The following is a 56,260-nucleotide window of genomic DNA, read 5'->3' on the forward strand; positions in this document are numbered from 1 at the left end:
TGACCTGTCTCATCCTCGGCGGCGCCCGATCCGGCAAGTCGCGCCATGCCGAAGCGCTTGCGCGCGCCGAAGCCGGTACCCTGCACTACATCGCAACCGCCGAGGCGCATGATGCCGAAATGGCGGCCCGGATTGCCAGGCACCGCGAAGACCGCGGCGATGGCTGGGTGACGCATGAGGTGCCGATCGCGCTTTGCGACCAGCTCGAGCGTTTTCGCGCAGATGATCGGCCGGTCGTTATCGTCGATTGCCTGACGCTGTGGCTCACCAACCTCATTCTCGGCGACCACGATGTTGCCGCTGCCGGCGACAGGCTGGCGCGTGTGGTCGATCGTGTCCGCTATCCGCTCTTCATCGTCGCCAACGAGGTCGGGCTCTCGATCGTGCCGGAAAACGCGCTCGCGCGCCGATTCCGCGACGAGGCCGGACTTTTGAACCAGAAAATCGCGGCAGTCGCCAGCCGGGTGCATTTCGTTGCTGCTGGCCTGCCGCTGGTGCTCAAGGGGCCTACATCGTGAGCCAGCGATAGAGCGGGTTTGCCGGATCGAAGAACACCTTGGCGGCCATGGCGAGGCTTGAAAGCGCCAGCAGCGGCCGGATGATCTTTGCGCCGTTGCGCATCGCCACCTTCGAACCCGCCTGCGCGCCCAGAAACTGGCCGACGCCCATGACCAGGCCGAGCTTCCAAAGGATGGCGCCGCCGGCGAGAAAGATCACGAATGCCCCGACATTGGAGGAGAGGTTCAGGAACTTGGTCCTGGCCGTCGCCTTCAGCAGGCCGAGACCGCCAAGGGTGACGAAGGCCAGCATGAAGAACGATCCCGTGCCGGGCCCGAAGAGACCGTCATAAAAGCCGATGGCCGGGACGATCACCGCGGCAAACAGGACTGTCGACATGCGCTGATGGCGGTCGCTGTCATCAAGACCGCTGCGCAGCGCGAAATAGAGGCCGATGCCGGCCAGAAGGAAAGGCAGCAGCGCCCGCAGCGCTTCGCCCGGCACCAGCGAAGCGGCCACCGCTCCGAGCGCCCCGCCAATCAGCGCGAGCAGCGCCATCGGCCATTGCGTGCGCGGATCGACGCGACCACCCCGCACATAGGAGATCGTTGCCGAAGCAGCGCCGAAAATGCCCTGCAGCTTGTTGGTGCCAAGCGCTTGCAGCGGCGGCACGCCGACAATCAGCAGCGCCGGAATGGTGATGAGGCCGCCACCGCCGGCGATCGAATCGACGAAACCGGCGGCAAAGGCGACGAAAAACAGGATGGTAAACAGCTGCAGACTGGCTTCGAACACGGACGGAACCCTTGCGTCTCGCCCCGGCGGCGAACGGTTTTCTTTTACCGCCCGATCGTGTAGGCCGGTGGCGGGCGGTGTTTCTACCGCGAACATTTTCAAGATCAGGATTCGCTTCCATGCACAAGGTAATTTTCGATACAGACCCCGGCATTGACGACGCCATGGCGCTTCTCTTCCTGGAGCGCCATCCGGATATCGATCTCCTCGGCATCACCTCGGTTTTCGGCAACGCTTCGGCCGACACGACCACGCGCAATGCACTCTTCCTGAAGCGCGAATTCGGCATTGCCGCCCCTGTCGCCCGCGGCGCCGATGTCACCTATGACGCGGCCCGGCCGATGGCCCCCTGGCCGACGGTCGTTCACGGCGTCAACGGGCTTGGCGATATCGAGATGCCGGAGACGATCGACGACGTGCCGCTCGACCCACGCCCGGCCTGGCAGTTCATCGTCGAGACCGTGCGCGCCAATCCCGGCGAGGTCGAGATCGTGGCCGTCGGCCGCATGACCAACCTTGCTCTGGCTCTGGCCCACGACCCGGAAATCGCCGGCCTCGTGAAGCAGGTCGTCGTCATGGGCGGCTCGTTCGAGAAGAACGGCAATGTGACGCCGGCCGCCGAAGCCAATATCCATGGCGACCCGGAAGCCGCCGATGCCGTGTTCACCGCGCCCTGGAAGGTCGTCATCGTCGGCCTCGACGTCACCATTCAGACGGTGATGACCCGTCGCCAGATGAAGGACCTCGCCGCGCGCGGCGGCCCGCACCTCGAACTTCTCGCCCGGATCTCCGATCCTTATATCGACTTCTACAGCCTTCAGGTCGAAGACGGCATGGTGGTGCATGATAGCTGCGCCTGCGTCTATGTCGTGGCGCCGGAACTCTTCGGTCTGCGTCCCGGTACGGTACGCGTCGTCTGCGGCGGCATTGCCGATGGCCAGACGATCCAGAAACCGTCTGCCCAGTTCTTCCCGCCGAGCCCCTGGGACGACCTTCCCGAACAGCAGGTGGCAATGACCATCAAGCCCGTCGAGGTGGTCGATCTGGTGGCAAAGACGCTGGTGCCCTGAGCGCCCGCAAGGAACGACAATAAGTCGACCATGGATGGCGCCGGTGACGGCGCCATTTGTTTACCCTGTTTCCAGTAACGCGTTGCCCGTAACTCTTCCCCGACATAGTCTTTGCACCAGGATTGATGTTGATCGGGGGACCGCATGCGATCAGTACTGGCATTTCTGTTGATGTTACTTGTGGTGGCGCCGTCCGCCGAGGCCGCCCGCAAATCCGGGGAAGCAATCTTCGATGCCGGCACGCTGGTTGCTGCCGTCAGCCTTGAGACACAGACGATGAAGGTGATCGTCGACGGCTACGAGCGCTATGTCTGGCCGGTTTCGACCGGCGCCGGAGGCTATGCCACGCCGAAAGGCATCTATGGCGCCGAGTGGCTTTCGAAGCACCACAGATCGACAAAATATAACGGCGCACCAATGCCTTATGCGATCTTCTTCTACCATGGCTACGCCGTGCATGGCACGGATCAGCTATCGCGTCTCGGACGCCCTGCCTCTCATGGCTGCGTGCGCCTCGATCCTGAGAACGCCGCCATCCTCTTCAGCCTCGCCCAGAGCATGGGCCTCGACCGGATGACCGTCGTCATCGGCGATTGACCGGCGGCCGCTTGCCGGCACATCTATTCCGAAAGAGCGGGCCCGGTGACCATGTCGCCGGGCTTCAAATCGTAAGCCTTGGCCTCACCACCGCCAAGTTCGAGGACGTAACGCACCGGTTCGTCCGAGGCGATGATGCGCTCCGAACGGGGTTCGGCATTCTCGTGATAGCCGGCGACCGAGCCATCCGCCCTGATGAAAACCATGTCGAGCGGGATCAGCGTGTTCGCCATCCACATGCTGACGGGCTTGTCGGTTCCGAACAGGAAGATCATGCCATGGTCCTCGGCAAGCTCGGTGCGGTACATCAGGCCGCGCTGACGCTGCGCCGGGGTCTCTGCGACCTCGACGACGATGTCGTGGTCGCCGGACGCAGTATGCAGCGTGAGTTCCGATGACGGGAAGTGGACCGGCTCCTGGGCACCAGCGGCGGCCGTCAGGGTGAGGAAAGCAAAAGCGGCGATCAGTGGTTTCATGGCGGGCATCGACCCTCTCCTCTTGCGCTTCGGAAGCCCTATCGCGGCCCGGCGCAATTCAGCTTGAATGATGGACTGGGGGGAAGATACGACACTCGGCGGCGGTTCGGCCAGAGGTCAGTGCGTCCGGATAACCGGGCCGGGATCGTCGGGGTGAACCTCGGCCGCCATCAGGCCCTTGGGGCCATTGCCGAAGCGCACCAACAAGGTCTGCCCCTGTCTGAGCTCGGCGATACCGAAGCGCCGCAGGGTCTCCATGTGGATGAAGATGTCCTCTGTGCCCTCGCCGCGGGTGACGAAGCCGAAGCCCTTGTCGCGGTTGAACCACTTGACGATGACCCGCTCGAGACCGCTGGTCGGCTCGACCTGGACATGGGTGCGCACCGGCGGCATGTCGGAGGGATGAACGGCGGTCGATTGATCCATCGACAGCACGCGAAAGGCCTGGTAGCCGCGGTTGCGCTCCTGCACGAGGGCAACGACGCGCGTGCCTTCCAGAATGGTCTGGTACCCGTCGCGCCGCAGGCAGGTGATGTGCAGCAGCACGTCGTCCATGCCGTTGTCTGGGACGATGAAACCAAAGCCCTTGGCGACGTCGAACCATTTCACATAGCCGGTGATCTCGATGAACGGGCCGGAATCAAGGCCTGCATCGTCGGCGGTCGACTGCCTGTCTGCCTGTGACCTCTCGGCCATACTGCCCCGCTCCTTGAAATTCCCCGACTGCGAATTAACTGATTCTGGGTTGCAGGATAGCATTGTCTCGGCGGGTCCCTGCAAGTGATAAACGCGTTCTTCACAGTTTGCAGGCCGCGCAGGCCCGGTTATATCCAAAGAGCTTTTTCAAAACCGACAGGGAAACACCATGCATTATCTCCACACCATGGTCCGCATCACGGACATCGACGCCTCGTTGAAATTCTACTGCGACCTGATGGGCCTTCAGGAAGTCCGCCGGATCGACAACGAGAAGGGCCGCTTCACGCTGATCTTCCTCGCTGCGCCGAAGGACCTGGAAAAGGGCGATGGCGAGCATGTGCCGAAGCTGGAGCTGACCTATAACTGGGATCCGGAAGAATACAGCGGCGGCCGCAACTTCGGCCACCTCGCCTATCGCGTCGAGAACGTCTACGATTTCTGCCAGAAGATGGCCGATGCCGGCGTCACCATCAACCGCCCGCCCCGCGACGGCAACATGGCCTTCATCAAGTCGCCCGACGGTATCTCGTTCGAAATCCTGCAGCAGGGTGATCCGCTGCCGCCGCAGGAGCCGTGGGCCTCGATGCCGAACACCGGCAGCTGGTAACAAAGCTAGCGCCGCGAGACCCGTTTTCGCGGCGCTTTTCTCCGCTGAAATCAAACCGTTAAAGCGATGCCTTGAAGGCCGCCTTGCGTCCGTCATTTTTTTGCATAAATCACGGTTTTACACTTGCGGCAAATCTGTTGCCTGACTATAAGGCGCCCAGCGAACAGCACGCGCCCTTCGTCTATCGGTTAGGACGCCAGATTTTCATTCTGGAAAGAGGGGTTCGACTCCCCTAGGGCGTGCCATTCCTGCCGGCTGAAAGGCCTTCGGGACGGAAGCTGAACGTAAAATGGCGGCCCGCCTCGGCGGTTCGTCGCACGCGCGCCCTTCGTCTATCGGTTAGGACGCCAGATTTTCATTCTGGAAAGAGGGGTTCGACTCCCCTAGGGCGTGCCACTTCTATCTTCTGCCTGACGGCAACCAGTCCCTGTCAAACCAGAGATGGCTTCCGCCAGAGCGTGGAAAGCGCGCAAGCGTTCACCCATGCGCCCTTCGTCTATCGGTTAGGACGCCAGATTCTCATTCTGGAAAGAGGGGTTCGATTCCCCTAGGGCGTACCAGGTCGTCTCAACGAGGCTCCGCCGCATCGATGATGCGCAGCTGCACCCGCCGCCTTCCCTGATAGTAGTCCCCTGACAGCGATCCTGCGACATGCAGCCTGCGGCCGCGCGCTGAAAGCAGCATCTCACCCAGCGGCTTGTCGGCCGCCCGAAAGGCGATGCCATCGAGATGCGCGCCCTCGGGGCTTTCAAGCGTCACCTTCACATGCCCGCCCGTGCCAATCACGCGGGCATCGCGTAACTTGTGCGCCGGCACGGCGAAGACCGGCTGTGGATGGCCGGAGCCATAGGGGCCGGCCGCCTCGAGCCGGTCGATCAGATCCAGCGTCGCCCCCGAGGCCGACAGCGCGCCATCGACCTTCAGCACCGCGTTCACCGCAAGCTGCTCGACCTGCTCGCGCGCATGCTCCTCGAAGAAGGCCCGCAGGCCGGAGAGCTTCTCGCGCAGCACGGTGATGCCGGCTGCCATGGCGTGGCCACCGCCCTTCACCAGAAGCCCCTCCTCCACCGCCATGCGCACGACCCGGCCAAGGTCGAAGCCGGCGATCGAGCGCCCTGATCCTGTGCCCCTGCCATTGGCATCGAAGGCAATCGCAAAGGCCGGACGGCCAAAACGATCCTTCAGCCGCGAGGCCAGCAGGCCAACGACGCCCGGATGCCAGCCCTCGCGAGCGGTGACGATGATGCCCGCGCCGCTGCCATCGCCGAATTCGGCGACCGCATCGGCTTCCGCTTCGGCCAGCATGGCGGTCTCGATCACCTGCCGTTCCCGGTTCAGCTGGTCGAGACGTTCGGCAATCGCATCCGCCTCCTCGCCGGCTTCCACCGTCAGGAGCCGGCTTCCGAGCGCGGCATCCCCAATGCGGCCACCGGCATTGATGCGCGGGCCGATGAGGAAGCCGAAATGGTAAGGCGTCACCGGACCGGCCAGACCCGCCCGCTTGAACAGGGCGGCAAGGCCGGGATTGGAGAGCGACCGCGCAACGATGAGCCCCTTGACCACATAGGCACGGTTCAGCCCCTTCAGCGGCACCACATCGCAGACAGTCGCCAGCGCGACGATATCGAGCCAGGCCAGCAGGTCGACGCGCCCGGCGCGCAGGTCGCCCGCCTGTCGCAGCGCCCTAAGCGTGGCCACCAGCACCAGGAACACGACGCCGGCCGCGCAGAGATGTCCCTGCCCCGACAGATCGTCCTCCCGATTCGGATTGACGAGCGCCGTGCACTCCGGAAGCTCGACACCGACCTGATGGTGGTCGATGACGACGACATCGATGCCGCGCGCCTTGGCGGCTGCGAGCGATTCGTGGCTGGTCGAGCCGCAGTCCACCGTCACGATCAGCTCCGCCCCGGAATCGATCAGCGTGTTGATGGCGCGCGGATTGGGGCCGTAACCCTCGAAAATGCGATCCGGAATATAGATTTCGACGGGAAGGTCGAAGGCCTTGAGAAAGCGATACATCAGCGCCGACGAGCAGGCGCCGTCGACGTCATAGTCGCCGAAGATCGCGACCCGCTCGCTATTGCGGATGGCGGCCGTCAGCCGCGCCACGGCGGCCGCGCAATCGGTCATCACTTCGGGATCTGGCATCAGGTCGCGCAGCGTCGGGTCGAGAAAGGCAGGCGCCGCGTCGACCGGCACGTCACGGCCGGCAAGCACCCGCGCAATCAGTTCGGAAATGCCATGGGTCTGCGCCATCGCGAGCGCCCGGTTCTCGCCCGCGGCGCCAAGCCGCGGTATCCACCGCAGGTCGCGGGCAGAACGTTCGACCCCAAGGAAGGCGCGCGGCTGCGCTGGTTTGCTGGCGAGGTTGTCCGTCATGCCACTCCCGGCTCTGGCATCTGGCAGGAATCCGGACCACACCGATGAGATCCGCCAGGCGGCCCATGACCGGCGATGGCTCCGGAACGATATCGATCCTGTTTAGCGCCAACGATACGGTGCTGTCACTGCCAAGTTTCACGCGACCAGCTGCCCGCGCCTTCAGAGCGCCTGCCACATCAGCCAGGCGAAGACGGACCAGAAGAGGAGTGATGCGGCGACAATGGCAGCCAGCCCCCAGCTTCGGCCGCGGCCGTTCGCGCCACGACGGACGCCTTCCCGCTTTCCCGGCTCGCCGTAAGCCCTGATCACCTTGTGCATCCGCATCACTCACCCCGCTTTGGCTCCGACCCTTCGGAGCCGGGAAGGCATATGCCGCCCCGCGCGTGAATGACCGATGAATACCCCGTTCAGGGTTTTTCGATGCGGATGACCTGCGGCTTCTTGACGATGTAGCCGTCGCTTTCCATCGCATTGACGGCATCGCGCACCGACTGCTCGGTGGTGGCGTGCGTCACCATGATGATGGTCTTCGTCGGGGCCTCGCGATCGCCGTTTGTGGAATGCTGGACAATCGATTCGAGCGAGATCTGGTTGTCCGCCATGCGGCGCGCGATCGCGGCGATCACGCCGATCCGGTCTACGACGCGCATGCGGATGAAATAGCCGCCTTCGTGGCTGCGCATGCGGGCGCGCTTGTAGGGCTCCAGCGTCTTGGCCGGCCGGCCGAGCGCCGGCACGGTCTGTACACCGGGCTGGGACTTGGCGATATCGGCAATGTCGCCGAGCACGGCAGACGCCGTGGCATCGCCGCCCGCACCGGGACCGACCATCAGCAGATCGCCCAGAATATCGGATTCGAGCGCCACCGCATTGGTCACGCCGTCGACCTGCGCGATCACCGTGTCGTGCGGCACCATGGTCGGATGGACGCGCTGCTCGACGCCACCCTCGGTGCGCTGGGCGACGCCCAGGAGCTTGATGCGATAACCAAGCTCTGCCGCGGCGACAATGTCTTCCTGCGTGATGTTGGAAATGCCTTCCATATAGATGTCATCGCAGGAAATCTGGCAGCCGAAGGCGAGCGAGGTCAGGATGGCAAGCTTGTGCGCCGTATCGTTGCCCTCGATGTCGAAGCTCGGATCGGCCTCCGCGTAACCGAGCCGCTGCGCCTCCGTCAGGCAATCCTGGAACGACAGCTTCTCCTTCTCCATCCGGGTCAGGATGTAGTTGCAGGTGCCGTTCATGATGCCGTAGATGCGCGAAATCGTGTTGCCAGTGAGCGACTCGCGCAGCGCCTTGATCACCGGAATGCCGCCGGCAACCGCCGCTTCGAAGTTCAGCAGCACGCCCTTTTCCTCGGCAAGTGCCGCAAGCGCCACGCCGTTTCGCGCCAGAAGCGCCTTGTTCGCCGTCACCACATGCAGGCCGCGCTCGAGCGCCGCCGTCACCGCGCCGCGCGCAGGCTCGCCGGCGCCGCCGATGAGTTCGACGAACACATCGATATCGGCATTCCTCGCCATGTCGAGCGGATCATCGAACCATGTCATGCCGGAGAGGTCGACGCCGCGGTCCCGGGTTCGGTCGCGCGCCGAGACGGCTGTGACCTCGATGGCGCGGCCGCAGGAAATCTCAAGCTTCTCCTGCCGTTCGCGGATGATACGCACAAGCGAGGCGCCGACGGTTCCAAGACCGGCGACGCCGATTTTCAAGGCATCTGCCATGGGGGTATCCTAGTGCCCGATTTCAAGTCGCGCGGCTTCAAACGGCCGCGCGGCTTCTTTTAGAGCGGATTCCGGGCAAAGGAAACATTCGGATGCGAGGATTTTTCGCAAGCCGCGGCAAGTCGCCGGCTACCCGAGCGTTCAGCGCCGGCCGTTCAGCGCAACGACATTACCGGGCACCGGTTCGGCGGACGCCAGGAACCGCTTGAGGTTGCGACCGGCCTGGCGGATGCGGTGCTCGTTTTCGACCAGCGCGATACGGACATGATCATCGCCCTGCTCGCCGAAGCCGAGACCCGGCGCAACGGCGATATCGGCCTTCTCGATAAGCAGCTTGGAGAACTCGACCGACCCCATCGAGGCGAAGGCCTCGGGGATTTTCGCCCAGGCGAACATCGTCGCTTCCGGCGGCGTGACATCCCAGCCGGCCTTTCCGAAACTGTCGATCATCACGTCGCGGCGCTTCTTGTAGATGGTGCGCACTTCCTCGATATCCGAACCGTCGCCATTCAGCGCCTGCGTTGCGGCAACCTGGATCGGCGTGAAGGCGCCGTAGTCGAGATAGGATTTGACGCGGGTGAGCGCCGAAATCAGCCGCTCGTTACCGACCGCAAAGCCCATGCGCCAGCCCGGCATCGAAAACGTCTTCGACATCGAGGTGAACTCGACCGCGACGTCCTTCGCCCCCGGCACCTGAAGCACCGATGGCGGAGCCTCATTGCCGAAGTAGATTTCGGCATAGGCGAGGTCGGAAAGCACAATGATTTCATGCTTTCGCGCGAAAGCGATGACATCGCGGTAGAAGTCGAGGCTGGCCACATGCGCCGTCGGATTCGACGGGTAATTGAGGATCAGCGCCAGCGGCTTCGGGATCGAATGCTTCACCGCCCGCTCGAGCGGCGCAAAGAAGCTGTCATCGGGTTCGACCGACATCGAACGGATCACACCGCCGGCAATCAGGAAGCCGAAGGCGTGGATCGGATAGGTCGGGTTGGGGCAAAGGATAACGTCACCGGGCGCGGTGATCGCCTGCGCCATATTGGCAAAGCCCTCCTTGGAGCCAAGCGTCGCCACGACCTCGGCATCGGGGTTGAGCTTCACGCCGAAGCGACGGGCGTAATAGGCAGCCTGGGCGCGGCGCAGGCCGGGAATGCCCTTGGACGAGGAATAGCGGTGGGTGCGCGGGTCCTGGACCACTTCGCACAGCTTGTCGACGATCGACTGCGGGGTCGGAAGATCAGGATTGCCCATGCCAAGGTCGATGATATCGGCGCCCGCCGCTCGCGCGCTTGCCTTCAAACGGTTGACCTGTTCGAAAACATACGGCGGCAGTCGCCTGACCTTGTGGAACTCTTCCATTTTCTTCCTCTTTTGGAATGTGGGATCGTCTCTCTATAATCGAAGGAACCCCGAAACGAGAGAGAAATCTCGGCGCTCGACGCAAGATTCCTCCTCCCATGCGACATTTTTGCGGCAAAAACCCTGATAATTGGTTTATGCGGATGCCTTATGGGTCCGGCGTCTTGGCCAGCGCGTTGAGTTCGGTGGTCATGGAGCTGATCTGATCCGGCGTCAGCTGCTCATAGGCGGCGGTTCCGGTGTTGCACACATCCGGATTGCCGCAGCCATTCGCGCAGGCCGAAAGCCCGGCAAGCGAGGCGGTGAGTGCGAATGCGAGAACGAGCCTCATGAGCGGAACCTTTCACTGATGACCGGCCGGAAGATTGCCTTTTTTGAGGCGCCGCAGCAAGCCTTGCCTTCCGTCGCCGCAAACGGCATGAAGAGGCCATGCTGTTCGATCCCCCGCTCATACCCGCCCGCCTGATAAAACGCTACAAGCGATTTCTGTTCGATGCGGTGCTCGAGGAAAGCGGTGAGACGATCACCGGTTCCTGCCCCAACACCGGCTCCATGCTCGGCCTCACCGATCCCGGTTCGCGCATCTTCCTCTCCCGCAATGATGACGGCAAACGCAAATATCCGCATCGCTTCGAACTGATCGAGGCGGACGGCACCACGGTCGGCGTCAATACCGGCCTGCCGAACCGACTCGCAGAGGAAGCGATCGCCGCGGGTCTGATTTCCGATTTCGCGGACTATCCGATGCTCAGGCGCGAACAGAAATACGGGCAGAAAAGCCGGATCGACCTTCTGCTCTCCGCAAATGACCGGTCCGACCTTTATGTCGAGGTGAAGAATGTCCATTTCATTCGCACGCCCGGCGTTGCCGAATTTCCGGATACCGCCACGGCGCGTGGCGTCCGCCATCTTGGCGAGCTTTCGGCCATGGTCGCGGCTGGACATCGTGCTGCGATGGTCTATCTGATTCAGCGCGGAGACTGCGAGAGCTTCAAAATCGCAAGCGATCTTGACCCCGTCTATGCGGCGGTGTTCAACTCGGCAATGGCAGCGGGGGTCGAGGCCTACGCCATAAAATGCACGGTGACCCGTGACAGCATCGCGCCACATGCTAAAGTGGCAATCGATAACATGTAAGCGCTTCTGCGCGAACGGTAAGAAACAACATGGTGACATATATCGATGCGGCGAAAGCGCCGCTGAAGAACGACGGTTCCATCCGGCTCTATGACGCGGAGGCGTTCGAGCGCATGCGCGAGATTTGCGGCATCACCGCGCGCTGCCTCGATGGACTTGCCGACCTCATCGTCCCCGGCGTGACGACGGACGCGATTGACCGCTTCGTGCTGGAATTCGGCCTCGATCACGGCGTCTACCCCGCCACACTGAATTATCGCGGCTACAAGTATTCGAGCTGCACCTCGATCAACCACGTGGTCTGCCACGGCATGCCGAATGCCAAGCCGCTGCGCGAAGGCGATATCGTCAATGTCGATGTCACCTATGTGCAAGACGGCTGGTATGGCGATTCCAGCCGGATGTACCCGGTCGGCCAGATCAAACGTGCCGCCGAACGCCTGCTCGAAGTCACCTATGAATCGCTGCTGCTCGGTATTGCCGCGGTGAAGCCCGGCGCCCGAACCGGCGCGATCGGCGAGGCGATCCAGACCTATGCAGAGAACGAACGTTGTTCGGTGGTGCGCGATTTCTGCGGACACGGCGTCGGCCGCCTGTTTCATGACACGCCCAACATCCTGCATTACGGGCACGCGAACGAGGGGCCGGTGCTGAAGGAAGGCATGATCTTCACGATCGAGCCGATGCTGAACCTCGGCAAGCCGCATGTGAAGGTGCTGTCCGACGGCTGGACGGCGGTGACCCGCGATCGGTCGCTCTCGGCACAATACGAGCACTGCGTGGGCGTGACCAAGGACGGCTGCGAGGTCTTCACGCTTTCGCCCGGCGGGCTTGACCGACCGGGGCTTTGAGAAAAGACGGGGTTCCATGGCGCGAAAACCGGCAGCACGGGAGGACGGCACGGATGGCGCCCCAGGCGCCGCGGACGAACGCCTGTTCTTTGCCGACCAGCAGCCGGAACAAACCTTTGGCGAGCGCCGCAAGCACGAGGAGCCGAGCCACTATCACGGTCACCGCGACAGGCTCAGGGCCCGCTTCCGTGATAGCGGTGCCAATGCGCTGGCAGACTATGAAATCCTCGAACTTCTGCTGTTCCGGCTGATCCCCCGGCGCGACACCAAGCCGATTGCCAAGGCGTTGATCGATCGCTTCGGCTCGCTTGGCGGCGTCTTCGGGGCGCCGGCGGAACGGCTGCAGGAAGTGCCCGGCATCGGCGAGGCCGTCGCCTTCGACCTCAAGCTCATGTCGGCGCTCGCCCAGCGCAGCCTCAAGAGCTCGCTGAAGGACCGGCCGGTGCTCGGCTCCTGGTCCTCGGTCATCGACTACTGCACTGCGGCGATGGCGCATGAAACCCGCGAACAGTTCCGCCTCCTGTTGCTCGACAAGCGCAACAAGCTGATCGCTGACGAAATCCAGGGGATCGGCACGATCGACCACACACCCGTCTACCCGCGCGAAGTGGTCAAGCGCGCGCTCGAACTCTCCGCGACCGCCATCATTCTCGTCCACAACCATCCGTCAGGCGATCCGACGCCGTCGCGCGCCGATATCGACATGACCAAGATGATCATCGCCTCGGCGGCTCCGCTTGGGATCACCATCCACGATCACATCATCATCGGCCGCGACGGCTATGTCAGCTTCAAGGGTCAGAAGCTGATCTGACCCCTCGGGAGGCGGCCGGAGGCTTAATGAAACCATCACAATCCGACGATAGGACCGGTATCGCGCCGCAAAAACTTTCCGCCGTCGGGACGGCCCGACGGTTTTCATTTCGCCTGCAAACGTATTAAGACTGTCACGAGCGCCCGAGGCATCGGGCACTTCAAGAACCAAATCGGGGTAGTTTTCATGGATTCTTACGATCTGGTCGTGATCGGCAGCGGACCGGCTGGCCGCCGCGCCGCCGTTCAGGCCGCCAAGCTCGGCAAATCGGCTCTCGTCATCGACAAGGGCTCGCAGGTGGGCGGCGTTTCGGTTCACACCGGCACCATTCCCTCCAAGACGCTGCGCGAAACCGTGCTGAACCTCACCGGCTGGCGCGAGCGCGGCTTCTACGGCCGCTCCTACCGCGTCAAACACAAGATTACCGCCGACGACCTGCGCGCCCGTCTGATCAAGACGCTCGACTACGAGATCGATGTTCTGGAATGGCAGTTCGAGCGCAACCGCGTCGACCAGCTCCGCGGCTTTGCCCATTTCGTCGATGCCCACACGATCGAGATCGAGAAGGACACCGGTGAAATCCAGCGCGTTCATGCCGAAGCCGTGCTGATCGCCGTCGGCACCCGCCCCTATCGCCCGCCGAACGTTCCCTTCGACGGCAAGACGGTGATGGATAGTGACGAACTGCTCAACATCCCCGAAATCCCGCGCTCGATGATCGTCGTCGGCGCCGGCGTGATCGGCATCGAATATGCGACGATCTTTTCGGCGCTCGACACCCAGGTGACCGTGGTCGAGCCGCGCGACACCATGCTCGATTTCATCGACCGCGAGATCCGCGACAATTTCGCCGCACAGCTGCGCGACCGGAACGTCAAGCTGCTGTTCGGCTCCGGCGCCGACAAGGTCGAGAAGACCGACGAGAAGCGCGCCCGCGTCACACTGCAGAACGGCCGGGTGCTGATGGCCGAATCGGTGCTCTTCGCCGCCGGCCGCCAGGGCGCGACCGACACGCTGAACCTCGAGGCCGTCGGCCTTGCCGCCGACCATCGCGGCCGGCTGAAGGTCGACCCGATTACCTTCCAGACCGATGTGCCGCACGTCTACGCCGCCGGCGACGTCATCGGTTTCCCGGCGCTCGCCTCGACCTCGATGGAACAGGGCCGCATTGCTGCCCGTCACGCCGTTGGCGCCGCGGCACAGGAGCCGCCCCAGTACTTCCCCTATGGCATCTATGCCGTGCCGGAAATGTCGACCTGCGGCATGACGGAGGAAGAGGTGCAGGAGCGCAGCATCCCCTATGAATGTGGCGTCGCCTTTTTCCGCGAGACCTCGCGTGGCCACATCATGGGCCTGCAGAACGGTCTGCTGAAGCTGATCTTCTCGCTGAAGACCCACCGCCTCCTCGGTGTCCACATCGTCGGCGAAGGCGCCACCGAGCTGATCCACATCGGCCAGGCCGTGCTGAACCTGAAGGGAACCGTCGAATATTTCGTCGAGAACACCTTCAACTATCCGACGCTGGCCGAAGCCTACAAGATCGCCGGCCTCGACGCTCACAACCGCATGGCGATGCTCGAGGCCTCCAAAGAAGAGGAATAGGCGCTGCGGACGGCCATGTTCGAGGCCACCCTCAGGGACTGGCACCTGACCCGCGACGGGTCGCCGATCATCACGGCGACCGGCAGCCTGCTGCCGGTCATCGCCGACGGCGCTCCGGCCATGCTGAAGCACTTTACGGATCCTGAAGAGGAAGCCGGCGCCGCCCTGCTCTCCTGGTGGGACGGTGATGGTGCCACCCGCATACTCAGGCGGGCCGGCAGCACCATCCTGATGGAGCGCGCGACGACAGGCCGGTCCCTGGTCGACATGGCCGTTCCCGGCGCCGATGACGAGGCCTGCCGGGTGTTCTGCACCGTGGCCGGCCGGCTGCACCGCGACCGCCCTGCCCCGGCGCCAGCACTTCTGCCGCTCCGGCGCTATTTCCGTTCATTGCTGGATAACGTTTCCGAGGTGCCGATGCTGCAGCGGGCTGCGGTCGAGGCCGAACGCCTGCTTGCGGAACCAGCCGACATCCGCCCGCTCCACGGCGACCTTCATCACGGCAATATTCTCGATTTCGGTGCGCGCGGCTTTCTCGCCATCGACCCCAAGGGGCTCGTCGGCGAGCGGACCTTCGACTTCGCCAATCTGTTTTGCAACCCCGACATCGATGTCCCTGAAGCCCGGTTGGCGCGCGACCCGCAGCGCCTGGCTGCCCGGCTTGCGCTTGTCGCCGATATCGCCGGCCTCGACCCCGAACGGCTGCTGCGCGCGGTCATCGCCTGGTGCGGGCTTTCGGCGGCCTGGTTCATCGAAGACCGGAACCCGCTCGCCGAAATACCGCTCACCGTCGGGCAAGTCGCCATCGCCCGCCTCGACCGGGGCTGAGAAATGCAAAGAGCCCGCCGGATGGGCGGGCTCTGAACGTCTCGGTGCGACAGATGCGCTTATTCGGCGGCGCCGTCGTCGGCCTTCTTCTTCGGAGCGGCCTTCTTCTTCGGTGCAGCCTTCTTGGCAGCCGGCTTCTTCTCGGCAGCGGCTTCCTCAGCAGCGGCTTCGGCGGCAGGCGCCTCTTCCTTGGCTTCGGCCTTCTTCGGAGCAGCCTTCTTCTTCGGCGCGGCCTTCTTCTTGGCAGCCGGCTTGTCGTCGGACTTCACGGCTTCGACTTCGTCCTCGTCGTCAGCCATCAGCTCTTCCTTGGAAACGGTGACGTCCTTGACGTCGATGTTTTCCAGAAGATGGTCGACAACCTTTTCTTCGAAGATCGGAGCGCGCAGCGAAGCGGCGGCACCGGGGGTTTCGCGGAAGAACTTCAGGATTTCCTGCTCCTGACCCGGATACTGGCGCATCTGGTCGTAGAGAGCACGCTGCATTTCTTCTTCGCCAACCTCAACGCCGGCCTTCTCACCCATTTCGGAGAGAACGAGGCCGAGACGGACGCGACGCTCGGCGAGCTTGCGATAGTCGGCGCGGGCTTCTTCCTCGGTGGTGTCTTCATCCTCGAAGGTCTTGCCCGAACGCGACAGGTCGGCATTGACCTGACGCCAGATGTTCTCGAACTCGGCCTCGACGAGCGATTCCGGAGCTTCGAACGTGTACTGGCTGTCGAGCTGGTCGAGGATCTGACGCTTGACCTTCTGACGGGTGAACTGGTTGTACTGGCCTTCGATCTGCTCGCGAACCAGGTTGCGCAGGCGCTCGGCGGATTCGAGGCCAAGCTTTTCTGCCAGTTCGTCGTTGATCTCGAGTTCGCCGGCACTCGCAACTTCCTTGACGGTGACGTCGAAGGTGGCTTCCTTGCCGGCGAGATGGGCGGCCGGATAGTCTTCCGGGAAGGTGACCTTCACCTGCTTCTCATCGCCAGCCTTGGCGCCGACGAGCTGCTCTTCAAAGCCCGGAATGAACCGGTTCGAACCAAGCACGAGCTGGGAATCGGTATCGGTACCGCCGTCGAAGGCTTCGCCGTCGATCTTGCCGACGTAATCGATGGTGACGCGGTCGCCGTCGGCGGCCTTGCCCTTCTTGGTCTCGTATTCGCGGGCATTCTCGGCGATCGCCTTGACCTGCTCCTCGACTTCCTCTTCGGAAATCTCGACAACCGGACGCTCGACCTTCAGGCCGTCGGTCGGCTGCAGTTCGAAGGTCGGCAGGATTTCGTAGGAGACGGTGAATTCGAAATCGGCTTCACCTTCGAGAACCTTGTTGGCCTCGGCCTCGTCCTCGGTCATGTCGATCTTCGGCTGGCCTGCGGCGCGCTCGCCACGGTCGTTGATCACGACCTGCGGCTGCTGCTGCAGCGTCTCGTTGATGATCTCGGCCATGATCGACTTGCCGTACATGCGCTTCAGATGCGACAGCGGAACCTTGCCGGGACGAAAACCGTTGATGCGGACCTTGTCCTTGGCGTCTGCGAGGCGCTCGTTCATCCGCGCCTTGAGATCATCCGCAGGAACTGTGATCTTGATTTCGCGCTTCAGCCCTTCGGCGAGCGTTTCGGTTACCTGCATATCCATACCTTCATTTCATCTCGGCCCACGGGCCGTGTGGTTTCATGCGCACAAAAGGCCGGCGAGGCCGGGCGCGACTTCATGCAATATCCTCGGCATTTTGGCAAGCTTTTGAACACTTGGGCAAAATGGCGCTCGGGCGGCCGTTTTGTCGAGGCGCGACAACGCCGGTTTCGGCGCCCGGAAAGCGGCTTGGTGCCCCCGGCAGGATTCGAACCCGCGACCCTCTGATTACAAATCAGATGCTCTACCAACTGAGCTACAAGGGCATTGGCCATGCCACCTAGCAGATTTGCTCCGGCTGTAAAACGAAAAAATGAGCGGTTTCGCGCGTATTTTGAAAGCTTAGCGCAAGTTCATTCCCACCCGGGGCTTGCAAAACCGGCCCGCCTCGGGTGATCTGCCCCCGCAGATCATCTGGCGGCCAACGGATTCTTCATTATGTCCAAAGCATCACCCTCTCTCTGCTTCACGGCGTCGGAAGCAGAGGACGCCCAGAAAGCCCTCGGCGAACTTACCGCCCGCTACGGCAATGTGCCGGCAGAGGAGGCAGACTATATTGTCGCGCTCGGCGGCGACGGCTTCATGCTGCAGACGCTGCACGAACTGATGAACTCCGACACGGCCATCTACGGCATGAACCGAGGTTCGGTCGGCTTCCTGATGAACGAGTACTCTCTCGAAAACCTGCATGAGCGGCTTGAGGCCGCCGTGGTCAATCGCCTGCGCCCGCTGCGCATGACCACGGAGAATGCCGACGGCACCTCGTCCATTGCGCTTGCCATCAACGAGGTTTCGCTGCTGCGCCAATCGCACCAGGCGGCCAAGCTCAGGGTCAATGTCGATGGCAGGGAGCGGCTGCCGGAACTTGCCTGCGACGGCATTCTCGTCGCCACGCCGGCGGGCTCGACCGCCTACAATCTCTCCGTCCACGGTCCGATCATTCCGCTGGAAGCCCCGCTCCTCGCCATCACCCCGATCAGCGCCTTCCGCCCACGCCGCTGGCGCGGCGCGCTTCTGCCGAACAGTTCTGTGGTCGATATCGAAGTGCTGGAACCGGAAAAGCGCTGGGTCAACGCCTTTGCCGACCACACCGTGGTCGAGCACGTGCTCAGGGTCCGCATCGAGCAGGACCCGGAGGCCCGCGCCAAGGTGCTCTCCGACCCGAACCGCTCCTGGTCGGAACGGATTCTGGCCGAGCAATTTTCCGACTGAGTGCGTCATCGCGCACTTGAACAGGATCAAGGACAGAAGCAGCCATCGGCGCGAAGATAACCTCTTCCGTTTTCAGCGAAGAACGGATGACGGAGGCTGCAATGCGTGGCTGGAGGACGCCGATTTATCTGTTGGCATCGCTCATTGTGGTGGTGCTGCTCGGCGGCGGGCTGTGGTTCGGAAGCCAGATGCTCAAGGTCAGGGAGATATTCGCGGCCAACGAGACCCTCAAGGAAGAAGGGTATTATCTGGCGCCCTTCGAATTCGAAATGCTGAGCATCTCCTATTATCTTGACACCGGAGCCTACCGAAAGGGACTTACGGCGCTCAACCGCGTGCACACCGAAATGACTGACCGTGGAGGCCTAGTGAAAGTGCCCGTCTTCGAAACTCCGGACGAAGAACTGGCATTCTACCGAAGGCTCCAGAACCCACTAACCGGCGCCTTCTATCCCAATGACACCGACCCGCCTGTCGCTTTTATCGGAGTGACGGCCAATATGATCAATCTCATCGAAAGGCTCTCACTGGAGGCCGACAGACCGTTTTCGCTTCTCTACCCGCTCAACTTTCTGGAAAGCATCGCTACGCCCGAGACGCTTGAGGCCATGCTCGATGACGTTTCCCGCGTCGGCTGGGTCGGCAGGCTGATCAAACCGGCCTTCGTCAGTGCGATAGAGCTGCAGGATCTGATCGAGCAGGACGAGCGGCTCGGATTCTATGGCTTCTCCGAAGACTGGAAACACGCATTCTATCAGTGGTTCTATGACAATCAGGACCCCGAGACCGGTCTGTGGGGGCCCCGCGATCGTTATACCGGCGCCATGCTCGGTGGCGGCGACATCGGCGATAGCGGAAAAATCATCAAGATGTTCGTCGACACCAACGGCAACAACATTCATGCCGATATGCCGCTGCGCTACACGGATCGCATCTTTGCCTCGGCCATCAGCCGACTGTCCACACCCATTCCGGAAGCACCGGACCGGCTGCATCGGTGGATTCTCGATCAGGATCGCGGCTTTCGGTTCCTTACAAAATATGTCTGGAAGAATGCAACGCCTGCGCAAAAGGACACCGTGGCCGACCTGCTCGAACACTTCGTAACAACCCGGTTTTCGCTTTACTATCTTCCGAAGGACGGCGCCTTTTCCCTTTACCCCCATGCCGAACATCCAGACCTCGATGGCACGAGCGAGGCGGCGGGCATGCTTGACTATACCGGCGCCCTTTCGCCCAGCCGGCAGGCAGCGCTGTGGGGATCACCAGAGACGACGATCACGCGGCTCGAGCGTCGGACGGTTGCAGCGCTCGACGTCGAAGCGCTCGCGCCCATCGCGGACCGACCCGACATCATCTCCCTGCGGGTTTATGCCGAGGAGCCAACGGCGAATTTCACCGCGGACGTGATGGCGATATATTATCCCAGGCAGCCGCTCGTGCGCGACACTGTCGAGCTTGTCCAGCACTTGCGCCACTGGCTCGAGAAGACGGAGCAGACAATGGGCAACTGGGGAACGCGGGACGGCATAATGGAACGCCTGTCGGCCATAGACATTCCCCTCTCGACGCCAACTTACGGGCCTGGCAATTTCGCCGCGCTCAACGCCACCCTTGAAGAAAACAGGCAACTCGTCGCCATCGGCTTCGACACGCTCCAGGTGCCACGCTACCTCGCCACCTTTGAAAAAGCCGGCGCCGGCACTCAGAAGCCATAAGTGTCGCGGTTAAGTGCCGCCCATTGCAGCAGGACCACCGTCTTGGCATCGGCAATCTTGCCGGAAGCGACCATCGCCATCGCCTCGTCGAGCGTGAAGGCCACGAGTTCGATATCCTCATGCTCGTCCGCGAGCCCGCCGCCATCGCCGATCCGCATGCTCTCGTCCGCGATCGCGAAATAGCAATGCACGCGTTCGGTCATCAGGCCCGGTGCGGAGACAACCGCGCTGACCGGGATGAGCGTCTCGATCCTGTAACCCGTCTCCTCGCCCGCCTCGCGGATCGCCGCCTGTTCAGGCGTCTCGCCCGCGTCGATCAAGCCGGCAGCAGCTTCGATCAGGAAACCGTCGCCAAGGCCCGCAGCGTAGACAGGAACGCGAAACTGGCGGACCAGCACGAACTTTCCGAGGTCGCGGTCATAGACCAGCACGGCTGATGCTTCCGGGCGCATGCAGACCTCCCAGGAGCGCTCGGTTTCGCTGCCATCGGCCGCGCGGTAGCGGAATACATATTCCACGAGGGTGCTCCACCCCTTGTAAAGCGTCTTCGTGCTGAGGATCGAAACCCGATCGGTCGACATGAAAATTCCCTTTTTTGAAAAAGCGCGAAGCGGAAGCTCCGCTTGTAAACAAGCAACGACACTCATAATAAACGCAACGGCAAACGCAATGCGAGGACGCGATGAACTACCGACATATCTATCACGCCGGCAATTTCGCCGATGTGCTGAAGCATGCGGTTTTCGCCCGGCTCATCACCTATTCCCAGAACAAGGATGCCGCGTTCCGTATTCTCGATACCCATGCCGGCATCGGCCGCTATGACCTTGCCGGCGTCGAGGCGCAGAAAACCGGCGAATGGCAGGACGGCATCGGCCGGCTGATGGCCGCCGATATTCCCGATGAGATCGTGCCTCTGCTTGCCCCCTATATCGATACCGTGCGCGCACTGAACCCGGAGGGCGGTGTCACCACCTACCCCGGCTCACCGCTTCTGGCCCGCTCCCTGATGCGCAAGCAGGACCGGCTGTCGCTGATGGAGCTGCACGAGGCCGATTTCGAAACGCTGCACGCGCTCTTCGAGGGCGACCACCAGGTGCGGGCAACGAAGCTCGACGGCTGGCTGACGCTCGCCAGCCACCTTCCGCCGAAAGAGCGTCGCGCCATCATTCTGGTCGACCCGCCGTTTGAGAAGGAAGGCGAGTTCGAACGGCTCGTCGAGGGACTTGCGCGCGCCTACCGCCGCTTTGCCACCGGCACTTATTGCCTCTGGTATCCGATCAAGAAGGGTGCGCCGACCGACGCCTTCCACGCAGCGCTGAAGGGTCTCGGCATCCCCAAGATCATCGCCGCCGAACTCTCTGTCAGGAGTGGCGACGAGGGCCTCGCCGGCTCCGGCGTCATCATCGTCAATCCGCCCTATACGCTTGCGGCAGAACTCCATAAAATGCTGCCATTCCTGAAACAAACACTCGCCCAGGATCGCGCCGCCAGTTGCCGCGTCGTCACCATTGCCGGTGAGACCATCGAAACAGACTAAGGACCTCCAATGAAACTTCTCTGCGCGGCCGCTTCGCCCTACTCCGCCAAGGTGCGCATGGCGCTTCACCATGTCGGCGCCGATTTCGAGGAAATCCATGTCGCGACCGGCGACAATCCCGCCGATCTGCTCGATGCCAATCCGCTCGGCAAGATCCCGACGCTCATTACCGACGATGGGCTGACGCTCTACGACAGCCGCACCATCATGCATTATCTCGACGGCCTTGATGAGGAACGCTGGCTCTATCCGCGTTCGCCGGAAAAGCGCGTTCTCGTCGAGCGCATGGAAGCACTCTGCGACGGCATCTGCGATGCGCTGGTGCTCTGCGTCTACGAAAAACGCTTCCGCACACCCGAAACCTATCACCAGCCCTGGGTTGACCGGCAGTGGGACAAGGCCATGCGCGGCCTCGACTGGCTCGACGCCAACCCACCGGACTTCGGCAAGCGCCTGAATGCGGGGCACTTCGCACTTGCGAGCCTGCTCGCCTATCTGATGCTGCGCTTTCCCGGTGCCTGGGAGCAGCACCGCGTGCGCCTGACGCAATGGCCGGCCGCATTTGAAGAGCGGTTTCCCGAATTTCATGCGCTGAAACCGCAGGGCTGAGGCACGATCGCCATTTCATAATCGCGCCTTCGAGGCAGGGGCAGTTCCACAAGGTTAGCCGCAAAGCCACCAAACCCTCTCTCCCCGGCGGGGAGAGATCCCCCGAAGGGGGAGTGAGGGTCGGCCTTTCCGCTCGAGCGCCCTCACTGACCGAGTTGCTGCATCACCCTCACTGTCGCTCTCGCGACATCTCTCCCGCAAGCGGGAGAGAATAGTCGGAGCGCAAGAGCTCACAAGCAACTCGCTTGGACACAAGCTATGAAAAAAGTCACCGGTCGCGGAAGCGGTTGGTGATCGGGTAGCGGCGGTCGCGGCCGAAATTCTTCTTGGTGATCTTCACGCCCGGCGCCGATTGGCGACGCTTGTATTCGGCGATGTAGAGCAGATGCTCGACACGGTGAACCGTCTCGACGTCGTGGCCGCGTGCGACGATCGCCTCGACTGACATCTCCCTCTCCACCAGGCATTCCAGGATATCGTCCAGCACCGGATAGGGCGGCAGCGAATCCTGGTCGGTCTGGTTGGGGCGCAGTTCGGCGGACGGCTTCTTGTCGATGATGTTCTGCGGAATGGCGTCTTTCTCGGGCCCGTGCATGCCTTCCGGACGGGCGCCGTTGCGCCAGGCGGAAATGCCGTAGACCTGCATCTTGTAGAGATCCTTGATCGGGTTAAAGCCGCCGTTCATGTCGCCGTAAAGCGTCGCGTAGCCGACCGACATCTCCGACTTGTTGCCGGTTGTCACCACCATGGCGCCGAACTTGTTGGAGATCGCCATCAGGATGGTGCCGCGGGTGCGGCTCTGCAGATTTTCCTCGGTGATCCCCTCCTCGGTTCCTTCGAAAAGGTCCGACAAGGTCGACAGAAAGCCCGTGACCGGCTCCTCGATCGGCACGATATCATAGCGGCAGCCGAGCGCCTTGGCGCAATCGGCGGCGTCCTTCAGCGAATCCTCGGAGGTGTAGCGGTAAGGCAGCATGACGCAGTGGACGCGCTCCGGACCGAGTGCATCGACGGCGATCGCCGCGCACAGCGCCGAATCGATACCGCCGGAAAGGCCGAGCACCACCCCCTTGAAGCCATTCTTGTTGACGTAGTCGGCAAAGCCCAGCACGCAGGCGCGGTAGTCGGAATCTTCCCCCAGCGGCAAAGCCGCGACAGGTCCCTGCGCTATGCGCCAGCCCTGGCCGTCCCGCTCCCACTCGGACATGAAGATGTCGGCGGCGAACTGCGGCATCTGGAAGGCAAGCGTGCGGTCGGCATTGAAACCGAAGCTCGCGCCATCAAACACCAGTTCGTCCTGACCGCCGAGCGTGTTGAGGTAAACGAGCGGCAGGCCAGTCTCGATGACCTGCTTCAGCACCACCTGGTGGCGGACATCGACCTTGCCGCGATAATAGGGCGAACCGTTCGGCGAAAGCAGCAACTCTGCACCGCTCTCTGCCAGCGTCTCGCAGACGCCGAGTTCGCCCCAGATATCCTCGCAGATCGGAATTCCAATCCGCACGCCGCGAAAGTTCACCGGCCCCGGCATCTCGCCCGGCACAAACACCCGCTTCTCGTCAAATTCGCCGTAGTTCGGAAGGTCAACCTTGTCGCGGATCGCAATGATGGCGCCGCCATCGAGCACGGCGACGGCGTTGTGCCGCCCTGCCTCGCCCTGGCGTGGGAAGCCGACGATGACGCCCGGGCCGCCATCGGCGGTATCGGCAGCCAGTTCCTCCACGGCCTTCAGACAGGCTGTGAGAAAGGCGGGCTTCATGACGAGATCTTCGGGTTGATAGCCGGAGATGAAGAGTTCGGTGGACAGCAACAGGTCCGCGCCCTTTTCCGCCGCCAGCTTACGGGCATGCCTCAGCTTCTCGAGGTTGCCGGCGATATCGCCCACCGTCGGGTTGAGCTGCGCGAGTGCGATTTTCATACGGTTCGGAGCCATGGGAATTCCGCCTGCTGTTCTGACACGAGCGATGGACACCATGTTTTGCGGCAAAAATCAAACCGCAATCGCCTCCCCGGCCAACTTATCTTGCCGGGCGGTGGATGCGCTGCAAAAACAAACGCACCCTCACCAGGAGATGGCGAGGGTGCGTTCGAAAATCAACGAAGCGGTTGCAGCAACCGCGTTCGCGCTATTACTGCGCGGCCGGAGCCGTGGTCGGCGCCGGCACTTCCACCGGTGTTCCGCCCTGGGCGGTAATGCGCTTGTTCAGTTCTTCCTGCGCCTGGGTATTGAGGTCGCGGGCAATGCCGCGTGCCCAGATATCGCCGGCCTGGCTCAGCTCACGCGCGGCGATCGGACCGTACTGGATGAACTTCTTGCCGACGTCGGAACCGTAGAAGTCAGCCAGCTGGTTCAGCTCGTCCTCGGTGAAGACGTTGGCGTAGATCTGCGTCGCTTCCTGCTCGAGGTCGCCACGGCGCGATGCCAGCGAGATCGCGGTATCGGTCACCACCTCGTCGATGAGGTCATGATAGTTCGGATAGACCTGCGTCAGCTGCGCCTGAACGAGATCCGCCTGATTCGGCAGGATGTCGTCGAACTGGGCGGTAATGCCGAGAGCCTCCAGCGCCCGCTGTGCGGCGGCCAGCTGCTCCGGCGTCGCGTCCTGGGCCGATGCGACCGAAAACGCCCCAAGCCCCAGAAGCGTGGCCGCCACGGCGGCGGAACGGGCGAATTTCGTGTGAAAGCTCATCAGGAACTCCTGTCTATTCGATTGGTTTCAGTGTCCGCACGCCACCGTCAGAGGCAACAATGGCAAGCGTCGCAATATTGATGAACAGCCCGTGTTCCACCACACCCGCGATGGAATTCAATGCCGAAGAGAGTGCCTCTGCATCGGGAATGCGGCCAAATGATGCATCGAGGATATAATGGCCGCCATCGGTGGTGAAAGGACCATCGCCGGAGCGGCGAAGATCGAGGCTGCCGGAAAGGTTGAGCCGGCTGGAGGCCCGTTCGACGGCAAGTCGCGTCGCGCCGAGGCCGAAGGGCATTACCTCGATGGGCAGCGGGAAGGCGCCGAGGCCATCGACCACCTTGCTCTCGTCGGCGATGACGATCATCGCTTTCGAGGCGGAGGCGACGATCTTCTCGCGCAGCAGCGCGCCGCCACCACCCTTGATCAGGTTCAACGCCGGATCGATCTCGTCGGCGCCGTCAATGGTGAGGTCGAGCTCAGGGGCCTCATCAAGCGATTTCAGCGGAATTCCGAGTTCGAGGCACTGGCGGGCTGTTGCCTCGGAGGTCGGCACACCGACGACATTGAATCCTTCCGCCACCTTCTCGCCGAGCAGCGAGATGAACTCCCGTGCGGTGCTGCCCGTGCCGATCCCGAGCCGCATTCCGTCTTCGACATATCCGAGGGCTGTTTCGGCCGCCTTGACCTTCAGTTGACGCGCGTCCATGCGTCACATGCTCCTTGTGATTAACGCTAAGGTGTTTACACGCCGAAGGCGATAAACAAAAGTCCTTTTGAACGAAGCACCCCGGTTCGACACCTCCCACCCGGGGAACTGGAAGGAATTGCAATGTCATCTCCACTGGCCATCTTCGATCTGGATGGCACGCTCATCGATACCGCTCCCGACCTGATCGACAGCCTGAATCACGCCATCGCCCCGCATGGCCTGCCGCCCTTCGGCGTCGACAAGGTGAAACTCCTGGTTGGCCGCGGCGTCAAGGTCATGATCCAGCGCGCCTTCGCCTTTCATGATCGGACGCTGGACGGCGAAGCCTTCGACGCCTGCTTTGCGCGGTTCACCGAGCACTACCGCGCCGGCATGCCTGGCAAGAGCCGCCCCTATCCGGGCCTGCTCGAAGCCCTCGCGCGGCTGAAGGACGCAGGCTACGGCCTCGCTGTCTGCACCAACAAACGCGAAGAACTCACCATGCCGCTGCTCGAGGCTCTGGACCTCGCCGAATGGTTCGGGACCATCACCTGCGGCGACACCTTCGAATACCGCAAGCCCGACCCGCGCCATGTCTCCGGCACGATCGAGCGCGCCGGCGCGACTGTCGCGCACGCAGTGATGATCGGCGACAGCGCCAATGACATTGACGCAGCCAAGGGCGCCGATGTCTCCACCGTCGCCGTCACCTTCGGCTATACCGAAAAGCCAGCAGAGGAACTCGGCGCGGACAAAGTGATCAGCCATTTCGACCGGCTGACACCAGCGCTGCTGGATACGCTGATCGGCCGATAAGAAAAAAGGCGCGTCCGATCTTAGGACGCGCCTTTTTCAAGCTTCAGTACGGCGCGACGCCTCAGACGTCGGCGCGCGACTTGCTGACGGCATCGAAGGCGCGATCGAGATACATGTCGCGCTCGTAGACGTCATCGTAATACTGGACCTCACCGTTGGCATCCGGCCAGGCGGTGAAATAGGAGACGTAGACCGGGAACTTGTGCGGCAGGTCGACCGGCATGTTCTGGCCGGTTGCGATGTTCGCCTCGACATCCGATTCCGGAATGCCAAGCACCGCGGCGGCCATCTTGTTCGGCTCGGCCAGACGGACGCAACCATGGGACAGCGCACGGACGTCGCGGTCGAAGAAGCTCTTCTGCGGCGTATCGTGCATGTAGATGGCATGCGAGTTCGGGAACAGGATCTTCAGCTGGCCAAGTGCATTGCGCTCGCCCGGCGGCTGGCGGACATCGACCATCGGCGCCGCTGCCCAGTTGACCGAGGCCGACGATACGCGGCGGCCGTTATAGCTCACCTCGTAGCCGATCTGGTCGAAGTAGCCCGGATTGGCGCGCAGTTTCGGCAGATACTCGTTGACGACGATGGAACGCGGAATGCCCCAATAGGGATTGAATTCGACCGTCTCGATCTCATCGCGGAAGAAGTAGGTCTGGTTCGTCGGGTTGCCGACCACGACGCGCATATCGAAGTTCTCGCCGCCATCCTGGTGGTAGTAGACGCGATAGGCCGGCTGGTTGATGAAGACGTAACGCGGGCCGAAATCATCCGGCAGCCAGCGCAGGCGTTCCATCGCCGCAACCACCTTGTCGGCGCGGTCGTCATTGGTTTCGAGGTCGAAGGCGGCGATGGTATTGGGACCAACGACACCGTCGACATAGAGGCCGTGGTCGCGCTGGAAGTCCTTCACCAGCGACACCAGCTCCGGGGTATACTCGGTGCCATCGTCATAGGCGGCAAACACCTCGGCATGGTCGTTGCGGAACTCGACCGGGCTCTTGCGCCAGATGGCCTTGACGAGATTCGGCACATCCTGGTCGTTTTCGCCGGGATGGATGTAGACCTTGGAGGCGCTGAACACGATCGGCTCGACTTCTTCGTCGCTGTTGCGCAGCGTCTTCAGCTCTGCCTTCAGTTCGCGGAACCGGTCGCTCTGCGGGTTGTAGCTCTCCATCAGGCCGGAAACATCCTCGGCCTTGCCGAGCGCCTTCAATGCCTCATCGAGATCGACCGGGTTGCGCTGCAGATCGTGAAATTCGGAAATGCGGTTGGGGTCGACGCGGCCGCGCTTGGCGTCTTCCATATAGGTCAGGACTTCGGCCGAAAGCGCCAGCTCGAACTGCATCAGCGCTTCGTCACGCTCCTCTTCGCTCATCGAGGAGGAGATGATCGGCAGTTCGACGCGGTAGTCGGTAGCATCGAGACCGTATTCACCGGCATGGCGAAGGGTGTTGAGTGCCTTACCGGCAGCCGGCGCGATCTTTCCGTCGGCAACCCAGAGCAGTTCGCCCCCGTTCTCGTAATAGGCCTCGAGGGCCTTGGCGACGCTGTCTTCGGCCTTCACACGGGCATCGGTCAGATACTGGCGGGGATCGTTCTCACCGATCGCGACCGTGGTGACGTCGGTACCGGCTTCATCCGTCGCGGTCGTCGGGTTGATCGCGGCAACTTCGGTCATGGCGTCGTTGTTGGCCGCATCGTCAGCCGTGGCGGCGACAGGCGTGGCCATCTCGGAGAGGTCGTCCCGCTCGACGGAGCCAGTGACCACAGGATCCCGGATCTCGGTGATCGCGATATAACGCAAGGCATCGGGCTTGTAGGTATAATATTTCGGCGGCGCGACCTTAGGGATGGAATAGGTCCGCTGAACCTGCTGCTGCGGCTGAGGCTGAGACGGCTGGACGGCCGCGGGGCGGTCGGCCTCCTTGTTACGGCCACGCAGGATGTCCATCAGTGTCAAGGCATTGGCGGAGGCCGGCACGAAAGCCGTCGCCATGGTCGCGGCGAGTGCGACGGACGAGACGCGGACGAAGAGCTTATTGCGCAATTGATTCACCCCGTTTTGGATCTTTGCAGAATTACAATTAGTTTAGCCCGCACCCCGGATAGCAGCCAATAACATTTCTGCTATCGGAACCCGGACAGTTGGTGATGCTTGCATAAACACAACACCTGGTTATGGCGCGACCCGGAGCGGGCAGACCTGGTTGAAAAATATCAATGCCGTCTTAACAGGACATTAACCGGCTTTGTTCCCCTGCTGCGACATTTTGACGAAACGGTGGCCGATGGAGAAGAGCCTGCCGGCTCAGCACGAGGGCGTATTTTTCCGCCCGCCGCAGCAGTCCTCGGTGAGGTAGGACAATAGCGTATCCATCATCCCGAGATTGGCACGATAGAGGATGAAACGCCCCTCGCGGGTGCTCGAGATCAGGCCTGCCCTGGTGAGGATCGAAAGGTTGGCCGAGAGCGTGTTCGCGCGCATATCCAGCGCCTCGGCAATATTGCCCGCATAGGCGCCGGCAGGCTCGGCACGCACCAGATAGCGGAAAATATCGAGCCGCGGCCCGTAGGCTAGCGCGGACAGCGCAGTGATCATGCGGTCTTTGGCGTCATCCATGGCTCCGGATATCATGAAGCCTCGGTCCTTCCCAGCCCTCCGCCGGCATTTTCCCGCCCTGCCGGAGCGGTCTAAATCGAATAAGTTCACCGTGATTGTTGACAGAGCGGCCCGCCGCGCGCGATTGCATTCGTGACGAATTTCAAGCCCGGCCGCCGGGCGACCCCAGGAGTATGACACCATGACCGCAACCCGCACAGAAACCGATACATTCGGCCCGATCGAAGTCGCCGCCGACCGCTACTGGGGCGCTCAGGCCCAGCGTTCGCTCGGCAACTTCAAGATAGGCTGGGAGAAGCAGCCGCTTTCGGTGGTGCGCGCGCTCGGCATCGTCAAGCAGGCGGCCGCCAAGGCCAACATGGCGCTCGACCGCCTCCCCGCAGAACTCGGCAATGCCATCGTCGAGGCCGCGCAGGAGGTCATCGACGGCAAGCTCAACGACCATTTCCCGCTGGTTGTCTGGCAGACGGGTTCGGGCACGCAGTCGAACATGAATGCCAATGAGGTGATCTCCAACCGCGCGATCGAAATCCTCGGCGGCGAGATGGGTTCGAAGAAGCCGGTCCATCCGAACGACCACGTCAACATGAGCCAGTCGTCGAACGACACCTATCCGACGGCCATGCACGTCGCCTGCGCCGAGCAGATCGTGCATCACCTGCTGCCCGGCCTGAAGCACCTGCAGGAAGCGCTCGAGGCGAAGGAAAAGGAATTCGCCGACATCATCAAGATCGGCCGTACGCATACGCAGGATGCCACGCCGCTGACGCTCGGCCAGGAGTTTTCTGGCTACACCGCGCAGATCGCCTCCGCCATCCAGCGCATCGAGCTGACGCTGCCCGGCCTCTACCAGCTTGCCCAGGGCGGCACGGCCGTCGGGACCGGCCTCAACGCGCCGATCGGCTTTGCCGAGAAGGTGGCCGAGGAAGTCGCCGAGATCACCGGCCTGCCCTTCATCACCGCGCCGAACAAATTCGAAGTGCTCGCCGCCCATGACGCGATGGTCTTCGCTCATGGCGCGATCAACGCCGCTGCCATGGCCTGCTTCAAGATCGCCAACGACATCCGTTACCTCGCCTCCGGCCCGCGTTCGGGCCTCGGCGAACTGGCTCTGCCGGAAAACGAGCCCGGCTCCTCGATCATGCCCGGCAAGGTCAACCCGACGCAGAACGAGGCTATGACCCAGGTCTGCGCCCACATCGCCGGCAACCAGGCGGCGATCGGCTTCGCGGGAAGCCAGGGCCAGTTCGAGCTCAACGTCTACAATCCGATGATGGCCTACAATTTCCTGCAGTCGGTGCAGCTTCTGGGCGACGCTGCCCGCTCCTTCACCGACAATTGCGTCGTCGGTATCAAGGCGCGCGAGGAAAACATCAAGGCCGGCCTCGACCGTTCGCTGATGCTGGTCACCGCGCTCGCCCCGAAGATCGGCTACGACAACGCCGCCAAGATCGCCAAGACCGCGCACAAGAACAACACCACGCTGCGCGAAGAAGCGCTGGCCACGGGTCTTGTGACCGCCGAGGAATATGACGAGATCGTCCGTCCGGAACTGATGATTTCGCCGAAGTAAGGCATGACGGCCTGAGCCCCTCCGGCCAGCCCGGCTGGGGCTCTGCCTCTCTCCGCCGCAAGGCAGACTTTGCCTCTCGACATCTCCGTCCTCGTAGACGGGATACCGAGAGGCATGAAGCGGACTATCCCGTTTTTCCAGTCTTTGACGCGACCCACCCGCGATCTTTGAAAACAGCCCAGATCGCCATGGCGTGACCGTGGCCAAGGCCGAACTCCGACTTGAGCCAAGAGGTCAGCCCGGTCGCCTTGAGATCGGGGCCCATCAACCCTGCCTTTTCGGCAAGGGCGTGAAAGTCCTCCGGCGTCTTGCCGGTTTTTGCTTTGATGTTGTCGAGATAGGCCTGAAAGCTCATGATTGTATCTCCATATTCAATAGAGTAAACTATATCCAATATGCAGACCGGAAACAAGCGCAGCTATTCGTCGCCGCAGCGTGAGCAATCGGCGAACAAAACCCGCGATGATATCCTCGACGCGGCGACCCTGCTGTTTTCGCGCGACGGCATTGACGCAACCAAGATCTCTGCCATTGCCGAGCGGGCGAAGGTAGGTCAATCGACCATCTATGCCATCTTCAAAGGCAAGGCCGGGCTGCTGGCGGCCATCATGGAGCGCTCTTTGTTCGGCGCCCGTTTCGAGGCGGCACGCAAGAAACTTGAAGGCGAAACCGATCCGGTGCGCATGCTCGCCATGACGGCGTCCATCGCTCGGGCGATCTACGAAGACGAAGCCGAAAAGCTGGGCCTGATGCGTGGCATCTCGGGCTTTTCAGCCGAACTCAGGAAGCAGGAGCAACGCTTCGAAACGATCCGCTACGAGATGCAACGGGAGCGCATCGAGGCCCTATTTCGCGCAAACCTTCAGCGCCCCGGACTCGGTGAGGAAGAAGCACGCCGGCTGCTTTGGATGTATACCAGCCGCGATATCTACCGCATGCTGGTGGTGGAAAGTGGCTGGTCGCCCGAACGCTATGAGGAATGGCTGGCCGGGACGCTGGTGCTAAACCTTGCGCGCGCTCGTTGACGAGACTGTCAGCGGAACCGACCTTCTACTGCGGAAACGCCGTCGAGATCGCCACCAGCCCGAAGCCGATGAGGATTCCGCCCGATATCCGCGCCACCCAGGCCGCAAAGCTTGCCGGCAGGCGGTGGCGGATGATGGCGACGAGGCCGCTCAGAAAAATCCACCACAGAAGCGAGCCGCAAAAGACGCCCAGCACCACCACGGCGACCGGCAGACCGGTGGAGCCCGCATCAGCGAGACCGAAGCCTGCGAAGATTGCCACGAAAGAGAGGATGGTTGCCGGATTGGCGATCGTCAGGCCGTAGGTGATGGCGATGGTGCGAAGAAGATCGCCCCTGCCCGTCTCGGCCGCCGGCGGACGGTCTCCCTTGAAGCGCATCTCGCGCCAGCCCAGGAAAATCAAGAAGGCGCCACCGGCGAGCGCCAGCGGCGCTGATATGGTCGCCAGAAACGCGGAGAATGCAGCAAATCCGAGCGCGGCAAGCAGGCCGTAGCTCGCATCCGCCAGCGCCGTTCCCAGTCCGCCCGAAACGCCCACCCAAAAACCGCGGGTCAGCGCGCGATTGATGCAGAGCGCCCCGATCGGCCCGACCGGAGCGGCAATGGCAAGCCCGAGCAGCACCGCCTTCAGAAACAGCGCCGCGAGCATCGTCATGATCAGTGTGCAGCCGCCTGGCGGGCCTTGGCCAGTTCGGCAAGGTCGGCGGCCTTGAGTTCGACCGATTCGCCGCAGCCGCAGGCCGAGGTTTCGTTTGGATTGCGGAAGACGAAGCCGGTCCTGAGCTTGGTCACCTCGAAATCCATCTCCGTGCCTAGAAGATAAAGGGCCGCAGCCGGATCGACCCACACCCTGGCGCCAGAATGCTCGACAAAGTCGTCCTTGTCGTTGCGATTGTCGCCGGTGACCAGGTCGACGGCATACTCCATGCCGGCGCAGCCACCCTTCTTGATCGAAACGCGGATGCCCAGCGCCTCCGGACCCGAATTGCCGATGATCTCGTTGACGCGGGTCGCAGCCGCATCGGTGAGGGTGATAACCTGAAAGCCCATTTCATTCTCCATCAACATCCGGGTTAAAGGCCCGGCGTTCGAAGTCTATTGCATCAGTACAATCGACCGGCGTCAATACCAGCCGACGGCCACCTTGGCCTCTTCCGACATGCGGTCCGGCGTCCACGGCGGATCGAAGGTCATTTCGACCTCGACGCCGGAAACGCCCTCGACCGTGCTGACCGCGTTTTCGACCCAGGCCGGCATTTCGCCGGCAACCGGGCAGCCGGGTGCCGTCAGTGTCATCTCGATCTTCACCATCCGGTCGTCATCGACATCGATCTTGTAGATCAGACCGAGTTCGAAAATATCGGCCGGAATTTCCGGGTCATAAACCGTCTTCAGCGCGCCGACGATATCGTCGCTCAGGCGCGCAAGCTCTTCCGGAGGGATGGAAGAGCCGGGCTCTGCGGCGCTTGCGCCGGTGTTTTCTTCAACACTCATGCCATTCTCCTAAAATCAGGCAAAGAAGTCGCGGGCGTAGTCGAGCGCTTCCACCAGCGCATCCACCTCAGCACGCGTATTGTAAAGGCCGAACGAGACCCGGCAGGTCGAGGTGACACCGAAGCGCGTCAGAAGCGGCTGGGCGCAATGGGTGCCGGCCCGAACCGCAACACCGCGACGGTCTATGATCGTCGAGATGTCGTGGGCATGCACCCCTTCCATGGCGAAGGAAAAGATGCCGCCCTTGGCCTTGGCATTGCCGATCACGCGCAGCGAATTGACGTGCCCGAGCTGTTCTTTTGCATAGGCCGTCAGATCAGCCTCGTGCGCGGCAATCGCCGCGCGTCCTATACCCTGCATATAGTCAAGGGCAACGCCCAGTCCAATAGCCTGGACGATCGGCGGCGTGCCGGCTTCGAAGCGATGCGGCGGCTCGGCATAAGTGACGCGGTCGGTAAAGACGTCCGCGATCATCTCGCCGCCGCCCTGAAATGGGCGCATCTCTGAGAGCCGATCGAACTTGCCGTAAAGCACGCCGATGCCCGAGGGACCGTAAAGCTTGTGGCCGGTCATCGCGTACCAGTCGCAATCGATATCGCGGACATCGACCGGCATGTGAACCGCGCCCTGCGAGCCATCGACCAGCACCGGAATGTCGCGCTCGTGTGCGATGCGGCAGACGTCCTTCACGTCGACGATGGTGCCGAGCGCATTCGACATCTGGGTGATGGCGACGAGCTTGGTGCGCTCGCTCAGGCAGTTTTCGAAGTCCTCGATATGGAACTCGCCCTCGTCGTCGACAGGGATCCAGACCAGCTTGACGCCCATGCGTTCGCGCAGGAAATTCCAGGGCACGATGTTGGAATGGTGCTCCATGATCGAAAGGACGATCTCGTCGCCCTCCTTCAGGTGCTCCATCGCCCAGCCATAGGCGACCGTGTTGATCGCTTCGGTGGTGTTGCGGGTGAAGACGATCTCGTTCACCGAGCCGGCATTCAGGAATGCCCTCACCTTCTCGCGCGCGGCCTCATAGGCCTCGGTCGCGGCGTTGGAAAGGAAATGCAGGCCGCGATGCACATTGGCGTATTCGTGGCTGTAAGCATTCGAGATGGCGTCGATGACGACCTGCGGCTTCTGCGCGGAGGCACCGTTGTCGAGATAGACCAGCGGCTTGCCGTAGATCTCCCGGCTGAGGATCGGGAAATCCTGCCGGATCTTTTCGACGTCGTAAGTGGAAACCTTAGTGTCCATAACTGATGAACTCCATCAATGAACCATCCGGGTCGCGGAAATAGACGCTCGTGCCCTTTCCGAGCGCCCCGTTGCGCTCGACCGGCCCGAGCTCGACCGCAACGCCCTCCGCCTCAAGGTGGGCAATGGCGGCTGCAATCGGACCATCCCAGCGAAAGCACAGATCACTGTTGCCGGGCATCACCGGTATTTTCGCAACCGGGGTGCCGTCGACACCCGGTCCATGCACGTTGAGCTGCTGCCGGCCGAGCCGGAAGGAGCAAGGCCCCTCCGCTCCGCCGATGATGTCGGCCCCGATCACCCGCGTATAGAACGCGCGGGCCCGCTCCCAGTCGGAGACATGGATGACGGCATGATCGAGGCTGACGGGCAGATCACTCATGGCGATCGAGCCAGTCGGCGATGATCGCCTCGACAGCCTCGGACAGCGCCTCGTTCTCGAGCTCCTCGACGATCTCTGCAACGAAGGCGTTGATCAGCATGCCGGTCACGACCTTCTTCGGAATACCGCGCGCCATCAGGTAGTAGAGATGGTTCGGGTCGATATCCGTGACCGTCGCGCCGTGGCCGCACTGCACGTCGTCAGCAAAGATTTCGAGCTCCGGCTTGGCATTGAACGCGCCGAAATCGCTCATCAGCAGCGTATTGCACGACATCTTCGCATCCGTCTTCTGGGCATCGGGGGCCACCCGGATCAGACCCTGGAACACGCCACGCGCCTTGTCGAACACGACATTGCGAATGACTTCCGTCGAGGTCGTGTTCGGCACGTTGTGGCCGAGGTCGAAGGTGATGTCGGTATGGGTTTCACCACCGAGCAGGTTGACGCCGCGCAGCATCAGGTCGGCCCCCTCGCCGACGACCGCGCAATCGATCTCGTGGCGCACCAGCTTGCCGCCGGCATTGACGATCAGGAGCTTCAGCTTCGCATTCTCGCCGAGCTCGATCTTCAGCTTGCCGAGATGCGTATCTTCCGCACCCTGCTGCTGCATCACCACATAGGTGACCTCGGTATCCTTGCCGAGCGTGATGGCCGTCAGCGTGCTGACGAGCGCTGCATCGCCTTCCGGCGCCAGATGGCGCTCGACGACCGTGCCACTGACACCATCGGCAAAGGTGACGCGGTTGCGGCTGTGGACCTGGCCACCGCCATGCACCGCCTGAATTTCCACCGGAGCCTCAAGCGATTGGGCGATATCGATGACATAACCGTCGCTGACCAGCGCACCGTTGATGCGGCCGATCGCATCGTCCGGGCGCGACAGCGCCACGTTCATCGCGTCGTCGCCCTCAGACAGCGCATCCGAGGTCGTGCCGCCTGTGACGCCGTCAATCTCCGGCAGGTGGCCCGCTCTTCCCTGCACCAGCGCCAGAACGCTCGTGTCAGGCAGGAGACCGGCGACCGGGTTCACCGCCTCGCCACTCTCGTCCGGAATATTGCGGAGCAGGTTGCGCAGATCGGTATAGTGCCAGGCCTCGACGCGGCGCGTCGGCAGGCCGGACTTGCGGATATCGCCGACCAGCCGGTCGCGTTCCATGGTGACGGCGGCATTGCCCGGAAGCGAACCCGACAGCCGCCCGAAGGAGGCAATCAGCGCCTCCTCGGCGGCCGTGAGCGTTATCGTCTTTTGAACATTCATCGCGTCTTCTCCCGGCCTCAGGCCGCTTCGCCGATGATATCGGCGTAGCCATTGGCTTCGAGTTCGTGGGCGAGTTCCTTGCCGCCGGACTTGATGATCTGGCCCTTGTAGAGCACGTGAACCGTGTCCGGCACGATGTAATCAAGCAGACGCTGGTAGTGGGTGATGACCATGACCGAGCGATCCGGCGCTCTGAGCGCGTTGACGCCGTCGGCGACAATCTTCAGCGCGTCGATATCGAGGCCCGAGTCGGTCTCGTCCATGACGCAGAGCTTCGGCTCCAGAAGCGCCATCTGCAGGATTTCAGCGCGCTTCTTCTCACCACCGGAGAAGCCGACATTCAGCGGCCGCTTGAGCATGTCGTACTCGATCTTCAGTTCGGCCGAGGCTTCCTTGACGCGGCGCATGAAATCGGGCGTCGAAAGCTCGCCTTCGCCACGGGCCTTGCGCTGCTCGTTCATCGCCACCTTCAGGAACTGCATGGTGGCAACGCCGGGGATCTCCATCGGATACTGGAAGGCCAGGAATACGCCCTTGGCGGCGCGCTCGGCGGCATCGAGCTCCAGAATGTTCTCGCCGTTATAGATCACCTCACCTTCGGTGACCTCATAATCTTCACGACCGGCAAGGATATAGGACAGCGTCGACTTGCCGGAACCGTTCGGCCCCATGATGGCGGCAACTTCGCCGTCCTGAATCGTCAGGTTCAGCCCACGGATGATTTCCGTGCCGTCCTCGGCAATGCGTGCGTGCAGGTTCTTGATCTCAAGCATGACAAACTTCCTTCAAGGAATAAGGTTAGCGCTCCAAGCGCTTGAATTCATATTAATTTCAGACAGCCTCGATCAGCCGACAGAGCCTTCCAGCGAAATCCCGATCAGCTTCTGCGCCTCGACGGCGAATTCCATCGGTAGTTCCTGGATCACCTCACGCACAAAGCCGTTGACGATGAGGGCAATTGCCTCTTCCTCGGGAATGCCGCGCTGCATGCAGTAGAACAGCTGGTCCTCGGAGATCTTCGACGTCGTTGCCTCATGCTCGAAGCGGGCGGACGCGTTGCCGGCCTCGATGTAAGGCACGGTGTGGGCGCCGCACTTGTCGCCGATCAGGAGCGAGTCGCACTGGGTGAAGTTGCGCGCGTTCTCCGCCCTGCGATGGGCCGAAACCTGGCCGCGATAGGTGTTGTTGGAGAAGCCCGCGGAAATGCCCTTGGAGATGATGCGGCTCGAGGTGTTCTTGCCGAGATGGATCATCTTGGTGCCGCTGTCGATCTGCTGATGACCGTTGGAAACGGCGATCGAATAGAACTCGCCGCGCGAATTGTCGCCGCGCAGCAGGCAGGACGGATACTTCCAGGTGATCGCCGAGCCGGTTTCGACCTGCGTCCACGAGATCTTCGAGTTGTCGCCACGGCAATCGCCGCGCTTGGTGACGAAGTTGTAGATGCCGCCCTTGCCGTCCTTGTCGCCGGGGAACCAGTTCTGCACCGTCGAGTACTTGATCTCGGCGTCGTCCAGCGCGATCAGCTCGACGACGGCGGCATGAAGCTGGTTCTCGTCGCGCTGCGGGGCGGTGCAGCCTTCCAGATAGGAGACGTAGGCGCCCTCTTCCGCGATGATCAGCGTGCGCTCGAACTGGCCGGTGTTCTTCTCGTTGATACGGAAATAGGTCGACAGTTCCATCGGGCAGCGAACGCCCTTCGGCACGTAGACGAACGAGCCATCGGTGAAGACAGCAGCGTTCAGAGCCGCGTAGAAGTTATCGCCGCGCGGAACGACCGAACCCAGATATTTCTGGATCAGTTCGGGATGCTCGCGGATTGCCTCGGAGATCGACATGAAGATCACACCGGCCTTGGCGAGTTCCTTCTTGAAGGTGGTGACGACCGAAACCGAGTCGAACACGGCGTCGACGGCGACGCGGCTCGACGACTGGTGCTGCGGCTCCTGCACGCCGGCGAGGATTTCCTGTTCCTTCAGCGGAATGCCGAGCTTCTCATAGGTCGCCAGCAGTTCCGGATCGACCTCATCCAGCGTCTTCGGGCCGGTGAAGGATTTCGGCGCGGCATAATAATAGATGTCGTTGAAGTCGATCTTCGGATAGCTCACCCTTGCCCAGGACGGCTCTTCCATGGTGAGCCAGCGCTGATAGGCCTCCAGACGCCATTGCAGCATCCAGTCGGGTTCGGACTTCTTGTGCGAGATGAAACGGATGATGTCTTCGGACAGGCCCTTGGGTGCCTTGTCCACTTCAATCATCGTCTCGAAACCGTATTTGTACTGATCGACGTCGATCTTGGCGACCTGATCGACGGTTTCCTTGACGGCAACCATAATGTCACTCCACGCATGACCGGGTTCAAGGCCCGGCGGTTTTCATTCCAAAGCGGGTTTACCGCTCTATTTAATCAGCCCGGCGGACAATTGCACCCCGCCCGACTTACGATTCGTCAATTCTTCAGGCCGCGGCATCCGAAAGCCGGCGGCGACCTGCAATCTTCGCGAACACGGCGATCGCCGCATCGATTTCAGCCTCTGTCGTGGCAGCCCCGATGGAGATGCGCAGCGCGCCGAGCCGCGCATCGAGCCCCATTGCCTTCAGCACATGGCTCTCGCCAACCTTGCCGGACGAGCAGGCCGACCCCGCGGAAAGCGCAATGCCCTCGAGATCGAAGGCGATCTGCCCTGTTTCGGCCTTCAGGCCCGGCAGCACAAAGCATGTGGTGTTCGGCACGCGCGGGCCGGCTTCGCCGAGGATGACGACATCGCCCGCTGCCTGCCGCATGCCCGCTTCAAGCCGGTCGCGCAAGGCCGCAATCATGCGATTGCGTTCGGCAAGGTCGCGTACGGCGAAGGCTGCCGCGGCACCAAAGCCCATAATGCCGGCAATGCTTTCCGTTCCCGAACGATGCCCCTTCTCGTGACCGCCCCCCCTGACAAGCGGCGCCGGCATCAGCGTCTCGCCACGCGAAACGAGCGCGCCGACACCCTTCGGCCCGCCGATCTTGTGGGAAGAGATGATGAGAAAATCGGCGCCGAGTGCCTCCAACGACACCGGAATGCGGCCCACGGCCTGCACCGCATCAACGACCAGAATGCCGCCATGCGCATGCACAATCTTTGCCGCGTCCGCGACGGGCTGCAGAATTCCGGTTTCGCTGTTGGCGAGCATGATGGCAACCATCGGCAGACCCGAAGCGGGATCATGCGCGGCCAGCATTTCGTCCAGAGCGTCGAGACGGACAATGCCGTCGCCGCCGACCGGGATTTCATGCCGCGCGGCAAACCGACCGCCTTCGTGAACGGCCGGATGCTCGATTGCCGAAACATAGAGCGCACCCAGGCGCACCGGGCTGCGGCCCATGCGGAAATCCGGCGTCAGGATATGGTTGGCAGCCTCGGTTGCACCCGAGGTGAAGATGACATGCGCAGGATCGACACCGACGAGAGCGGCCACATCGCGTCTGGCCGCCTCGATCAGCCCGCGGGCAGCGCGCCCTTCGCGATGGACGGACGAAGCATTGCCCTGAAGATCAAGGCCATCAAGCACCGCGGCGCGCGCTTGCGAAAGAAGCGGCGCAGTCGCATTCCAGTCGAGATAGATCCGGTTGGTGCCCATAATCCTGCCAAAATACCAAGGCTTTCCTGCCCCGGCACGCATTTTCCTTGAAATTGCCGGGTCGCTTGCCCTATTTGGACCGCAGAACCGACGATACCCTGTTTTCGAATTATTCTAAACTGCTTGTAGAAAAGATGACCTAAATAGTCAAGTCATCACCCCTCCCGCAAGCGAGCAGAACAGTTCGGATCGAATTTTCCGGAGAGCCAATGCCCGAAGTGATTTTCAATGGCCCGGCTGGCCGCCTCGAAGGCCGCTACCAGCCGTCCAAGGAAAAGAATGCGCCGATCGCGATCGTGCTGCATCCTCATCCCCGTTTCGGCGGCACCATGAACAACCCGATCGTCTACGAACTCTTCTACATGTTCCAGCGCCGCGGCTTCACCACGCTGCGCTTCAACTTCCGCGGCATCGGCCGCAGCCAGGGCGAATTCGACCACGGCTCGGGCGAGTTGTCGGATGCGGCCGCGGCGCTCGACTGGGTGCAGAGCCTGCATCCCGATTCGAAGAACTGCTGGGTCGCCGGCTATTCCTTCGGCTCGTGGATCGGCATGCAGCTTTTGATGCGCCGGCCGGAGATCGAGGGCTTCATGTCGATCGCCCCGCAGCCGAATATCTACGACTTCTCGTTCCTCGCGCCCTGCCCGTCTTCCGGTCTCATCATCCATGGTGATGCCGACAAGGTGGCGCCGCCGCGCGACGTTAACGGCCTCGTCGAGAAGCTGAAGACGCAGAAGGGCATCCTGATTACCCAGAAGACCATTTCCGGCGCCAACCACTTCTTCTCCGGCAAGAACGACGAGCTTCTGGCCGACTGCGAAGACTACCTCGACCGCCGGCTTGAGGGTGAGCTGGTGCCTGAACCAGCGCCGAAGCGGATCCGCTGAGGTATCTGATTTTGTAATAGAAAACGGCCGGAACTTCCGGCCGTTTTTTTTAACGCTTACAGTAAGAAAAACGCCTCATGGCAGCGTATGCCCGGCGGCGCGGAAGATGCGGTACCATTCCTCGCGGCTGAGCGTCACATCCGAACCGGCGGCACATTCGCGAACACGGCCGGGATTGGTGGTCCCCAGCACGACCTGGATATTGGCCGGATGGCGGGTGATCCAGGCGGTGGCGATGCCGGTCGGCGTCACGCCATAAGCCGCAGCGAGGTCATCGAGCACGTCGTTCAGTTCCGCATAGTTCTCGCGATCGCCGATGAACACGCCATCGAAGAACGCCTTCTGGAAGGGCGACCAGGCCTGCAGCATCATGCCCTTCAGCCGCGAATAGTCGAGCAGGCCGTTGTCGCGGGAGATCGACTGGTCGAGCCCCTTCATGTTGGCGGCAATCCCCTGTGCGAACAGATTGGCGTGGGTGATGCTGAGCTGGACCTGATTGAAGAGCAGTGGCTGGTTCACCGCCGATTTCAGCAGCTCGATCTGCCCGGGCGTGTGGTTTGACACACCGAACTGCCGCACCTTGCCAGCCGCGTGCAGTTCGTCAAAGGCTTCCGCCACCTCCTCCGGCTCCACCAGCGTGTCCGGCCGGTGCAGCAACAGCACGTCGAGATAATCCGTCTTCAGCGCCGCAAGCGAGCCATCGACGGTCGCCAGGATATGCTCCTTCGAGAAATCGAAGAACCCCTTGCGGATGCCGACCTTGCTCTGGATCAGGATGCGGGCGCGGTCGTCGGCCGAAAGCGTAACCGCATCGCCGAAACGCTTTTCGCAAAGGTGCCGCTCGCCGCCGTAGATATCGGCATGATCGAAACAGGTCACGCCAGCGTCAACCGCCGCATCGAACAGAGTTCGGATATCGGCATCGGCCATCCTGGTGATCCGCATCAGCCCGAGAATGACGCTCGAGACTTCAATCCCGGTTTGCGGAACGGTATAGTATTTCATGGCTTCCCCCTTTTGCATCGGTCGCTAAAGTCGAGGGACCGTAGAGCCTTCGCGCGACCAGCGAAAGCCCCGCAGATGGCGTTGAACGCACAAGCTCGATAAAAAGGGGCCGCGACGACCGCCGCGGGCCCTGATGTTCGATCTCGCGATCTCAGAACCGGATCATCGAACTCGCGTGTGCGGGATTCTGCCTTTCTTTTTAAGATTCGCAGCGAGCGCCGTCAGAACGGCACGCTCAGGCGTACCTTGCCGGCGCTTGAGGTGATCTTGTCGGAGAAATGGCCCTCATATTCCAGACGCAGGTCGACATTCGAAAGGGTCGCCCCGGTTAATCCTTGTTCGGCCCCGTGCAGCCCTTGCCGCCAATGCTGCGTGCCGCCATGGCGGCGCTGATGTAGGACGTCGAGCCCGTGACATCGACGGTGATGCTGGTATCGCTTCGCACCGTGACGCGGCCGGGGCGCCACCTTTATCGTCGCCGTCGGCCCCCTCCGAGCCGATCAGCCATCCCGAATATTGCGTGCCGGACGTGATTGTCAGCGTCTGCATCGAGCCGTTTTGCGTCACCTGGATCGCAGCACGTCATCGCCGGCATTGATCGAAAGTGCCGTGGCTTTGAGATTGACGGATGCGCTGCTGGAATCGAGCGAACAAGTGACGGGGTCGCCGGTGTAGTTACAATCGTCTGCATGGCTCGCCGATGCCGCCAGAAGCGAAGCGGCGCAAACCGAGCCGAACATGAGGGACCGGAAACTTCGGGGGACACAGCCGGACGTGAGAATGCGGTCTCGACGCCGCGTGATGCGTGGAAAGTCATCCGTGCCCCCCGAAGCAACTGGACGGCGATCCCGTCGGCAGATCCTGAACGACCTGGCGCGGCATCACGTCCGATATCCCTTCACCATGCCAGAGGCAGGAGCGAATTCATCTGTATTTCGATGAAAGCGGTTGTTTTTTCGATGAACCGGCGTTCGATCCGAGCAAGGAAGAGGTAGAAGGGGTGACAGCAGACGCGAAAAGGAGGTCCGAGATATTCATGGCGGGCGATGCGGAACATCGACGCAAGACGGAAGCGCTCGCCGGCAGTCAGTCGGCGCTGCCTACGCGTGTGCCGGTGCCAATGATCAGGACATTCTGGGGGGCGCAGATAGCCGCCTGGAGTTTTCTCACGCTCTTCGCCTGGACCGCGCGGCTCCTCACCTTCAACGATCTATTCGCAGCGACCGTGATGACCATGGCGCTCGAGCCGATCGGGTTTTTGATGACAGGAGCGCTGCACGTCTTCTTCCTGTCACGGAGGCGCCGGATCACATCCGTCCCGATCGTCATTTTCCTGCTGTGTTTCTCGGGTGCCGGCGGCGTGCTGCTGATGCAGATCGCCGACGTCGTGCGACGGATTTTCCTTGGCGACGTCCAGCTGCCGATCGACGCCCGGATGACCACGGTCTTTTATACGATCGTACTCGTGGGCTGGTCGCTGATGTATTTCTGGCTAACCGCCCTCCTGGAAGCACGGTCGGAACGTTTCCGGGCGGCCGAGGCGCGGTCGGAAACGATGCGGCTCGAGCTGGAACGGCTGCATCTGCAGCTCGCCCCGCATTTCCTGTTCAACGCCCTCAATTCGGTCGCCTCCGAAATCCACGAACGGCCGGACGAAGCGCTGGAAATGGTTCGCCGCATCTCCGCCTATCTGCGCTATTGCCTCGACCAGGCGGCCCATTCGCTTTGCCCCCTCACCGACGAGCTCGAGGCCATGCGCGCCTATTTGCGCATACAGGAACTGCGTTTCGAGGAAAGGCTTCGGTGTACGGTGAGCATCGATCCTTCGGCGCTTAATGTACTGGTGCCACATATGATCCTGCAGGGCCTGGTCGAGAATGCGGTCAAGCACGGGCTGCGGCATCAGGACGCCGACATCGAGATAACCGTTGTCGTGAAACGCATCGACGAGGACAGTATCGCGATCGAGGTGGTCAATTCGGGCACGCTTGCGCCGCAGCGGAGCGATCGCCCCGCCATCGGCCTCGCCAACACCCGCAAGCGGCTGCAACTGCATTATCCGCAAGGTTATGAATTGACACTGCGTGAGGTGGGCGGGAACGTCGTCGCCAGACTCGTACTGAAAGGTTCCGCATGCCTCGTGTAATCCTCGTCGATGACGAACCGCCGGCCCGGCGCGGGCTGACCCGGATGCTTTCCGCCTTCGAGGATATCGAAATCATTGGCGAAGCCGGTTCGGTCGATCAGGCGCGCGCGCTGATCGCGTCGCTGCAGCCGGACGCGGTTTTCCTCGATATCGAGCTCACGAGCGGCAAGGGCTTCGACATCGTCCGTGATCTGTCGACGGAAACGGCCGTCATCGTTGTCACGGCCTATAGCCTCTATGCCATAGACGCCTTCGATGTCGCGGCGCTGGATTTCCTCGTGAAGCCGGTCGAGCCCGAACGGCTCGAAACGGCGATCAACCGCCTGCGGGAACGGCTCGCCCAGCAGACATACGCGACATCGCCAGGCCCGAGGACGGGCCAACCTGCCCGCATCCTCCTGAAATCGATGATGTCATCGGTGATGGTTTCGATCGACACCATCACCCTGCTGCAGGCCGAGGCAGATTTCACCCGGGTGCATCTCGACAACAACCAGACCTATCTCGCCGGCGGCCTGCTCGGCAAGTTCGAGGCTGACCTGCCCTCGCCCCCATTCTGTCGGCTAAGCCGCTCACTTATCGTCAACCTTGACCAGATCGGCTCTGTCGAATGGGAAAGCGGCGGACGCAGCAATGTGCGCTTCGCCTCCAGCGACCACACGATACCGCTTGGCCGCTCCGCCACCAAACGCCTCCGCCAACTCCTCGGTGCCCCCGCGAGTTGAAAGGCAGCGGTCGATCGATACGCGACACCGCAGAGGCGCTGACGCCACGGCTTCGGCGATACGATTCCCCATCATCAACCTGCAACTTGCCGCTGCCCGAGCCATCGGCTTGGCCGCAACGCGGCAAGCAAGACCTGTGACCATTAGGTCACAAACGTGAAAATTGCTCTGCATTATTCCTTTTGAGGATATTACCTGCCCTTAACGTTAGTTATGTTTCCAATCGGGAGTAGGAGCGTGATGCGCTCCGGTTTTGCGTGAGGAGGAGCAAACGATGATCAAAACCAGCCGAATGCGTTTTCTGGCCGTGAGCGTGGCCACATTGGCCTTTACGGGAACGGCTTCCGCCGGTTCGTTCGCATTGCGCGAGCAGAGTGCGGCAGGTCAGGGGCAGGCCTTTGCCGGCGCCGCCGCCGGACAGGCGGGCCTCGGCTCGATGTACTGGAACCCGGCGACCATGGCGGCCTATGAGGGTTTCCAGGCAGAGGTCGACCTTTCCGGGATCTTCCCCTATTCCGACATCAGTCCAGCGAGCGGCACCGCGCCTGCCCTGCTTCTGCTGGGTGGCACCGGCTCGACGGGCGACATGGCCATGGACGCGGCGCTGCCGGCCGGCTATGTCAGCTATCAGGTGACCGACGACCTCTGGCTTGGCCTTGGCCTCAACACACCCTTCGGCCTCGAAACCAAGAACCCGACCAATTACGCCGGGCAGATCTATGCCCGCACGTCGGAAGTCCTGAGCTACAACATCACCCCGACCATCGCCTATCAGGTCAACGACTGGCTGGCGGTCGGCGGCGGCATCGAGGCGATGTATTTCAGTACGCGGCTGACGCAGGCGATGAGCCCCTATCCGGGTGCACCGACCGCCGAACTCGGCGGCGATTCCTGGGGCGTCGGCTTTACCCTCGGTTTCACCCTGACGCCGATGGATGGCACGGTGATCGGCGTCGGCTACCGTTCGCAGATCAAGCAGAACCTTGAAGGCACGCTGAAGCTCGGGGCCGGTCTGCCGCCGCTACCGGCCGGCTGGTATTCGGTGAAGACCGATCTGACGCTTCCGGACCAGATCACGGTAGGCCTCAGCCAGGCGCTGACCGACAAGCTGACGTTCAATGCCGGGTTCGAATGGACCAACTGGAGCGTTTTCAACAACTTCCCGGTCTACGGCACTTCCGGCTTCACCAATGGGCTGGAGCTTGCCGAACTGCCCTTCGAATATGACGACGGCTACTACGTCGCCATCGGCCTCGAATATGACTGGACCGATCAGTTCACCGTGCGTGGCGGTCTCGGCTATGAATGGTCGCCGATCTCCTCCAAGAACCGCGATCTGCGCCTGCCCGACAGCGATCGTATCCATGCCTCGATCGGCGGTACCTACAACTGGACGGACAGGCTGTCGCTGGATCTGGCCTATGAGCACATCTTCACTACCGGCGATACCGACATCAAGATCGATGCCAGCAATCCGCATTATGCGGGTCTCGCCTTCTTCGGTGATGTCGATGCCCATGTCGATATCGTGTCGGCCAGCCTGCGCTATCGCTTCTGAAAACAGAGCCGCCCCCGGAACAACAACGGGGGCGGAACGATGCCCGGGGTTCTTGAGGAGGAGCCCCGGCTCATGTCTGGAAACGAGAGGGAGGATTTCCATGATCAAGGCAGTTATCGCAGGCGCGTTTGCTCTCGGTCTGATGACGGTCACCAGCGCTGCTGCCGCCTCACCGGACGGCAAATGGCTGACGGAAAGCGGCAAGACGCAGGTGCAGATCGCGCCGTGCGGCGGCAATCTCTGCGGCACCATTGTCTGGCAGAAGACGCCCATGAAGGACGAGAAGAACCCCGTTGCCGGCAAGCGCAGCCGCGATCTCGTCGGCACACAGATGCTCTACGGCCTGGCGCCCGAAGGCAACAATGCCTGGAAAGGCAAGCTCTACAACTTCGAGAACGGCAAGACCTACACCGGCAAGATGGAACTTACCGACACCAACACGCTCAAGCTTTCAGGCTGCATTCTGGGCGGTGCGATCTGCAAGAGCCAGACCTGGCGCAGGACGAAATAGGACATATCGAAATGACGCGACTGGCCGCATATGGCGTGCCGGTCGCACGCTATCGAGGCAGCGCCCTGAACAGGCGCTGCCTTCAGACTGCTGACAAACAGCCCCTAAGCTCGGGTCATCCGCGTGCTTGACACGAGGATCCAGGCAGTGCTGCCAGTGCATACATTAAGACTCAGGAAAATCAACCGGTTGAGCCGCCTGGATGCTCGGATCAGGTCCGAGCATGACACCCGTGGGTGGGTTGGCGTGAGTGACAGTCCCAGAAGCTGTGGCTTTGTCAGCAACCTGGAGGCAGCGCCCGGAACAGGCGCTGCCTTTCGTGTTTCAGGCGGGCTTATGACGCTTCTTCGAGAAGGCCGGCAAGCTTCAGCGCCACGCCCTGCGAGCCGCGAACCTTCAGACGCCCCGTCGAGAAAGCCAGCATGGGGTTCAGTTTCCCCTCGACAAGCTTTTCCAGATTGTCGGATGTGAGGATGAGGACGGTATCGGCCTCCGCCTCCCCCGTGCCATCCTCTTCGATTTCGACATTGCCGTTTGTGGCGTCGAGCAGAATGGAACCGCCATCCTTCAGATCGAAGCGGACCCTGTAGCCCAGTTCCTCGAGACTGTCGGACTTGTCTTCCATTGCAGCGATAAGCGCACTGATCTCAGCCACTAAACTCTCCTCCTACTGTTCGCCGGCGCCCTAGAACGCCATTTCATCGAGCGCCATCATCGCGGCCTTGCCGGAACGGATGGATGCGACGAGGCCGGCAGCCTGTGGCAGGATACGGGTCATGTAGAACTGCGCGGTCGTCAACTTGGCCTTGTAGAAGTTCGGATCGTCGCACTGCCCGTCGAGGGCCTGATGGGCGACCTTCGCCGATCTCAACCACATCACGCCAAGCGCAACGAGGCCGAACAGGCGCAGATACTCGGTTGCGGCGGCACCCGCCTCTTCCGGATCCTTCAGGCTCTTTTGCGCGATCTCGGCGGTGCAGAGCTGCAGCCCGCCAAAGGCCTTCGACAGCGGCTGGACCAGATCGGCAAGCCGCTCGTCATCGACGGCGGCGTCGATTTCCTCGAGCACGGGATGGAAGAACGAGCGCAGATAGCGCCCCATATGCGCCGGCAGCTTGCGACCGACAAGATCGAGCGCCTGCACGCCGTTCGTGCCCTCGTAGATCATCGAGATACGGCTGTCGCGAACATACTGCTCCATGCCATGATCGCGGATGAAGCCGTGGCCGCCATAGACCTGCATGCCGATCGAGGCTGTCTCGAAGCCGAGGTCGGTGAACAGCGCCTTGACGATCGGCGTCATCAGCGCGGTGAAATCTTCCGCTTCCTTCCGCTTTTCCGGGTCGGGGTGATGCTTCATCATGTCGAGGTTGCGCGCCACCCAGCCGCCGAGCGCGCGGCAGCCCTCGGTGTTTGCCCGCATCGTCATCAGCATGCGCCGCACGTCGGGATGAACGATGATCGGATCGGCAGGCTTGTCGGGATGTTTCGCACCCGACAAGGAGCGCCCCTGAAGCCGTTCCTTGGCATAGGCGACAGCGCCCTGATAGGCCGCTTCCGCAGCGCCGAGCCCCTGAATGCCGACGGACAGCCGCTCGCTGTTCATCATCGTGAACATGGCGCGCATGCCCTTGTGCGGCTCTCCGACAAGCCAACCCTTTGCCTCGTCGAACGACATCTGGCAGGTCGCTGAAGCCTTGATACCCATCTTGTGCTCGATACCGGAGCACGAGACGCCGTTGCGCTTTCCGGGAGCCCCTTCGGCATTCGGCAGGAATTTCGGCACCAGGAACAGGCTGATGCCCTTGATCCCCTTCGGCGCATCGGGAAGACGTGCCAGAACCAGATGGATGATGTTTTCCGTCAGGTCATGCTCGCCGGCGGAGATGAAGATCTTCGATCCGGTGATCTTGTAGCTGCCGTCATCCTGCGGTTCGGCGCGGGTCCTGAGCAGGCCGAGATCGGTACCGCAATGGGCCTCCGTCAGACACATCGTGCCCGACCATGTGCCCTCGACCATCTTCGGCAGGTAGGTCTGCTTCAACTCCTCGCTGGCGTGATCGACAATCGCCTGATAGGCGCCGTGGGTCAGGCCCGGATAGAGGCCGAAAGAGAGATTGGCCGCGCAGCTCATCTCCTCCACCAGCTTGTTGATCGATTCAGGCAGGCCCTGCCCGCCCCATTCCGGGTCGGAGGCCATTGCGGTCCAGCCGCTTTCCGCAAACGCCCGGTAGGCTTCCTTGAATCCATTCGGGGTGCGCACGACGCCGTTTTCCAGAACGCAGCCTTCTTCGTCTCCGGAAGCATTCAGCGGCAACAGCACCTCGGTGCAGAACTTGCCGGATTCTTCCAGAATGGCATCGGCAAGGTCAGGGCTGATTTCCTCGAGACCCGGCATGTCCGGATAGTCGCTGATGCCGATCAGTTCATGCAGAACGAAACGCATGTCCCGGATGGGCGCATTGTAAACTTGCATGGGTTTCCGTCCTTGTCTCAGTTTCTAAGGGGTTTTCCGGTTTCGATGATGCTCTCGAACCGATCGAGCGTCTTCGTCGTCCTGACGAGGCGCATGAAGCTCTCTTGCTCAAGTTCGAGAATGCTTTCCTCATCGACATGATCGATGATGTCGGTCGCACCGCCTGAAAGCACGGTCGCAAGTTCGCTCGCCACCGTCATGTCATGCGGTGTGGCAATGCCGCGGCGGGCAAAGCCCTGGGCTGCCATTTCCAGCGCGACTTTGCCCGAGGGGCCGGGCAGCACGATTTCCTCCGGCTCCGGTGGATGATAGCCATCGACCATCGCAAGCGCGCGCGCCTTCGCATCGGCCAGAAGCCGGTAGCGGTTCATGGTGATGCCGTCATCCTTGCGCAGGAACAAGAGGTCCTTCGCCTCGTCGGCCGATTTGGCCACGGTCGCCGTCGACAGCATTTCGAAGACCTTGGCCGTCGCCGGCATGGGCCCCTTCGGGGTCGCGGGGTTCTTCTGCCAGCGGGTCAGCATTTCCTTGCAGCCGCCCCAGGCCGGTACGAGGCCGACACCGCATTCGACGAGCCCGATATAGGTCTCGGCATGCGCCTGAACCGCATCCGCGTGGAGCACGATCTCGCATCCGCCGCCGACCGCCATGCCCGAGGGCGCGGCAACCACGGGGAACGGCGCATATTTCATCTTCCGATAGGTGCTCTGGCCGTTGCTGACGAGCTTTTCGATTTCGCCCCAGGCCGCAATATTGGCGGCGAAGAGCGCAAGGCCGAGATTGGCGCCAACGGAGAAGTGCGTGCCTTCATTGTAGATCACCAGCGCCTTGTAATTCTTCTTGACGAGACCGATCGTCTTGTCGAGCAGCGCCATGATCTGGTCGTCCATGGCGTTCGCCTTCGAGGTGAACTCGAAGCAGACGACGCCATCGCCGATATCCCAGGCAGACGCGGAGCCGTTCTTCAGAAGCGGCTCACTGACGCGCTTGATGTCCTCAAGCATGACGACGCCCTCTGGCCGGGCAATGTCGCGGTAGCTGCCATCGGGCTGAAGCGCCTGACGCCGACCGTTCTCGATGCGATAGAAGCTTCGATCACCGAGCGTTTCCAGAAGCGGGGGGATGGGCATGTTTTCTTCCCGCATGCGCGCGACAAGCCACGCGCCGCCGATCTGATCGACAAGCTCGAACGGCCCCCAACGCCAGTTGTAACCAAGCCGCATGACTTCATCGATGGCCGCAATATCGTCGGCGGCGTCGCCGACAAGGCTTGCGGCATAGGAAAGCGTGTTGGCCATGACGTTAAAGGCATAGCGGCCGAGGGGTCCGTCGATCTCCATCACCTGACGCGGTTTCCTGGCGGCTTTCAAAGCCGGCGCATCAGGCTTTTCGGACGTCCGGTAGTGGCCGTTCTCGAGATCGATCGCTTCCTTGATCTTCTGGCCGCCCTCCCGGTTCAGACGATAGAAGCCACCCTTGCCCTTGCGACCAGTGTAACCTTCGGCAATCATCCGGTCGACGAGCGGCAGGTCGCGATGGGTCTCATGGAACATGTCGCCCTCCGGCAGGGCGCCCTTCAGGCTTGCGCCGACATGCGGCATCAGGTCGAGGCCGACCAGATCGATCAGACCGAAAATGCCGGTCTTGGGAATGCCGAACGGCTTGCCCATCACCGCATCGGCCTCTTCGATCGTCAGCCCCTGCTCCAGTGCCTTCAGCACGCCAAGCTGGATCCACGTCACCCCGAGCCGGTTTGCCACGAAACCGGGCCGGTCGTTGCAAGCGACGACACTCTTGCCGAGCTTGCGATCGGCGAAGTCGGTCACGGCCGCGACCAGAGCTGCATCCGTTTTGGCGCTGTTCACCAGTTCCATCAGCCGCATGTAACGCGGCGGATTGAAGAAGTGGGTGATCATGAAATCACGCACGAAATTATCCGGCATGCCTTCGACGAGACGGGCCAGCGGAATGGTCGAGGTATTCGACGAAACGGCAGTGCCCGGCTTTCTCACCGCGTCGATACGGCGATAGAGCGCCTGCTTCACGTCAAGCCGCTCGACAACGACCTCGATGATCCAGTCGACATCGGCGAGCTTTTCGAGGTCGTCCTCGATATTGCCGGTTTCGACCAGTTTGGGTGCGCGCTTCGACATGAAGGGCGCAGGGTCGGCCTTCTTCATCTTCGCAACCGCTGTTTCAGCGATCACGCTGCGGTTGGAAGCACCGTCCGGCACGATATCGAGCAGCAGCACCTTGTGTCCGGCGTTGGCGACCTGGGCGGCAATGCCCGATCCCATGACGCCGGCGCCGATAACGGCGACCTTGTTGATTTCGAAATTGGTTCCGGCCATCAGACACGCTCCAGCACGGTTGCAATCCCCTGCCCGCCGCCGATGCACTGGGTCGCAAGGGCATATTGCCCACCCTCACGCTCCAGAAGCGACGCCGCCTTGCCGACGATCCGCGCGCCGGTCGCGCCGAGCGGATGGCCAAGCGCTATGGCGCCGCCATCGATGTTGATCCGCTCTTCGGCAAGGCCGAGGTCGCGAATGCAGGCGATCGACTGGCTGGCAAAAGCCTCGTTGAGTTCGATGACGTCCATCGCGCCGACATCGACCCCGGCACGCTTCAGCGCCTTGCGACTGGCACCGACCGGGCCGATGCCCATGATATCCGGCGCGCAGCCGCAAACGCCGACCGAAGTCAGGCGTGCCAGCGGCTTCAGCCCATTCTTCAGCACGTATTCCTCGGAGCAGACCAGCACGGCGGAAGCGCCATCCGTCAGGGGCGAAGAGGTGCCGGCCGTCACCGTGCCGTCCACCGAGAAAGCAGGCTTCAGCCCGGCCAGAACCTCGGCGGTCGTTTCCGGACGAATGCAGCCGTCTTCGGAAACCGAGGCGCCGTTCACACGGATCGGCACGATCTCGTCCTTCAGGCGTCCGCTGGCGCGGGCAGCCGCAGCCTTTTCCTGGCTCCTGACGGCGAAGGCCTCCTGTTCCTGGCGCGATATCTGCCACTTGGTGGCAACGTTTTCGGCTGTGTCGCCCATGCCCATATAGGCACCCGGTTCTTTCGCATGCAGCGCCGGGTTCGGCATCGGGTTGAAGCCCATCATCGGCACGCGGCTCATGCTTTCCACCCCGGCGCAGATGAACACCTCACCGGCACCGAGCTGGATCTGGCCGGCGGCCATGTGGATCGACTGCATCGACGAGCCGCAGAAACGGTTGACCGTAACGCCGCCCACCGACTGGGGCAAATCGGCCATCAGCACGACGAGACGCGCGAGATTGAGGCCCTGCTCGGCTTCCGGAAAGGCACAGCCGAGAATGAGGTCTTCGATATCCTCCGGCTTGACGCCCGTCGTTTCGACGAGGCCGCGAACCACCTGGGCCGCAAGATCATCTGGACGGACACGGGCCAGTTCGCCCTTGGTGGCGAGTGAAAACGGCGAGCGCTGATAGCCCGCGATGACAACGTTGGTCATGGCATCCTCCCGAAAAACGCGATGCTGTGGATTGGAAAAGAGCGCGCGCATGCAGGAGCGCCGCAGCGCCCTCCATTCAAAGAGCGCGCGGTAACGGCAACTGCCGGTGCGGGACGAGGCACGGGCATGACGGCGGGCAAGGCAAACGCCCGCCTCGAAATTTCATCAGGATACTTGCTTAAAGCGCTGTTTTTACGCTGTAAGACCGGCCTTAGCTGGCAAGCTTTCCGGCCTTCTGCGATAGCCGATCCTCGGCCTCGCGTTCGACGTTCTGCAGCTCCGCAAGCGTCAGATCGAGCGCCACCTTCTGCTCCTCGAGCAGATGCATGCGTTCGCGCACCGCCTTCAGAAGCGCAGTAAGCTGCTCCTGCTGCGTCCGGTCGATCTCGTAAAGGTCGAGGAACTGCTTGATTTCCTGCAGCGAAAAGCCGAGCCGCTTGCCCCTGAGGATCAGGATCAGCCGGGCGCGGTCGCGCTGGGTGTAGATGCGCGTCTTGCCGGCGCGACCGGGATTGATCAATCCCTTGGTCTCGTAAAACCGCACGGCGCGTGGCGTGATCCCGAGCTCGCTCGCAAGCTGGGTAACGGTAAAGAACTGGTCCGTCACAGGAAACCTTCTCGTCGAAATTCGTTTCACCATAACGGCCCCCTGCCCTATGCGTCAACATGGCTCGCCTCCCCGACCGCGGCGACAGCAGCGGCGTGATGCGTCGCGCGACGCTCTTCGGCGATCAGCTCCTTCTTCGACAGCTTGCCGATCAAGGTCTTCGGCAGGCTGTCACGGATCTCGATTTCCTTCGGAAGTTCGATCTTGGAAAGCCGCGGCTTGAGAAAGGCGTGCAATTCCTCGACGGTGACGGTCGCACCCTCGCGCAGCGAAACATAGGCCTTGGGCGCCTCGCCGCGGTATTCGTCATGAATACCGATGACGATCGCTTCCGCGACCGCATCATGCTCGTAGAGCGCCTCCTCGATCATCCGCGGATAGACATTGTAGCCGCTGCAGATGATCATGTCCTTCAGCCGGTCAACGAGGAAGAGGAAACCCTCCTCGTCGAGATAACCGATATCGCCGGTGCGCAGCGCCCCGTCGCGCAGCACGTTGGCGGTTTCCTCCGGCCGGTTCCAGTAGCCGGACATCACCTGCGGCCCTCGCACCCAAAGTTCGCCCTTCACGCCCTTGGGCAGCAGGACGGAAGGATTTTCCGAATCGCGGATCTCGAGCGTCGTGCCTGGCATCGGAAGTCCGGCCGAGCCGTTCTTGCCAGGCGCACCATCAAGCGGATTGACGGAGACCACCGGGGAACATTCCGTGAGCCCATAGCCCTCCGAAAGCCGGCAACCGGTCAGCTCCTCGAAATCGGCCCTCACTTCCAGCGGCAGGGGCGCCCCGCCCGAGATGCAGAGCTTCAGCGATTCCAGATGCAGCTTACGGGTTTCGGCAACGCTGTTGATGGCGCCATAAATGGTCGGCACTGCCGGAAACAGCGTCGGCTTGCGCCTTTCCATAAGGGCGATCAGCTCATCGCGCTTGAAGCGCGGCACCAGCAGCATCGAAGCCCCGATCTCGACGGCGTAGAGCATGCAGACCGTCATCGCAAAGACGTGGAAGAAGGGAAGGACGCAGACCATGACCTCGCCGCCTTCGACAAGCAGGCCGGTGGTGTCGCTCTGCGCGATCAACTGCCGCGCATTGGCAACCAGCGCCCGGTGCGAGAGCATCGCCCCCTTCGGCAGCCCGGTCGTGCCGCCGGTATACTGCAGCACGGCGATGTCTTCCGGCGCGGTCTCGATTTCCGGCACCGGCACGATGCTCGCCATGCGCATCAGCGCATCGAAGTGCACGTGCTGCGGATCATCTGGAATGTGGGCAAGATCGGTCCGCTTGAACAGCCGGAACAGCAGCCCCTTGGCCGGCGGCAAAACCTCGGCCATGGGGCAGACGATCACGCGCTTCAGACCAGTCTCGGCAACCGCCGGACCAAGGCCCTTGTAAACGGCTTCGAGATCGAGCGTGAACATGAACTCGGTCCCGGAATCGCGGATCTGGTCACGAATCTCGCGGCTCGTATAAAGCGGGTTGAAATTCACGACGATGCCGCCTGCCTTCAGTACGGCAAAGAAGCCAATCACCGAATACGGCGAATTTGGAAGGCAGAGACCGACACGGGTGCCCTTGCGAACGCCGATCGCGGCAAGGCCGGCGGCCAGCCGATCCGAAAGCGCATCGATTTCGCCATAGGACCAGGTGCGGCCGAAGAACTCGACGGCGACCTTGTCGGCAAACCGGCCGACCGCCTCGTCGAAGAAGGCCGTCAGCGTGGCGGCCCCATCATGATTTGACTGGGATCCCGCCTTGCAGGCTTGACGGGCGACAGGACTATCACCGGCAGCATTGGCTGCCGGCCGGGAATCGAAAACCACTTGCACGTCTCCTCCTACTTGCACGGACACCCTCCTCAAGGCTTACGTCCGGCAATTTTTCTTCGACATGACCCTTAGGATATTCTATATACGTATACGTCACTCACTTCAAGACCATTGTTGACGACCGTCAAACGAAAGCCGACAAATGCGGGATAACCGCCTCTCAACAGGGACTGCGACACATCATGTATGTTTGGGCGAGACTGCTCACGACGCTGGCGAAAGCGAAATTCGCACCGCCTCTCAGCCCTCCCGAGGAAACCTCCAGTGTCGTCCTCAGGGTGTGGCCCCATGATCTCGACCTCAACCTGCACGTGAACAATGGCAGATATCTGACCTTCATGGATATTGGACGAATGGACCTGTTGTTCCGTTCGGGCCTTGGCCGGCGGATGCTGAAGGAAAAATGGCAGCCGGTGCTGACCGGCGTGAACGCCCGTTACCATCGCTCACTTGGCGCTTTCCAGCGCTTCCGGATGGAAACGCAAGTCGTCGGCTGGACCGAGCATTCACTGTTCATGGAGCACCGGATCATACCGCTCACCGGCCCGCACAAGGGCGATGTCGCCGTCACGGCGACGGTGCGCGCGCTGATGCTGGAGGCCGGCCGAAAGGTGACGACCGCAGAGATGTTCGCCTCGCTCGGCGTACTACCCGAAAGTCCGCCGCTTCCCGAAACCTGCGAGATCCTGCTCTCGCCCGAGGAGCGGGCAGCACTTGGCGGCGACCGGGAGCACCTTGCCCACCATCCAGCATCGCGGGTCGGCTGATCGCCCGCACGGAGGATTCATGCCGACCACCTTCATGCAAAGGCTGCGCCTCCCGGTGATTGCCGCACCGATGTTTCTCGCGTCCGGACCGGAGCTCGTGATTGCCTGTTGCCGGGCCGGCGTCTGCGGCACCTTTCCGGCGCTCAACCAGCGCAGCAGCGAAGGCTTTGCCACGTGGCTCGAGACGATTTCCGCAGCCCTCACCGAAGGCGACGCGCCCTATGGCGTCAACCTGATCGTCCATAAAAGCAACGAAAGACTGGAGGCCGATCTGCGCATCGTCGCCGCGCACAAGGTGCCGCTAGTCATCACCTCGCTCGGCGCCGTGAAAGAGGTGGTTGATGCGGTCCACGCCTATGGCGGGCTTGTCTTCCATGATGTGATCAACCGCCGCCATGCGGAAAAGGCCGTCGCGGCGGGCGTTGACGGTATCATTGCCGTCTGCTCTGGCGCCGGTGGCCATGCCGGCACGCTGAGCCCCTTCGCCCTGGTTTCCGAAATCCGTTCATTCTTCCAGGGCCCGATCGCGCTTTCCGGCGCGATCTCCACCGGTGCGCATATCGCGGCGGCGCGCGTGCTCGGCGCCGATCTTGCCTATGTCGGAACACGCTTTCTCGCCACCCGCGAATCGATGGCGCCCGAGGGGCACAAGCAGATGATCGTCGAAGGGCGCGCGGCCGATATCGCCTACACGCCGGCGATTTCCG

General features: G+C 62.1%; 55 protein-coding genes and 4 tRNA genes (2 of these 59 only partly in view). 26 read left to right on the plus strand and 33 right to left on the minus strand.

The features are described 5' to 3' along the window. A protein-coding gene (gene cobU, locus TM49_RS17590) for a bifunctional adenosylcobinamide kinase/adenosylcobinamide-phosphate guanylyltransferase (protein WP_045685428.1) crosses the window boundary here: on the plus strand, window positions 1–518 show its 3' portion. It extends 16 nt beyond the left edge of the window; 518 of the gene's 534 nt are visible here — the last part of the coding sequence; the start codon falls outside the window, past its left edge; it ends in the stop codon at window positions 516–518. Here the strand turns inward: cobU and TM49_RS17595 are convergent. Beyond that, window positions 508–1,293: a TSUP family transporter gene (locus TM49_RS17595; protein WP_045683167.1), complete on the minus strand. Its 786-nt coding sequence runs from the start codon at window positions 1,291–1,293 to the stop codon at window positions 508–510. The two genes, cobU and TM49_RS17595, sit on opposite strands and share 11 nt — an antisense overlap. Before the next feature lie 119 nt (window positions 1,294–1,412). Between TM49_RS17595 and TM49_RS17600 the strand changes: the two genes are divergently transcribed. Then, complete coding sequence (locus tag TM49_RS17600) at window positions 1,413–2,363, plus strand: nucleoside hydrolase (protein WP_045683169.1); 951 nt, start codon at window positions 1,413–1,415, stop codon at window positions 2,361–2,363. A 144-nt stretch (window positions 2,364–2,507) separates the two neighbouring features. Beyond that, complete coding sequence (locus tag TM49_RS17605) at window positions 2,508–2,960, plus strand: L,D-transpeptidase (protein WP_045683170.1); 453 nt, start codon at window positions 2,508–2,510, stop codon at window positions 2,958–2,960. Window positions 2,961–2,983: 23 nt separating this feature from the next. Here TM49_RS17605 and TM49_RS17610 read toward each other — a convergent pair whose 3' ends face one another. Both TM49_RS17610 and TM49_RS17615 read right to left on the minus strand, forming a co-directional pair. Then, the gene (locus tag TM49_RS17610) at window positions 2,984–3,445 is read right to left on the minus strand and encodes a DUF192 domain-containing protein (RefSeq protein ID WP_045683172.1); all 462 of its coding nucleotides are present in this window, start codon (window positions 3,443–3,445) and stop codon (window positions 2,984–2,986) included. 108 nt (window positions 3,446–3,553) lie between these two features. Beyond that, complete coding sequence (locus TM49_RS17615) at window positions 3,554–4,132, minus strand: cold-shock protein (protein WP_045683174.1); 579 nt, start codon at window positions 4,130–4,132, stop codon at window positions 3,554–3,556. Between the two features lie 169 nt (window positions 4,133–4,301). Between TM49_RS17615 and TM49_RS17620 the strand changes: the two genes are divergently transcribed. The 4 genes from TM49_RS17620 (at window position 4,302) to TM49_RS17635 (ending at window position 5,302) form a co-directional block, all read left to right on the plus strand. Next, the gene (locus tag TM49_RS17620; RefSeq protein WP_045683176.1) at window positions 4,302–4,742 is read left to right on the plus strand and encodes a VOC family protein; all 441 of its coding nucleotides are present in this window, start codon (window positions 4,302–4,304) and stop codon (window positions 4,740–4,742) included. Between the two features lie 170 nt (window positions 4,743–4,912). Then, window positions 4,913–4,987 (plus strand) — tRNA-Glu (locus TM49_RS17625). Between the two features lie 76 nt (window positions 4,988–5,063). Beyond that, window positions 5,064–5,138: transfer RNA gene (locus TM49_RS17630), tRNA-Glu, on the plus strand. Window positions 5,139–5,227: 89 nt separating this feature from the next. After that, window positions 5,228–5,302, plus strand: a tRNA-Glu gene (locus TM49_RS17635). A 7-nt stretch (window positions 5,303–5,309) separates the two neighbouring features. Here TM49_RS17635 and recJ read toward each other — a convergent pair. The 5 genes from recJ to TM49_RS17655 form a co-directional block, all read right to left on the minus strand. Next, complete coding sequence (gene recJ, locus TM49_RS17640) at window positions 5,310–7,124, minus strand: single-stranded-DNA-specific exonuclease RecJ (RefSeq protein WP_045683178.1); 1,815 nt, start codon at window positions 7,122–7,124, stop codon at window positions 5,310–5,312. 162 nt (window positions 7,125–7,286) lie between these two features. Then, complete coding sequence (locus TM49_RS23695) at window positions 7,287–7,451, minus strand: hypothetical protein (protein ID WP_158498659.1); 165 nt, start codon at window positions 7,449–7,451, stop codon at window positions 7,287–7,289. A gap of 83 nt (window positions 7,452–7,534) precedes the next feature. Then, window positions 7,535–8,848 carry a homoserine dehydrogenase gene (locus TM49_RS17645; RefSeq protein WP_045683179.1) on the minus strand — a complete coding sequence of 438 codons (1,314 nt, stop codon included), beginning with the start codon at window positions 8,846–8,848 and terminating at the stop codon, window positions 7,535–7,537. A 141-nt stretch (window positions 8,849–8,989) separates the two neighbouring features. Further along, on the minus strand, window positions 8,990–10,207 hold the full coding sequence (locus TM49_RS17650; protein WP_045683181.1) for an LL-diaminopimelate aminotransferase: 1,218 nt from the start codon (window positions 10,205–10,207) through the stop codon (window positions 8,990–8,992). A 148-nt stretch (window positions 10,208–10,355) separates the two neighbouring features. Further along, window positions 10,356–10,538, minus strand: a complete 183-nt coding sequence (locus TM49_RS17655) for a hypothetical protein (protein WP_045683184.1) — start codon at window positions 10,536–10,538, stop codon at window positions 10,356–10,358. Between the two features lie 98 nt (window positions 10,539–10,636). Here TM49_RS17655 and sfsA point away from each other — a divergent pair, with 98 nt between their 5' ends. From sfsA to TM49_RS17680, 5 genes are all read left to right on the plus strand, one after another. Further along, a complete protein-coding gene (gene sfsA / locus TM49_RS17660) occupies window positions 10,637–11,344 on the plus strand; it encodes a DNA/RNA nuclease SfsA (RefSeq protein ID WP_045683186.1) in 708 nt (235 codons plus the stop codon). Between the two features lie 29 nt (window positions 11,345–11,373). Continuing rightward, a complete protein-coding gene (gene map, locus TM49_RS17665; protein ID WP_045683188.1) occupies window positions 11,374–12,195 on the plus strand; it encodes a type I methionyl aminopeptidase in 822 nt (273 codons plus the stop codon). Between the two features lie 16 nt (window positions 12,196–12,211). Further along, the gene (gene radC / locus TM49_RS17670) at window positions 12,212–13,009 is read left to right on the plus strand and encodes a RadC family protein (RefSeq protein ID WP_045683190.1); all 798 of its coding nucleotides are present in this window, start codon (window positions 12,212–12,214) and stop codon (window positions 13,007–13,009) included. Between the two features lie 186 nt (window positions 13,010–13,195). Continuing rightward, window positions 13,196–14,611, plus strand: a complete 1,416-nt coding sequence (gene sthA, locus TM49_RS17675; RefSeq protein ID WP_045683192.1) for a Si-specific NAD(P)(+) transhydrogenase — start codon at window positions 13,196–13,198, stop codon at window positions 14,609–14,611. Window positions 14,612–14,626: 15 nt separating this feature from the next. After that, complete coding sequence (locus TM49_RS17680) at window positions 14,627–15,439, plus strand: aminoglycoside phosphotransferase family protein (protein ID WP_045683194.1); 813 nt, start codon at window positions 14,627–14,629, stop codon at window positions 15,437–15,439. A gap of 59 nt (window positions 15,440–15,498) precedes the next feature. On the opposite strand, the gene tig is transcribed toward TM49_RS17680, so the two are convergent. Together tig and TM49_RS17690 are read right to left on the minus strand one after the other, a co-directional pair. Continuing rightward, window positions 15,499–17,058, minus strand: a complete 1,560-nt coding sequence (gene tig / locus TM49_RS17685; RefSeq protein WP_045685430.1) for a trigger factor — start codon at window positions 17,056–17,058, stop codon at window positions 15,499–15,501. 193 nt (window positions 17,059–17,251) lie between these two features. Beyond that, a tRNA-Thr gene (locus TM49_RS17690) sits at window positions 17,252–17,327 on the minus strand. Window positions 17,328–17,499: 172 nt separating this feature from the next. Between TM49_RS17690 and TM49_RS17695 the strand changes: the two genes are divergently transcribed. Next, window positions 17,500–18,273, plus strand: coding sequence for an NAD kinase (locus TM49_RS17695; RefSeq protein ID WP_045683196.1), 774 nt, complete (start codon window positions 17,500–17,502; stop codon window positions 18,271–18,273). A 152-nt stretch (window positions 18,274–18,425) separates the two neighbouring features. Further along, complete coding sequence (locus TM49_RS17700; RefSeq protein WP_144409605.1) at window positions 18,426–19,991, plus strand: hypothetical protein; 1,566 nt, start codon at window positions 18,426–18,428, stop codon at window positions 19,989–19,991. Here TM49_RS17700 and TM49_RS17705 read toward each other — a convergent pair. Continuing rightward, window positions 19,979–20,572 carry an NUDIX domain-containing protein gene (locus TM49_RS17705; protein ID WP_045683199.1) on the minus strand — a complete coding sequence of 198 codons (594 nt, stop codon included), beginning with the start codon at window positions 20,570–20,572 and terminating at the stop codon, window positions 19,979–19,981. The genes TM49_RS17700 and TM49_RS17705 overlap by 13 nt on opposite strands. Before the next feature lie 101 nt (window positions 20,573–20,673). Between TM49_RS17705 and TM49_RS17710 the strand changes: the two genes are divergently transcribed. Both TM49_RS17710 and TM49_RS17715 read left to right on the plus strand, forming a co-directional pair. Further along, window positions 20,674–21,531, plus strand: a complete 858-nt coding sequence (locus TM49_RS17710; RefSeq protein WP_045683201.1) for a 23S rRNA (adenine(2030)-N(6))-methyltransferase RlmJ — start codon at window positions 20,674–20,676, stop codon at window positions 21,529–21,531. A gap of 9 nt (window positions 21,532–21,540) precedes the next feature. Then, window positions 21,541–22,140: a glutathione S-transferase gene (locus TM49_RS17715; protein WP_045683203.1), complete on the plus strand. Its 600-nt coding sequence runs from the start codon at window positions 21,541–21,543 to the stop codon at window positions 22,138–22,140. Between the two features lie 268 nt (window positions 22,141–22,408). On the opposite strand, the gene TM49_RS17720 is transcribed toward TM49_RS17715, so the two are convergent. The 3 genes from TM49_RS17720 to rpiA form a co-directional block, all read right to left on the minus strand. Further along, a complete protein-coding gene (locus tag TM49_RS17720; protein WP_045683205.1) occupies window positions 22,409–24,073 on the minus strand; it encodes an NAD+ synthase in 1,665 nt (554 codons plus the stop codon). A 196-nt stretch (window positions 24,074–24,269) separates the two neighbouring features. After that, window positions 24,270–24,830, minus strand: a complete 561-nt coding sequence (locus tag TM49_RS17725; RefSeq protein ID WP_045683206.1) for a DUF2059 domain-containing protein — start codon at window positions 24,828–24,830, stop codon at window positions 24,270–24,272. A gap of 13 nt (window positions 24,831–24,843) precedes the next feature. Further along, complete coding sequence (gene rpiA / locus TM49_RS17730; RefSeq protein WP_045683208.1) at window positions 24,844–25,542, minus strand: ribose-5-phosphate isomerase RpiA; 699 nt, start codon at window positions 25,540–25,542, stop codon at window positions 24,844–24,846. Between the two features lie 123 nt (window positions 25,543–25,665). Here rpiA and TM49_RS17735 point away from each other — a divergent pair, with 123 nt between their 5' ends. Then, the gene (locus TM49_RS17735) at window positions 25,666–26,340 is read left to right on the plus strand and encodes an HAD family hydrolase (RefSeq protein WP_045683210.1); all 675 of its coding nucleotides are present in this window, start codon (window positions 25,666–25,668) and stop codon (window positions 26,338–26,340) included. Between the two features lie 61 nt (window positions 26,341–26,401). Here TM49_RS17735 and TM49_RS17740 read toward each other — a convergent pair whose 3' ends face one another. Next, window positions 26,402–28,336: a L,D-transpeptidase family protein gene (locus TM49_RS17740; protein WP_045685431.1), complete on the minus strand. Its 1,935-nt coding sequence runs from the start codon at window positions 28,334–28,336 to the stop codon at window positions 26,402–26,404. 312 nt (window positions 28,337–28,648) lie between these two features. After that, entirely contained in the window at window positions 28,649–28,975 is a 327-nt protein-coding gene (locus TM49_RS17745) for an ArsR/SmtB family transcription factor (RefSeq protein WP_244464748.1), read from the minus strand. A gap of 166 nt (window positions 28,976–29,141) precedes the next feature. Here TM49_RS17745 and fumC point away from each other — a divergent pair, with 166 nt between their 5' ends. Next, window positions 29,142–30,533 carry a class II fumarate hydratase gene (gene fumC / locus TM49_RS17750; RefSeq protein ID WP_045683214.1) on the plus strand — a complete coding sequence of 464 codons (1,392 nt, stop codon included), beginning with the start codon at window positions 29,142–29,144 and terminating at the stop codon, window positions 30,531–30,533. Between the two features lie 124 nt (window positions 30,534–30,657). Here fumC and TM49_RS17755 read toward each other — a convergent pair whose 3' ends face one another. Then, complete coding sequence (locus tag TM49_RS17755; RefSeq protein WP_045683216.1) at window positions 30,658–30,888, minus strand: DUF4287 domain-containing protein; 231 nt, start codon at window positions 30,886–30,888, stop codon at window positions 30,658–30,660. 40 nt (window positions 30,889–30,928) lie between these two features. On the opposite strand from TM49_RS17755, the gene TM49_RS17760 reads away from it, so the two are divergent. Next, a complete protein-coding gene (locus TM49_RS17760) occupies window positions 30,929–31,558 on the plus strand; it encodes a TetR/AcrR family transcriptional regulator (RefSeq protein ID WP_045683217.1) in 630 nt (209 codons plus the stop codon). Between the two features lie 25 nt (window positions 31,559–31,583). Here TM49_RS17760 and TM49_RS17765 read toward each other — a convergent pair whose 3' ends face one another. From TM49_RS17765 to TM49_RS17805, 9 genes are all read right to left on the minus strand, one after another. Next, window positions 31,584–32,207, minus strand: a complete 624-nt coding sequence (locus TM49_RS17765) for a LysE family translocator (RefSeq protein ID WP_045685433.1) — start codon at window positions 32,205–32,207, stop codon at window positions 31,584–31,586. 8 nt (window positions 32,208–32,215) lie between these two features. Continuing rightward, on the minus strand, window positions 32,216–32,608 hold the full coding sequence (gene sufA / locus TM49_RS17770) for a Fe-S cluster assembly scaffold SufA (protein ID WP_045685434.1): 393 nt from the start codon (window positions 32,606–32,608) through the stop codon (window positions 32,216–32,218). Between the two features lie 72 nt (window positions 32,609–32,680). After that, window positions 32,681–33,052: an SUF system Fe-S cluster assembly protein gene (locus TM49_RS17775; RefSeq protein ID WP_045683219.1), complete on the minus strand. Its 372-nt coding sequence runs from the start codon at window positions 33,050–33,052 to the stop codon at window positions 32,681–32,683. A gap of 15 nt (window positions 33,053–33,067) precedes the next feature. Continuing rightward, window positions 33,068–34,303, minus strand: a complete 1,236-nt coding sequence (locus TM49_RS17780; RefSeq protein ID WP_045683220.1) for a cysteine desulfurase — start codon at window positions 34,301–34,303, stop codon at window positions 33,068–33,070. Next, entirely contained in the window at window positions 34,293–34,685 is a 393-nt protein-coding gene (locus TM49_RS17785) for a VOC family protein (protein WP_045683222.1), read from the minus strand. Before TM49_RS17785 ends, TM49_RS17780 begins: the two co-directional genes overlap by 11 nt. Next, window positions 34,678–35,943, minus strand: a complete 1,266-nt coding sequence (gene sufD, locus TM49_RS17790) for a Fe-S cluster assembly protein SufD (RefSeq protein ID WP_045683224.1) — start codon at window positions 35,941–35,943, stop codon at window positions 34,678–34,680. The genes TM49_RS17785 and sufD overlap by 8 nt, the downstream gene beginning before the upstream one ends. A gap of 17 nt (window positions 35,944–35,960) precedes the next feature. Continuing rightward, window positions 35,961–36,716, minus strand: coding sequence for a Fe-S cluster assembly ATPase SufC (gene sufC, locus TM49_RS17795; protein ID WP_045683226.1), 756 nt, complete (start codon window positions 36,714–36,716; stop codon window positions 35,961–35,963). A gap of 72 nt (window positions 36,717–36,788) precedes the next feature. Beyond that, window positions 36,789–38,276 (minus strand): Fe-S cluster assembly protein SufB, encoded by a 1,488-nt coding sequence (gene sufB / locus TM49_RS17800; protein ID WP_045683227.1) that lies wholly within the window; start codon window positions 38,274–38,276, stop codon window positions 36,789–36,791. A 124-nt stretch (window positions 38,277–38,400) separates the two neighbouring features. Further along, window positions 38,401–39,561: a cysteine desulfurase family protein gene (locus tag TM49_RS17805; protein WP_045683228.1), complete on the minus strand. Its 1,161-nt coding sequence runs from the start codon at window positions 39,559–39,561 to the stop codon at window positions 38,401–38,403. A 209-nt stretch (window positions 39,562–39,770) separates the two neighbouring features. On the opposite strand from TM49_RS17805, the gene TM49_RS17810 reads away from it, so the two are divergent. Beyond that, window positions 39,771–40,448 carry an alpha/beta hydrolase gene (locus TM49_RS17810; RefSeq protein ID WP_045683229.1) on the plus strand — a complete coding sequence of 226 codons (678 nt, stop codon included), beginning with the start codon at window positions 39,771–39,773 and terminating at the stop codon, window positions 40,446–40,448. Between the two features lie 75 nt (window positions 40,449–40,523). On the opposite strand, the gene TM49_RS17815 is transcribed toward TM49_RS17810, so the two are convergent. After that, the gene (locus tag TM49_RS17815; protein ID WP_045683231.1) at window positions 40,524–41,453 is read right to left on the minus strand and encodes an aldo/keto reductase; all 930 of its coding nucleotides are present in this window, start codon (window positions 41,451–41,453) and stop codon (window positions 40,524–40,526) included. A gap of 1,036 nt (window positions 41,454–42,489) precedes the next feature. Here TM49_RS17815 and TM49_RS17820 point away from each other — a divergent pair. From TM49_RS17820 to TM49_RS17835, 4 genes are all read left to right on the plus strand, one after another. Further along, on the plus strand, window positions 42,490–43,599 hold the full coding sequence (locus tag TM49_RS17820) for a sensor histidine kinase (RefSeq protein WP_045683233.1): 1,110 nt from the start codon (window positions 42,490–42,492) through the stop codon (window positions 43,597–43,599). Beyond that, window positions 43,587–44,324 carry a LytR/AlgR family response regulator transcription factor gene (locus TM49_RS17825; protein WP_045683235.1) on the plus strand — a complete coding sequence of 246 codons (738 nt, stop codon included), beginning with the start codon at window positions 43,587–43,589 and terminating at the stop codon, window positions 44,322–44,324. Before TM49_RS17820 ends, TM49_RS17825 begins: the two co-directional genes overlap by 13 nt. Window positions 44,325–44,598: 274 nt before the next feature. After that, window positions 44,599–45,882: an OmpP1/FadL family transporter gene (locus TM49_RS17830; protein WP_244464749.1), complete on the plus strand. Its 1,284-nt coding sequence runs from the start codon at window positions 44,599–44,601 to the stop codon at window positions 45,880–45,882. A 100-nt stretch (window positions 45,883–45,982) separates the two neighbouring features. Next, complete coding sequence (locus TM49_RS17835) at window positions 45,983–46,393, plus strand: DUF2147 domain-containing protein (protein ID WP_045683237.1); 411 nt, start codon at window positions 45,983–45,985, stop codon at window positions 46,391–46,393. A 334-nt stretch (window positions 46,394–46,727) separates the two neighbouring features. Here the strand turns inward: TM49_RS17835 and TM49_RS17840 are convergent, their stop codons facing one another. From TM49_RS17840 to TM49_RS17865, 6 genes are all read right to left on the minus strand, one after another. Next, window positions 46,728–47,048 carry an SCP2 sterol-binding domain-containing protein gene (locus tag TM49_RS17840; protein WP_052699925.1) on the minus strand — a complete coding sequence of 107 codons (321 nt, stop codon included), beginning with the start codon at window positions 47,046–47,048 and terminating at the stop codon, window positions 46,728–46,730. Between the two features lie 30 nt (window positions 47,049–47,078). Next, window positions 47,079–48,869 (minus strand): acyl-CoA dehydrogenase C-terminal domain-containing protein, encoded by a 1,791-nt coding sequence (locus TM49_RS17845; RefSeq protein ID WP_045683240.1) that lies wholly within the window; start codon window positions 48,867–48,869, stop codon window positions 47,079–47,081. Between the two features lie 17 nt (window positions 48,870–48,886). After that, window positions 48,887–51,220, minus strand: a complete 2,334-nt coding sequence (locus TM49_RS17850) for a 3-hydroxyacyl-CoA dehydrogenase/enoyl-CoA hydratase family protein (protein WP_045683243.1) — start codon at window positions 51,218–51,220, stop codon at window positions 48,887–48,889. Next, window positions 51,220–52,356, minus strand: coding sequence for a thiolase family protein (locus TM49_RS17855; RefSeq protein WP_045685437.1), 1,137 nt, complete (start codon window positions 52,354–52,356; stop codon window positions 51,220–51,222). The genes TM49_RS17850 and TM49_RS17855 overlap by 1 nt, the downstream gene beginning before the upstream one ends. Window positions 52,357–52,567: 211 nt before the next feature. Next, window positions 52,568–52,963 carry a MerR family transcriptional regulator gene (locus tag TM49_RS17860; RefSeq protein ID WP_244464750.1) on the minus strand — a complete coding sequence of 132 codons (396 nt, stop codon included), beginning with the start codon at window positions 52,961–52,963 and terminating at the stop codon, window positions 52,568–52,570. 47 nt (window positions 52,964–53,010) lie between these two features. After that, complete coding sequence (locus TM49_RS17865; RefSeq protein ID WP_144409607.1) at window positions 53,011–54,780, minus strand: long-chain-fatty-acid--CoA ligase; 1,770 nt, start codon at window positions 54,778–54,780, stop codon at window positions 53,011–53,013. 188 nt (window positions 54,781–54,968) lie between these two features. Between TM49_RS17865 and TM49_RS17870 the strand changes: the two genes are divergently transcribed. Then, entirely contained in the window at window positions 54,969–55,553 is a 585-nt protein-coding gene (locus TM49_RS17870) for an acyl-CoA thioesterase (protein ID WP_052699926.1), read from the plus strand. A 19-nt stretch (window positions 55,554–55,572) separates the two neighbouring features. Next, on the plus strand, window positions 55,573–56,260 hold the 5' portion of the coding sequence (locus TM49_RS17875; protein WP_045683246.1) for an NAD(P)H-dependent flavin oxidoreductase. The gene runs 227 nt beyond the window's last position; only the first 688 of its 915 coding nucleotides appear in the window; it begins with the start codon at window positions 55,573–55,575; the stop codon falls past the right edge of the window.

It is taken from the genome of Martelella endophytica, from assembly GCF_000960975.1.
In the GTDB taxonomy this organism is placed as follows: Bacteria; Pseudomonadota; Alphaproteobacteria; order Rhizobiales; family Rhizobiaceae; genus Martelella; species Martelella endophytica.

Coding starts and splice junctions, on each gene's coding strand:
- radC (WP_045683190.1), top strand. CDS start 12,212: ATGGCGCGAAAACCGGCAGCACGGGAGGACGGCACGGATGGCGCCCCA.
- TM49_RS17650 (WP_045683181.1), bottom strand. CDS start 10,207: ATGGAAGAGTTCCACAAGGTCAGGCGACTGCCGCCGTATGTTTTCGAA.
- sufA (WP_045685434.1), bottom strand. CDS start 32,608: ATGGGCTTTCAGGTTATCACCCTCACCGATGCGGCTGCGACCCGCGTC.
- TM49_RS17785 (WP_045683222.1), bottom strand. CDS start 34,685: ATGAGTGATCTGCCCGTCAGCCTCGATCATGCCGTCATCCATGTCTCC.
- TM49_RS17725 (WP_045683206.1), bottom strand. CDS start 24,830: ATGAGCTTTCACACGAAATTCGCCCGTTCCGCCGCCGTGGCGGCCACG.
- map (WP_045683188.1), top strand. CDS start 11,374: ATGGTGACATATATCGATGCGGCGAAAGCGCCGCTGAAGAACGACGGT.
- TM49_RS17755 (WP_045683216.1), bottom strand. CDS start 30,888: ATGAGCTTTCAGGCCTATCTCGACAACATCAAAGCAAAAACCGGCAAG.
- TM49_RS17775 (WP_045683219.1), bottom strand. CDS start 33,052: ATGAGTGTTGAAGAAAACACCGGCGCAAGCGCCGCAGAGCCCGGCTCT.
- TM49_RS17610 (WP_045683172.1), bottom strand. CDS start 3,445: ATGCCCGCCATGAAACCACTGATCGCCGCTTTTGCTTTCCTCACCCTG.
- TM49_RS17820 (WP_045683233.1), top strand. CDS start 42,490: ATGGCGGGCGATGCGGAACATCGACGCAAGACGGAAGCGCTCGCCGGC.
- TM49_RS17680 (WP_045683194.1), top strand. CDS start 14,627: ATGTTCGAGGCCACCCTCAGGGACTGGCACCTGACCCGCGACGGGTCG.
- TM49_RS17645 (WP_045683179.1), bottom strand. CDS start 8,848: ATGGCAGATGCCTTGAAAATCGGCGTCGCCGGTCTTGGAACCGTCGGC.
- TM49_RS17850 (WP_045683243.1), bottom strand. CDS start 51,220: ATGGCCGGAACCAATTTCGAAATCAACAAGGTCGCCGTTATCGGCGCC.
- TM49_RS17830 (WP_244464749.1), top strand. CDS start 44,599: ATGATCAAAACCAGCCGAATGCGTTTTCTGGCCGTGAGCGTGGCCACA.
- TM49_RS17620 (WP_045683176.1), top strand. CDS start 4,302: ATGCATTATCTCCACACCATGGTCCGCATCACGGACATCGACGCCTCG.
- TM49_RS17615 (WP_045683174.1), bottom strand. CDS start 4,132: ATGGCCGAGAGGTCACAGGCAGACAGGCAGTCGACCGCCGACGATGCA.
- TM49_RS17845 (WP_045683240.1), bottom strand. CDS start 48,869: ATGCAAGTTTACAATGCGCCCATCCGGGACATGCGTTTCGTTCTGCAT.
- TM49_RS17805 (WP_045683228.1), bottom strand. CDS start 39,561: ATGGGCACCAACCGGATCTATCTCGACTGGAATGCGACTGCGCCGCTT.
- fumC (WP_045683214.1), top strand. CDS start 29,142: ATGACCGCAACCCGCACAGAAACCGATACATTCGGCCCGATCGAAGTC.
- TM49_RS17810 (WP_045683229.1), top strand. CDS start 39,771: ATGCCCGAAGTGATTTTCAATGGCCCGGCTGGCCGCCTCGAAGGCCGC.
- TM49_RS17720 (WP_045683205.1), bottom strand. CDS start 24,073: ATGGCTCCGAACCGTATGAAAATCGCACTCGCGCAGCTCAACCCGACG.
- TM49_RS17870 (WP_052699926.1), top strand. CDS start 54,969: ATGTATGTTTGGGCGAGACTGCTCACGACGCTGGCGAAAGCGAAATTC.
- TM49_RS17695 (WP_045683196.1), top strand. CDS start 17,500: ATGTCCAAAGCATCACCCTCTCTCTGCTTCACGGCGTCGGAAGCAGAG.
- TM49_RS17740 (WP_045685431.1), bottom strand. CDS start 28,336: ATGGCGACGGCTTTCGTGCCGGCCTCCGCCAATGCCTTGACACTGATG.
- TM49_RS17715 (WP_045683203.1), top strand. CDS start 21,541: ATGAAACTTCTCTGCGCGGCCGCTTCGCCCTACTCCGCCAAGGTGCGC.
- recJ (WP_045683178.1), bottom strand. CDS start 7,124: ATGACGGACAACCTCGCCAGCAAACCAGCGCAGCCGCGCGCCTTCCTT.
- TM49_RS17760 (WP_045683217.1), top strand. CDS start 30,929: ATGCAGACCGGAAACAAGCGCAGCTATTCGTCGCCGCAGCGTGAGCAA.
- TM49_RS17765 (WP_045685433.1), bottom strand. CDS start 32,207: ATGCTCGCGGCGCTGTTTCTGAAGGCGGTGCTGCTCGGGCTTGCCATT.
- TM49_RS17835 (WP_045683237.1), top strand. CDS start 45,983: ATGATCAAGGCAGTTATCGCAGGCGCGTTTGCTCTCGGTCTGATGACG.
- sthA (WP_045683192.1), top strand. CDS start 13,196: ATGGATTCTTACGATCTGGTCGTGATCGGCAGCGGACCGGCTGGCCGC.
- TM49_RS17705 (WP_045683199.1), bottom strand. CDS start 20,572: ATGTCGACCGATCGGGTTTCGATCCTCAGCACGAAGACGCTTTACAAG.
- TM49_RS17745 (WP_244464748.1), bottom strand. CDS start 28,975: ATGATATCCGGAGCCATGGATGACGCCAAAGACCGCATGATCACTGCG.
- TM49_RS17655 (WP_045683184.1), bottom strand. CDS start 10,538: ATGAGGCTCGTTCTCGCATTCGCACTCACCGCCTCGCTTGCCGGGCTT.
- rpiA (WP_045683208.1), bottom strand. CDS start 25,542: ATGGACGCGCGTCAACTGAAGGTCAAGGCGGCCGAAACAGCCCTCGGA.
- TM49_RS17600 (WP_045683169.1), top strand. CDS start 1,413: ATGCACAAGGTAATTTTCGATACAGACCCCGGCATTGACGACGCCATG.
- sufC (WP_045683226.1), bottom strand. CDS start 36,716: ATGCTTGAGATCAAGAACCTGCACGCACGCATTGCCGAGGACGGCACG.
- sfsA (WP_045683186.1), top strand. CDS start 10,637: ATGCTGTTCGATCCCCCGCTCATACCCGCCCGCCTGATAAAACGCTAC.
- sufB (WP_045683227.1), bottom strand. CDS start 38,276: ATGGTTGCCGTCAAGGAAACCGTCGATCAGGTCGCCAAGATCGACGTC.
- sufD (WP_045683224.1), bottom strand. CDS start 35,943: ATGAATGTTCAAAAGACGATAACGCTCACGGCCGCCGAGGAGGCGCTG.
- TM49_RS17825 (WP_045683235.1), top strand. CDS start 43,587: ATGCCTCGTGTAATCCTCGTCGATGACGAACCGCCGGCCCGGCGCGGG.
- TM49_RS23695 (WP_158498659.1), bottom strand. CDS start 7,451: ATGCGGATGCACAAGGTGATCAGGGCTTACGGCGAGCCGGGAAAGCGG.
- TM49_RS17605 (WP_045683170.1), top strand. CDS start 2,508: ATGCGATCAGTACTGGCATTTCTGTTGATGTTACTTGTGGTGGCGCCG.
- TM49_RS17710 (WP_045683201.1), top strand. CDS start 20,674: ATGAACTACCGACATATCTATCACGCCGGCAATTTCGCCGATGTGCTG.
- TM49_RS17815 (WP_045683231.1), bottom strand. CDS start 41,453: ATGAAATACTATACCGTTCCGCAAACCGGGATTGAAGTCTCGAGCGTC.
- TM49_RS17855 (WP_045685437.1), bottom strand. CDS start 52,356: ATGACCAACGTTGTCATCGCGGGCTATCAGCGCTCGCCGTTTTCACTC.
- TM49_RS17735 (WP_045683210.1), top strand. CDS start 25,666: ATGTCATCTCCACTGGCCATCTTCGATCTGGATGGCACGCTCATCGAT.
- tig (WP_045685430.1), bottom strand. CDS start 17,058: ATGCAGGTAACCGAAACGCTCGCCGAAGGGCTGAAGCGCGAAATCAAG.
- TM49_RS17780 (WP_045683220.1), bottom strand. CDS start 34,303: ATGGACACTAAGGTTTCCACTTACGACGTCGAAAAGATCCGGCAGGAT.